Source organism: Amycolatopsis sp. NPDC050768, assembly GCF_040654155.1.
GTDB lineage: Bacteria > Actinomycetota > Actinomycetes > Mycobacteriales > Pseudonocardiaceae > Amycolatopsis.
On sequence record NZ_JBFAHL010000001.1, the window covers coordinates 895,171 to 951,466 of the forward strand.

General features: G+C 70.3%; 54 protein-coding genes (2 of these 54 running past the window's edge). 33 read left to right on the forward strand and 21 right to left on the reverse strand.

The genetic code is table 11. From position 1 onward, the window contains the following. The 3 genes from AB0H62_RS04610 to AB0H62_RS04620 all read right to left on the reverse strand — a co-directional run. Positions 1 to 31: the 5' portion of a DUF427 domain-containing protein gene (locus AB0H62_RS04610; protein ID WP_220245803.1), read on the reverse strand. It extends 347 nt beyond the left edge of the window; only the first 31 of its 378 coding nucleotides appear in the window; it begins with the start codon at positions 29 to 31; the stop codon falls past the left edge of the window. Between the two features lie 171 nt (positions 32 to 202). Next, positions 203 to 574 carry a hypothetical protein gene (locus AB0H62_RS04615; RefSeq protein WP_304504328.1) on the reverse strand — a complete coding sequence of 124 codons (372 nt, stop codon included), beginning with the start codon at positions 572 to 574 and terminating at the stop codon, positions 203 to 205. A gap of 22 nt (positions 575 to 596) precedes the next feature. Beyond that, a complete protein-coding gene (locus AB0H62_RS04620) occupies positions 597 to 962 on the reverse strand; it encodes a hypothetical protein (RefSeq protein ID WP_360584105.1) in 366 nt (121 codons plus the stop codon). A 534-nt stretch (positions 963 to 1,496) separates the two neighbouring features. Between AB0H62_RS04620 and lanKC the strand changes: the two genes are divergently transcribed. The 8 genes from lanKC (at position 1,497) to AB0H62_RS04660 (ending at position 12,584) form a co-directional block, all read left to right on the forward strand. Next, positions 1,497 to 4,040: a class III lanthionine synthetase LanKC gene (gene lanKC / locus AB0H62_RS04625; protein ID WP_360584107.1), complete on the forward strand. Its 2,544-nt coding sequence runs from the start codon at positions 1,497 to 1,499 to the stop codon at positions 4,038 to 4,040. 32 nt (positions 4,041 to 4,072) lie between these two features. After that, positions 4,073 to 4,231, forward strand: coding sequence for a SapB/AmfS family lanthipeptide (locus AB0H62_RS04630; RefSeq protein ID WP_360584109.1), 159 nt, complete (start codon positions 4,073 to 4,075; stop codon positions 4,229 to 4,231). Positions 4,232 to 4,872: 641 nt separating this feature from the next. Further along, on the forward strand, positions 4,873 to 6,567 hold the full coding sequence (locus tag AB0H62_RS04635) for an ABC transporter ATP-binding protein (RefSeq protein ID WP_360584111.1): 1,695 nt from the start codon (positions 4,873 to 4,875) through the stop codon (positions 6,565 to 6,567). Continuing rightward, positions 6,564 to 8,279 carry an ABC transporter ATP-binding protein gene (locus AB0H62_RS04640; RefSeq protein WP_360584113.1) on the forward strand — a complete coding sequence of 572 codons (1,716 nt, stop codon included), beginning with the start codon at positions 6,564 to 6,566 and terminating at the stop codon, positions 8,277 to 8,279. Before AB0H62_RS04635 ends, AB0H62_RS04640 begins: the two co-directional genes overlap by 4 nt. 418 nt (positions 8,280 to 8,697) lie before the next feature. After that, positions 8,698 to 11,133 (forward strand): nitrate- and nitrite sensing domain-containing protein, encoded by a 2,436-nt coding sequence (locus AB0H62_RS04645; RefSeq protein ID WP_360584115.1) that lies wholly within the window; start codon positions 8,698 to 8,700, stop codon positions 11,131 to 11,133. Positions 11,134 to 11,184: 51 nt separating this feature from the next. Beyond that, positions 11,185 to 11,610, forward strand: a complete 426-nt coding sequence (locus AB0H62_RS04650; protein ID WP_285970952.1) for a roadblock/LC7 domain-containing protein — start codon at positions 11,185 to 11,187, stop codon at positions 11,608 to 11,610. Between the two features lie 34 nt (positions 11,611 to 11,644). Then, the gene (locus AB0H62_RS04655) at positions 11,645 to 12,013 is read left to right on the forward strand and encodes a DUF742 domain-containing protein (RefSeq protein WP_220245794.1); all 369 of its coding nucleotides are present in this window, start codon (positions 11,645 to 11,647) and stop codon (positions 12,011 to 12,013) included. Beyond that, entirely contained in the window at positions 11,994 to 12,584 is a 591-nt protein-coding gene (locus AB0H62_RS04660; RefSeq protein WP_220245793.1) for an ATP/GTP-binding protein, read from the forward strand. The genes AB0H62_RS04655 and AB0H62_RS04660 overlap by 20 nt, the downstream gene beginning before the upstream one ends. Before the next feature lie 56 nt (positions 12,585 to 12,640). On the opposite strand, the gene AB0H62_RS04665 is transcribed toward AB0H62_RS04660, so the two are convergent. Then, entirely contained in the window at positions 12,641 to 14,014 is a 1,374-nt protein-coding gene (locus tag AB0H62_RS04665; protein ID WP_360584118.1) for a tryptophanase, read from the reverse strand. 45 nt (positions 14,015 to 14,059) lie between these two features. Next, complete coding sequence (locus AB0H62_RS04670) at positions 14,060 to 15,136, reverse strand: tryptophan dimethylallyltransferase family protein (RefSeq protein WP_360584120.1); 1,077 nt, start codon at positions 15,134 to 15,136, stop codon at positions 14,060 to 14,062. Between the two features lie 359 nt (positions 15,137 to 15,495). Here AB0H62_RS04670 and AB0H62_RS04675 point away from each other — a divergent pair, with 359 nt between their 5' ends. Next, positions 15,496 to 16,356 (forward strand): methyltransferase domain-containing protein, encoded by an 861-nt coding sequence (locus AB0H62_RS04675; RefSeq protein WP_220245790.1) that lies wholly within the window; start codon positions 15,496 to 15,498, stop codon positions 16,354 to 16,356. A gap of 78 nt (positions 16,357 to 16,434) precedes the next feature. Here AB0H62_RS04675 and AB0H62_RS04680 read toward each other — a convergent pair whose 3' ends face one another. The 3 genes from AB0H62_RS04680 to AB0H62_RS04690 all read right to left on the reverse strand — a co-directional run bounded on the left by AB0H62_RS04680 (position 16,435) and on the right by AB0H62_RS04690 (position 20,045). Further along, complete coding sequence (locus AB0H62_RS04680) at positions 16,435 to 17,745, reverse strand: MFS transporter (RefSeq protein ID WP_220245789.1); 1,311 nt, start codon at positions 17,743 to 17,745, stop codon at positions 16,435 to 16,437. A 33-nt stretch (positions 17,746 to 17,778) separates the two neighbouring features. Next, positions 17,779 to 19,104 carry an MFS transporter gene (locus AB0H62_RS04685; RefSeq protein WP_360584122.1) on the reverse strand — a complete coding sequence of 442 codons (1,326 nt, stop codon included), beginning with the start codon at positions 19,102 to 19,104 and terminating at the stop codon, positions 17,779 to 17,781. A gap of 170 nt (positions 19,105 to 19,274) precedes the next feature. Next, positions 19,275 to 20,045 (reverse strand): IclR family transcriptional regulator, encoded by a 771-nt coding sequence (locus tag AB0H62_RS04690; protein ID WP_220245787.1) that lies wholly within the window; start codon positions 20,043 to 20,045, stop codon positions 19,275 to 19,277. A gap of 116 nt (positions 20,046 to 20,161) precedes the next feature. Between AB0H62_RS04690 and AB0H62_RS04695 the strand changes: the two genes are divergently transcribed. The 6 genes from AB0H62_RS04695 to AB0H62_RS04720 are packed head-to-tail and all read left to right on the forward strand — an operon-like array spanning position 20,162 to position 26,620. After that, on the forward strand, positions 20,162 to 20,764 hold the full coding sequence (locus AB0H62_RS04695; protein ID WP_220245786.1) for an SRPBCC domain-containing protein: 603 nt from the start codon (positions 20,162 to 20,164) through the stop codon (positions 20,762 to 20,764). Then, positions 20,761 to 21,645 (forward strand): FAD binding domain-containing protein, encoded by an 885-nt coding sequence (locus AB0H62_RS04700; protein ID WP_220245785.1) that lies wholly within the window; start codon positions 20,761 to 20,763, stop codon positions 21,643 to 21,645. The genes AB0H62_RS04695 and AB0H62_RS04700 overlap by 4 nt, the downstream gene beginning before the upstream one ends. Continuing rightward, entirely contained in the window at positions 21,602 to 23,920 is a 2,319-nt protein-coding gene (locus AB0H62_RS04705; protein ID WP_360584125.1) for a xanthine dehydrogenase family protein molybdopterin-binding subunit, read from the forward strand. The genes AB0H62_RS04700 and AB0H62_RS04705 overlap by 44 nt, the downstream gene beginning before the upstream one ends. After that, on the forward strand, positions 23,917 to 24,396 hold the full coding sequence (locus AB0H62_RS04710) for a (2Fe-2S)-binding protein (protein WP_220245783.1): 480 nt from the start codon (positions 23,917 to 23,919) through the stop codon (positions 24,394 to 24,396). The genes AB0H62_RS04705 and AB0H62_RS04710 overlap by 4 nt, the downstream gene beginning before the upstream one ends. Next, entirely contained in the window at positions 24,393 to 25,178 is a 786-nt protein-coding gene (locus AB0H62_RS04715) for an alpha/beta fold hydrolase (RefSeq protein ID WP_220245782.1), read from the forward strand. Before AB0H62_RS04710 ends, AB0H62_RS04715 begins: the two co-directional genes overlap by 4 nt. Further along, on the forward strand, positions 25,175 to 26,620 hold the full coding sequence (locus AB0H62_RS04720) for a UbiD family decarboxylase (RefSeq protein WP_360584127.1): 1,446 nt from the start codon (positions 25,175 to 25,177) through the stop codon (positions 26,618 to 26,620). Before AB0H62_RS04715 ends, AB0H62_RS04720 begins: the two co-directional genes overlap by 4 nt. Positions 26,621 to 26,662: 42 nt before the next feature. Here AB0H62_RS04720 and AB0H62_RS04725 read toward each other — a convergent pair whose 3' ends face one another. The 3 genes from AB0H62_RS04725 to AB0H62_RS04735 all read right to left on the reverse strand — a co-directional run bounded on the left by AB0H62_RS04725 (position 26,663) and on the right by AB0H62_RS04735 (position 29,340). Continuing rightward, positions 26,663 to 27,415, reverse strand: coding sequence for an alpha/beta fold hydrolase (locus AB0H62_RS04725; RefSeq protein ID WP_220245780.1), 753 nt, complete (start codon positions 27,413 to 27,415; stop codon positions 26,663 to 26,665). Between the two features lie 106 nt (positions 27,416 to 27,521). Further along, a complete protein-coding gene (locus AB0H62_RS04730; RefSeq protein WP_360584130.1) occupies positions 27,522 to 28,238 on the reverse strand; it encodes a hypothetical protein in 717 nt (238 codons plus the stop codon). 64 nt (positions 28,239 to 28,302) lie between these two features. Further along, on the reverse strand, positions 28,303 to 29,340 hold the full coding sequence (locus AB0H62_RS04735; RefSeq protein WP_360584132.1) for an acyl-CoA dehydrogenase family protein: 1,038 nt from the start codon (positions 29,338 to 29,340) through the stop codon (positions 28,303 to 28,305). A gap of 104 nt (positions 29,341 to 29,444) precedes the next feature. Between AB0H62_RS04735 and AB0H62_RS04740 the strand changes: the two genes are divergently transcribed. Both AB0H62_RS04740 and AB0H62_RS04745 read left to right on the forward strand, forming a co-directional pair. Further along, positions 29,445 to 30,644: an acyl-CoA dehydrogenase family protein gene (locus AB0H62_RS04740; protein ID WP_360584134.1), complete on the forward strand. Its 1,200-nt coding sequence runs from the start codon at positions 29,445 to 29,447 to the stop codon at positions 30,642 to 30,644. Between the two features lie 25 nt (positions 30,645 to 30,669). Further along, complete coding sequence (locus tag AB0H62_RS04745; RefSeq protein ID WP_360584137.1) at positions 30,670 to 32,229, forward strand: AMP-binding protein; 1,560 nt, start codon at positions 30,670 to 30,672, stop codon at positions 32,227 to 32,229. Here AB0H62_RS04745 and AB0H62_RS04750 read toward each other — a convergent pair. Next, a complete protein-coding gene (locus AB0H62_RS04750) occupies positions 32,220 to 32,402 on the reverse strand; it encodes a hypothetical protein (protein WP_220245775.1) in 183 nt (60 codons plus the stop codon). The two genes, AB0H62_RS04745 and AB0H62_RS04750, sit on opposite strands and share 10 nt — an antisense overlap. A 56-nt stretch (positions 32,403 to 32,458) precedes the next feature. Here AB0H62_RS04750 and AB0H62_RS04755 point away from each other — a divergent pair, with 56 nt between their 5' ends. The 5 genes from AB0H62_RS04755 to AB0H62_RS04775 all read left to right on the forward strand — a co-directional run bounded on the left by AB0H62_RS04755 (position 32,459) and on the right by AB0H62_RS04775 (position 36,924). Beyond that, complete coding sequence (locus tag AB0H62_RS04755) at positions 32,459 to 33,286, forward strand: SDR family NAD(P)-dependent oxidoreductase (protein WP_360584139.1); 828 nt, start codon at positions 32,459 to 32,461, stop codon at positions 33,284 to 33,286. Next, complete coding sequence (locus AB0H62_RS04760; RefSeq protein WP_360584141.1) at positions 33,279 to 33,842, forward strand: TetR family transcriptional regulator; 564 nt, start codon at positions 33,279 to 33,281, stop codon at positions 33,840 to 33,842. The genes AB0H62_RS04755 and AB0H62_RS04760 overlap by 8 nt, the downstream gene beginning before the upstream one ends. Positions 33,843 to 33,878: 36 nt before the next feature. Continuing rightward, positions 33,879 to 34,415 carry a DinB family protein gene (locus AB0H62_RS04765; RefSeq protein ID WP_360584143.1) on the forward strand — a complete coding sequence of 179 codons (537 nt, stop codon included), beginning with the start codon at positions 33,879 to 33,881 and terminating at the stop codon, positions 34,413 to 34,415. A 63-nt stretch (positions 34,416 to 34,478) separates the two neighbouring features. After that, positions 34,479 to 35,834, forward strand: a complete 1,356-nt coding sequence (pcaB, locus tag AB0H62_RS04770; RefSeq protein WP_220245770.1) for a 3-carboxy-cis,cis-muconate cycloisomerase — start codon at positions 34,479 to 34,481, stop codon at positions 35,832 to 35,834. 127 nt (positions 35,835 to 35,961) lie between these two features. Then, a complete protein-coding gene (locus AB0H62_RS04775; RefSeq protein WP_220245769.1) occupies positions 35,962 to 36,924 on the forward strand; it encodes an SCO0930 family lipoprotein in 963 nt (320 codons plus the stop codon). Positions 36,925 to 37,054: 130 nt separating this feature from the next. Here AB0H62_RS04775 and AB0H62_RS04780 read toward each other — a convergent pair whose 3' ends face one another. Then, entirely contained in the window at positions 37,055 to 37,642 is a 588-nt protein-coding gene (locus AB0H62_RS04780; RefSeq protein WP_360584145.1) for a DUF4383 domain-containing protein, read from the reverse strand. 185 nt (positions 37,643 to 37,827) lie between these two features. Between AB0H62_RS04780 and AB0H62_RS04785 the strand changes: the two genes are divergently transcribed. Further along, complete coding sequence (locus AB0H62_RS04785; protein ID WP_360584147.1) at positions 37,828 to 38,754, forward strand: hypothetical protein; 927 nt, start codon at positions 37,828 to 37,830, stop codon at positions 38,752 to 38,754. A gap of 3 nt (positions 38,755 to 38,757) precedes the next feature. On the opposite strand, the gene AB0H62_RS04790 is transcribed toward AB0H62_RS04785, so the two are convergent. Further along, positions 38,758 to 39,969 (reverse strand): alpha/beta hydrolase-fold protein, encoded by a 1,212-nt coding sequence (locus AB0H62_RS04790; RefSeq protein WP_360584149.1) that lies wholly within the window; start codon positions 39,967 to 39,969, stop codon positions 38,758 to 38,760. A gap of 152 nt (positions 39,970 to 40,121) precedes the next feature. Beyond that, complete coding sequence (locus AB0H62_RS04795) at positions 40,122 to 41,087, reverse strand: alpha/beta hydrolase (protein WP_220245765.1); 966 nt, start codon at positions 41,085 to 41,087, stop codon at positions 40,122 to 40,124. Positions 41,088 to 41,252: 165 nt separating this feature from the next. On the opposite strand from AB0H62_RS04795, the gene AB0H62_RS04800 reads away from it, so the two are divergent. The 4 genes from AB0H62_RS04800 to AB0H62_RS04815 all read left to right on the forward strand — a co-directional run bounded on the left by AB0H62_RS04800 (position 41,253) and on the right by AB0H62_RS04815 (position 43,607). Continuing rightward, the gene (locus AB0H62_RS04800) at positions 41,253 to 41,726 is read left to right on the forward strand and encodes a MarR family transcriptional regulator (protein ID WP_220245764.1); all 474 of its coding nucleotides are present in this window, start codon (positions 41,253 to 41,255) and stop codon (positions 41,724 to 41,726) included. A 56-nt stretch (positions 41,727 to 41,782) separates the two neighbouring features. Beyond that, on the forward strand, positions 41,783 to 42,631 hold the full coding sequence (locus tag AB0H62_RS04805; RefSeq protein ID WP_220245763.1) for an SAM-dependent methyltransferase: 849 nt from the start codon (positions 41,783 to 41,785) through the stop codon (positions 42,629 to 42,631). A 129-nt stretch (positions 42,632 to 42,760) separates the two neighbouring features. Then, positions 42,761 to 43,231 carry a hypothetical protein gene (locus tag AB0H62_RS04810; protein ID WP_220245762.1) on the forward strand — a complete coding sequence of 157 codons (471 nt, stop codon included), beginning with the start codon at positions 42,761 to 42,763 and terminating at the stop codon, positions 43,229 to 43,231. Between the two features lie 4 nt (positions 43,232 to 43,235). Continuing rightward, a complete protein-coding gene (locus tag AB0H62_RS04815; RefSeq protein WP_220245761.1) occupies positions 43,236 to 43,607 on the forward strand; it encodes a hypothetical protein in 372 nt (123 codons plus the stop codon). A gap of 2 nt (positions 43,608 to 43,609) precedes the next feature. Here AB0H62_RS04815 and AB0H62_RS04820 read toward each other — a convergent pair whose 3' ends face one another. After that, the gene (locus AB0H62_RS04820; protein WP_360584152.1) at positions 43,610 to 44,548 is read right to left on the reverse strand and encodes a patatin family protein; all 939 of its coding nucleotides are present in this window, start codon (positions 44,546 to 44,548) and stop codon (positions 43,610 to 43,612) included. A gap of 105 nt (positions 44,549 to 44,653) precedes the next feature. On the opposite strand from AB0H62_RS04820, the gene AB0H62_RS04825 reads away from it, so the two are divergent. From AB0H62_RS04825 to AB0H62_RS04840, 4 genes are all read left to right on the forward strand, one after another. Next, complete coding sequence (locus AB0H62_RS04825) at positions 44,654 to 45,196, forward strand: PadR family transcriptional regulator (protein ID WP_220245759.1); 543 nt, start codon at positions 44,654 to 44,656, stop codon at positions 45,194 to 45,196. Beyond that, a complete protein-coding gene (locus AB0H62_RS04830) occupies positions 45,193 to 47,190 on the forward strand; it encodes an NADPH-dependent 2,4-dienoyl-CoA reductase (protein ID WP_360584154.1) in 1,998 nt (665 codons plus the stop codon). Before AB0H62_RS04825 ends, AB0H62_RS04830 begins: the two co-directional genes overlap by 4 nt. Before the next feature lie 22 nt (positions 47,191 to 47,212). Further along, the gene (locus tag AB0H62_RS04835; RefSeq protein ID WP_255638601.1) at positions 47,213 to 48,190 is read left to right on the forward strand and encodes a prephenate dehydrogenase; all 978 of its coding nucleotides are present in this window, start codon (positions 47,213 to 47,215) and stop codon (positions 48,188 to 48,190) included. A gap of 82 nt (positions 48,191 to 48,272) precedes the next feature. Beyond that, positions 48,273 to 48,506: an antitoxin gene (locus AB0H62_RS04840; RefSeq protein WP_360584157.1), complete on the forward strand. Its 234-nt coding sequence runs from the start codon at positions 48,273 to 48,275 to the stop codon at positions 48,504 to 48,506. 7 nt (positions 48,507 to 48,513) lie between these two features. On the opposite strand, the gene AB0H62_RS04845 is transcribed toward AB0H62_RS04840, so the two are convergent. Beyond that, positions 48,514 to 50,475, reverse strand: coding sequence for an FUSC family protein (locus tag AB0H62_RS04845; RefSeq protein ID WP_360584159.1), 1,962 nt, complete (start codon positions 50,473 to 50,475; stop codon positions 48,514 to 48,516). Between the two features lie 72 nt (positions 50,476 to 50,547). On the opposite strand from AB0H62_RS04845, the gene AB0H62_RS04850 reads away from it, so the two are divergent. Continuing rightward, positions 50,548 to 51,000 carry an SRPBCC family protein gene (locus AB0H62_RS04850; RefSeq protein WP_220245755.1) on the forward strand — a complete coding sequence of 151 codons (453 nt, stop codon included), beginning with the start codon at positions 50,548 to 50,550 and terminating at the stop codon, positions 50,998 to 51,000. 99 nt (positions 51,001 to 51,099) lie between these two features. After that, complete coding sequence (locus AB0H62_RS04855) at positions 51,100 to 51,828, forward strand: polysaccharide deacetylase family protein (protein WP_360584668.1); 729 nt, start codon at positions 51,100 to 51,102, stop codon at positions 51,826 to 51,828. A gap of 4 nt (positions 51,829 to 51,832) precedes the next feature. Here AB0H62_RS04855 and AB0H62_RS04860 read toward each other — a convergent pair whose 3' ends face one another. The 4 genes from AB0H62_RS04860 to AB0H62_RS04875 form a co-directional block, all read right to left on the reverse strand. Further along, on the reverse strand, positions 51,833 to 54,331 hold the full coding sequence (locus tag AB0H62_RS04860) for a CHAT domain-containing protein (protein ID WP_360584162.1): 2,499 nt from the start codon (positions 54,329 to 54,331) through the stop codon (positions 51,833 to 51,835). 144 nt (positions 54,332 to 54,475) lie between these two features. After that, entirely contained in the window at positions 54,476 to 54,958 is a 483-nt protein-coding gene (locus tag AB0H62_RS04865) for a carboxypeptidase regulatory-like domain-containing protein (RefSeq protein WP_220245753.1), read from the reverse strand. Continuing rightward, entirely contained in the window at positions 54,955 to 55,560 is a 606-nt protein-coding gene (locus tag AB0H62_RS04870) for a sigma-70 family RNA polymerase sigma factor (RefSeq protein ID WP_360584164.1), read from the reverse strand. The genes AB0H62_RS04865 and AB0H62_RS04870 overlap by 4 nt, the downstream gene beginning before the upstream one ends. A gap of 603 nt (positions 55,561 to 56,163) precedes the next feature. Further along, a protein-coding gene (locus AB0H62_RS04875; RefSeq protein WP_220245751.1) for a hypothetical protein crosses the window boundary here: on the reverse strand, positions 56,164 to 56,296 show its 3' portion. It continues 5 nt past the right edge of the window; 133 of the gene's 138 nt are visible here — the last part of the coding sequence; the start codon falls outside the window, past its right edge — the gene reads right to left on this strand; its stop codon occupies positions 56,164 to 56,166.

The following is a 56,296-nucleotide window of genomic DNA, read 5'->3' on the forward strand; positions in this document are numbered from 1 at the left end:
GGCCGGGGATCTTCTGCGTGGGTTGGGCCATGGTCTCCTCGTTCCGCTACGGGTTCTCTTGGGTGACAACCACGAAGCGGTGCGGACCCTTCCCGGTCGCCTGGTCGAGGCGGTCTGGGACCCGGAGCGGCCCTGATCATCAGGGGATTTGTCCGGGTGCCGGAACCGGCGAAAGTAGCCGGGGAAACCGCGTTTCCGCAGCTCAGGCCGAGACTCGCTGGGGGGCCGTCCGCCACAGCCAGTACAGGCCGACCAGCGGCAGCACGAGCGGGATGAAGACGTAACCCTGGCCGTAGACCGACCACACCGTGGCGTCGGGGAAGGCCTGGCGGTCGAAGATGCTGAGGGTGCCGATCGTCAGCACCCCGAGGAACTCGACGCTGCAGGCCACGAGCGCGACGCGCCACCAGCGTTCGCCGCCTTTGGCGAGGGCGAAGGTCGCGAGGAGGTAGACGACGGCGGCGAAGGCCGAGAGCACGTAGGCCAGCGGCGCTTCGTGGAACTTCGTGCCGATCTGGACGCCGGCGCGCGAGGTCGCGGCCAGCGCGAAGATCGCGTACACCGCGACCAGCACCCGGCCCGGGCCCGTGGCCGTCTTACGCGCTTGCTCCACTCCACACCTCGTTCAGTCGCAGCACCATCACCGGGATGGCCAGGCAGGCGATGCCGAGCACGACCGTGCTCGACCGGCTCCGCTCGGCCAGCGCCCACACCGCGCCGACCGGCAGCACGACCAGGCAGCCGATCAGGTAGGCCAGGAACGTGGCGAGGCTGCCGGGCTTCTCACCGCTCGCGAGCAGCACGATGCCGACCACGAGCTGGGCGATGAGCAGCACCTCGACCATACCGAGCGCGACGAGCAGCGGGGTGTCCGGCAGGCGCTTTCGCGCGGCCTGCAGGAAGCTCCACAGCGCGACCAGCAGTGCGCACACCGCCACCGCCACCGCGAAACCGAGAATCACCCGTTCCTCCTTCTGCCGCGCTGGCCACAACGTACCCGCTGGCGTTTCCGGGGCTGTTCGCCGAGGGCCGCCGACGTGGCCGGCGCCACGACCGTCGGTCTCCTGTGGACTGAGCCGTCCCCCAGCTCCACGCTGCCGTCGAAATCGGGCACCGGAATCCGTTGATGGCATTCTGCCAATTTCACGGTACAGTTACTGATCCGGCCAAAAGTAGGCCGACCCCCACGCGGCACGTAACCGCCGCCACGAAGCCATTCGGCCGTGACTGTGGTCGGATCGGTAACGATCGGCAGAGTATGCCGCACTTCGCCGGACCTGCATGAACAATGCGACGAGCCGGGTGTTACACCACGACCGAGTGGTCGAGTAATCCGTGAAATCACACAGGGTCCCCGGTTTCGGACTTCGGCGGCACTTCTGTCTACCCTGATCAGCCCAGCCGAACCCCCGGGTTGGCGGATTGGCCTTTACACCTCCGGCGTGCGGGAATATTCCTCGTCAGGGAGTGCGGAAGTACGCGGAGGGTGCGGTTTCATGGACATGCGGTATGAAGCGTTCTGCTTCGCGGATCCGCTGTTCTTCGACGAACAACGCGAAACCGGAGCACCCGCCGACGACTTCGCCGCCGGGCTGCCGGCGCCGGGACCGATGTGGACGGTGGGCACGCGCGGCATCTGGCGCGTGCTGCACCCGCAGGGCGTTGACCTGCCCGAACAGGGCTGGAAGGTCCACGTTTCGGCCGGAATGGACAATGCGGACCGCGTGCTGGCGGCAGTGCACGAGTACTGCGTGGACCGTCGCGTGGCGTTCAAGCACCTGCAGTCCCGGACCATCCTGCTGGCGCGGAATTCGAAATATGCACCTCGCGACGGAAGCGGCAAGTTGATCACGCTTTATCCGCTCGACGAGCGCGAACTGGCACGGGTTCTTCAAGATCTTTCCGAGCGGCTGACTGGCGAACACGGCGCTTATGTACTCAGCGACCTTCGGTACGAATCCGGGCCGTTATACGTACGTTATGGCGGATTCGCCGAACAATGGGTGGAACACGACGGCACACGGGTGCTCGCGATCCGCAAACCCGACGGTACACCCGTACCCGACCGGCGCGAGCCCGTTTTCTCGGTACCCGATTGGGTGAAGATTCCGGTGTGCCTGGACGCGAGCCTCGCGGCGCGCAAAGGCGGCGATCCGGGGCAGTTCCCCTACCGCGTGACGAGCTCCCTGCACTTCTCCAACGGCGGCGGCGTGTACGTCGCCGAGCGCAAGGCGGACGGGGCGGAGGTCGTGCTGAAGGAGGCCCGGCCCCACGCCGGGCTGGACCGCGAGCTGGTCGACGCCGTCGAACGGTTGGAGCGCGAACACGAGGTTCTCCAGCGGCTGGCGGACGTTCCGGGCGTTCCGGACGCGTACGAGCGCTTCACCGTGTGGGAGCACCACTACCTGGCGATGAAGCGGATGCCGGGGACATCGCTGGGCAGCTGGCTCGCACTGCACTACCCGCTCACACGCCGCGACAGCACCGAGGCCGACCTGCTGGCGTACCGCGACCGGGCGCTGGGGGTGCTCGCGCAGGTGGAGCGGATCGTCGCCGACCTGCACGAACGCGGGGTGGTGTTCGGTGACCTGCACGCGCTGAACGTGCTGGTGGCCGACGACGACACGGTGTCGCTGATCGACTTCGAGATGGCGTTCGACGTCGCTTCGGGCTCGCGGCCGGCGTTGGGAGCGCCCGGATTCCGCGCGCCGGCCGACCGGCACGGGTTCGACATCGACCGGTACGCGCTGGCGATGCTGCGGCTGTGGCTGTTCCTGCCGTTGGCGACGCTGCTGGAGCTGGCGCCGGCGAAGCTGCGGGGTGCCGCGGAGTTCGCGCAGCGGCGGTTCGGGCTGGCCGACGGGTACGCGGACGAGCTGGTGCGGGTGCTGGGCGACGACCGGGTCGGCGGTCTCACCGAGCTCGACGAGGAGCGGCCCGACTGGACGCTGGTGCGCAAGCAGGTCGTGGAGGGTGTGCTGGCTTCGGCCACCCCGTCGCGACTGGACCGGTTGTTCCCGGGCGACATCGAGCAGTTCCGGGTGGGCGGCGCGTGTTTCGGCTTCGGCGCGGCAGGTGTGCTGTGGGCGCTGGACGTGGCCGGAGCCGGGCGGTTCCCGGAGCACGAGCAGTGGCTGCTCGACGCCGTGCGCCGCGAACCGCCCGCGCGGCCTGGGTTCTTCGACGGCAGCCACGGGATCGCGTACGTGCTCGAGCACTTCGGCCACCGCGACGCGGCTTCGGCAGTGCTGGCCGCGTCCCGGGCTCTGGTGGACCAGACCACTGACCACGCCTTCGAGGGCGGGCTCGCCGGGATTGCCTTGACGCAGCTCCACTTCGCGACTTCGCGCGGCGACAACGAGTACGGGCGGCAGGCGTTGGCGACCGCGGTGCGACTGGCCGAGACGTTGGAGACGGCCGCGCCGCCGGGGAAGTTCGCGCGGGCGGGCCTGTTGAGCGGGTGGTCGGGGCCGGCGTTGCTGTTCATCCGGCTGTACGAGCGGACCGGTGAGCCCGCGTGGCTGTCGTTCGCGGACCAAGCGTTGCGCCGCGACCTCGAAGAATGCGCCACGGCGGACGACGGCTCCCTGCAAGTCCGCGACGGTGAGCGTCGGACGCTGCCGTATGCGGGGATCGGCAGCGCGGGGATCTTGATGGTGCTGGAGCAGCTGGCGCGGGCTTCGCCTTCCGCTTTGGCGTGTTCGAGTCTGCCCGCGCTGCGCGAGGCGTGCCGCGGCGAGTTCGTGATCCAGCCCGGCCTGCTGCACGGCCGCGCGGGTCTGCTGGCGGCGCTGTCGTTCGCCGCTTCGCCCTCGGACCGGGTTCGCTCGGCCATCGACCTGCACCTGGCGCGCCTGGCCTGGCACGCCATCCCGTTCCGCGGCGGCTTGGCCTTCCCTGGCAACCAGCTGCTGCGGCTGTCGACCGACGTCACCACCGGGAGCGCGGGCGTGCTGCTCGCGCTGTCGGCCCTGCTGGACGGCTCGGAGGTGCTGCCTTTCCTGGGTGCCACGCCGTCCCCCCACACCTCCGGCCGCTGATGGCCGGCGGAAGAACACGAGAAGGGATCACCATGGAACTGGTTCTCGACCTGCAGGCCCTGGAAGCCCCCGAAGCCCTCGAAGGCCACGGCGGCGGCCACGGCCACGGTCACGGCCACGGGGCGCCGAGCAACCTGAGTCTGCTGGCGTCGTGCGCGCACAGCACGCTCAGCCTGCTGACCTGCCACTGAGTTAGCTGACCTACTGACCCTTCGATCCTTGTCGACCTTCTGACGGTCTTTCGGCGATTGGGTGCTCTCGGGCGCTTCGGCGTTCTGGGGTGCCTCGGTGCTCTCGGGTGCCCGGCGCTCTCGGGTGCTGTGGTGCTCTCGGGTGCCTTGCGTCGGGGCGTCACGGACCGGGTGCGGGAGCGGCGCAGGCCAAGTGCGCCGCTCCCGCCTCACCATTCTGCACCGGTGCCGCGGGTTGGTCACCGGGTTCGCTGGGATCTGCCGCGCGATGGGCGGCAGGTTGGGCTGGTTGGGCTCGTTTGACGAGGAGTGAGATGCCCGGGTACGGAGCACCTTCCGACGGTCCCGTCGACGCGGTGCCCACCACCAGCCCCGTCGGCGCATCCCACCCCGATTCGGCAAGCGCGGGTCCCGAGTGGCAAGTTGCCACAACCCCCTCCGCCTTGCCACAACCCACGGCACATCACCGCCCGACGCCCGCCCCATCACCGGCAAGCGCCCCCTCGGAACGGCAAGTTGCCACTCCGCACGACGACCTACCGCAACCGACGGCAAGCCGCGGCCGAGCGACACGAACGCGACCGGCATCCGGCGGAGCTGTGCGGCAAGTTGCCGAACCGCCTTCCGACTTGCCGGAGCCCATGGCAAGGCGCGGGCGAAAGGCAAGGAAGGCGGCGAAACCGGCAGCACCCGGGGATCGGCTCTTGGGGGAAGTCGCGAGGAGAGACCCCTGGCGGGTGGGGGTCCTCGCCGTGGTCGGGCTCGTCGCAGTGGGGGCGAGTTTGTTGTTGCCCGGGGCGTTGGCGGCAGCCACCGATGCCGTGATCAGCGGCAGTGGCGCGGCGAAGCAGGTCGTCTGGCTGGTCGTCGTCGGTGGGGCCGAGATCGTGGCCGACGTGGTCGGCGGGGTGGTCGTCGTCAGGGTCACCAGTGGCGCCGGCGCGTGGCTGCGGCGCAGGATGATCGACCGGCTGCTTGCGCAGAAGACGAAAACCCCGTTCGCCGAAGGGGATGCGGTGAGCCGGATGGCCGGGGACGCCGTGGGGGCGGGCAGCATCGTGCCGGTCGTGGTGCAGCTGGTGTCCGCGGCGGTGATCTCCGTCGGGGCCATCGTGCTGCTCGCGGTCCTCGACTGGCGGCTCGCGCTCGTGTTCCTCGGCAGCATCCCCGTGGCGCTCCTCCTCGCCAGGTCGCACCTCAAGAACACCGCCGACGACGTCCTCACCTATCAGCGCGTCTCCGGCGAGCTCGCGGCGCGGCTGCTCGACGCCACCACCGGCCTGGCCACGATCGCCGCGTCCGGCACCGCGGACCGGGAAGCCGAGCGCGTGCTGAAACCGTTGCCGCGCCTGAGTCTTGCCGGGCGTGGGATGTGGCGGACGCAGGCGAAGATGGTCTGGCGCGCCGCGTTGCTGTTGCCGGCCGTGGAGCTGGCCGCGCTCACCGCGGCGGGGTTCGGGGTGCTCGGGCACCGGCTGACGGTCGGCGACGTGCTCGCCGCCCTCGGTTACGTCGCGCTCGGCATGGGGCTCGTGACGCAAATCCCGTTGCTCACCACCGTTTCGCGGGCCCGCGGCTGCGCCCAGCGCGTCGCCGAGGTTCTCGACGTCCCCACCCCCGAACGCGGCAAGCTCGGCCTCCTGCCCGGCAACGGGACGCTCACCCTCCACAACGCCACCGTCCAAGGCGCCCTGCACCCCACCACGCTCACCATTCCCGGCGGCACATTCACCGCCATCGTAGGGAAATCCGGCTCCGGTAAGTCCACTGTGGTCAGTCTCCTCGGCGGCCTCACCTCCCCCGACGCAGGCCAAGCCCACCTCGACGGCCGCGACCTCACCACTCTGCGCCCCGAGGAGCTCCGCGCCGTGGTCGGCTACGGCTTCGCCCGGCCGCACCTGCTCGGCGCCACCGTCGCCGACGCCGTGGGCTACGGCAGCTGGGCCGGCGACACCGCCGTCCGCGCGGCCTGCCGCACCGCCCGCATCCACGACGTCATCACCCGCCTCCCCCGCGGCTATCACACCCCGCTCGCCGAAACCCCGCTGTCGGGCGGGGAGGCCGCGCGCGTGGGCCTCGCGCGGGCCATCGTGCACAACCCGCGCGTGCTCCTCCTCGACGACGCCACCGCCAGCCTCGACACCGTCACCGAACAGTCCGTCCTCGCCGACCTCCCCGCGAGAACCCTGGTGGTCGTCACGCACCGCGCCGCCCTCGCCTCCCGCGCCGACGCTGTCGTCTGGCTCGAAGACGGCCACGTCAGAGCCGTCGCCCCGCACGCCGTCCTGTGGCAGGACCCGCAGTACCGCGCCGTGTTCACGGAGGAGGCGGGATGAGCGTCAGTCACCTCTACCGCGCGACCCTCCTGCGGCAATGGCGCGGCGGGCTGGTCCTCCTGGCGTGCTCCGCACTGGAAGGTGCGCCGGCGTTCTTCTCCGGGCGGTTGGTCGAGCTGGCCGTCGACCGGGGGTTCGCGGTGGGGGCGCCGAAGGCCGGGATCGGCTACCTCGCGTTGTTCGGGGTGGCGGCGCTGGCCGGGGCGTTCGGGTCGCGGTTGGTGTGGCGGCAGCTCGGGCAAGTGGTGGAGCCGCTGCGGGACGCGCTGGTGACGGCCGTGGTCCGCGGGGTGCTGCACGACCCCAACCCGCCGCGGAACGCGGCCGACGCGAGTGGCGTCGCGAGGATCACGCAGCACGTGGAGGTGGTGCGGGACGCCACGGCGGGACTGCTCGTGCAGGCGCGCGCGATGGTCGTGACGACGGCGGCGGCCATCGCGGGACTGGTGACCGTCGCGGGGCAGCTCGTCCTCCCGGTGGCGGTGCCCGTGGCGATCGCGATCGCGGTGTTCGCGGCGCTGCTGCCGTCGCTCGCACGCAGGCAGCGGGCGCTCGTGCTGGCCGACGAGCGGACCGCCGAGACCACCGGCACCGTGCTCGGCGGGATGCGGGACGTCGTGGCGTGTGGGGCCGAGCCGGGGGCGGCGTTGGCGGTGTACGACGCAGTCGAGAAGCAGGCCGAAGCCGCCGTGAGAGTCGCACATTCCGGGGCGGCGAGGTCGTTGGTGATCTCGCTCGGGGCGTTCGTTCCGTTGATCGCGAGCTTGGCGGTCGCGCCCGGGTTGGTCGAGACGGGCGAGCTGACGGCCGGAGCGGCACTGGGCGCATTGGTCTACCTGGCGACGACGATGCAGCCGGCGCTGCGAGGGCTGGCCGCCACCGCGGGCACCGTCGTGCTCAGGCTGATCGTGGCGCTCAAGCGGCTGGCCGAGACCGCCGAGGTGCCGCCGGCGAAACGGAAAACCGAAGAAGCTCACAGCACCGACCTGAGAGTCTGCGGCCTCACCTTCCGCTGGGGCGCCGCACCCGAACCCGTGGTGCGTGGACTGGACCTCCACCTGCGCGCGGGCGACCACCTCGCTGTCGTCGGCCCGAGCGGGATCGGCAAGTCGACACTCGCGGGCCTGCTCACGGGGCTGCTCACGCCCCAGGCCGGCCAGGTGCTGCTCGGCGGCGTGCCCGTGGCCGAAGCCGCCAACCGGCACGAGCTCATCGCGCTCATCCCCCAGCAGGCCTACGTCTTCGCGGGCACACTGCGTGACAACCTCGGCCTGTTCGCTCCCACCGCGTCGGACGAGCACCTCCGCGCCGCCGCCCAAGCCGTCGGCGCCGAAGAGCTGCTCGCCCGCCTCGGCGGCCTCGATGCCGAGCTCTGCCACGAAGCCGAAGGCCTCTCCGGCGGAGAGGCCCAGCTCATCGCCCTCGCCCGCGTCCACGCGAGCGCGGCGCGCATCGTCGTCCTCGACGAAGCGACGTCCACTTTGGACCCCGCTGCCGAGTCCCGCGCCGAGCGCGCCTTCACCGAGCGCGGCGGCACGCTGGTCGTGATCGCGCACCGCCTGTCGTCCGCCGTGCGGGCGCGCCACGTGCTCGTGCTCGACGGGCGCGAGACCCTGCTCGGCAGCCACGCCGAGCTACTGGTCCAGTCAAGGCGATACGCAGCGCTGATGCAGGCGTGGCTTCCGGTCGAACCAATCCGGACAGGACACTGACCGGCCCGACCCGCCGAACGCTCGAACACCAACCCGGCGCCTGTCGACAAATCAATTCGGCGACTACCCGGCCAGTGGGATTCGCCACCTTCCCCCGGATTTCGTATTCACCCGTTCAGCTCAGCACACGTCCAAGAGGTTGCCTGCCGAGGTCATCACCACGAGAAATGCCGGTAATCGGCTCGTCACGCGACGTGATGGGTCACGTTGGGCCACTCATCGGCAGGTCGAGCGCCCGATCAGTGGCACCACGATGGCCCGGTTCATGGTAAAAAACGGACCCTGATCTGTTCCGTGGTGAAACGAAGGGTGAGTCGAGGACTCGTGACGACGGCCGCCCCGGTCCTACCGTCGGGTCCGCTTCCCCTGCCGGCTTCCGGCTTTTCGCCGACTGTGACTCAGGAGTTCGTGAATCGTCGTGGAGAACAAAGATGAGTCCGGCAAGGCGTACGACAAGTCGATCCGGAAAAGGCTGACCAGAACCGTTCTCATCCCTAGCATCACGCTGCTGGTGCTGGTGGCCGCGGTCTCGTCGTACTTTTTCATCAACGGCCTGTACGTGCGCCTCGTCGCCGTCTCGGTGCGTGAGGTGTCGATCCCCGCGATCCAGGCGCTGTCGTCACTGCAGCAGGAGCGCCAGGTCGCGCTGCAGTTCCTCGACACCCCCAACGCGGGGAACGGCGAGCTGCAGCAGCTGCAGAAGAGCAACGACGAGAAGCTCAAGGGCATGCAGGACGCCTTCGCGTCCACCATCTCGAGCGCGCCCGCCGAGATCGCCGACAAGGTCACCGCGCTGAAGACCCAGCTCGACCAGCTGCCGGTGCTGCGTTCGCAGATCAACTTCCGCACCATCGGCCGCGCGCAGGTGAACACCTACTTCAACGGCGTGCTCGACACGGCGTCGACGCTGTTCGACACCCAGGCCCGCATCGTGCCCGACGCGACGGCCGTGCAGGGCGCGATCTCCGCGACCTCGCTGTTCCGCGCGACCGACCTGATGTCGCGCGAGACGTCGCTGGTGACCAGCGCGCTCGCGAGCGGCACCTTCGCACCCGACGACTTCGTGCAGTTCACGCAGCTGACGGGCTTCTACCGCACTCAGGTCAGCCAGATCGCGCCGTTCCTCGAGCCCGCGGTGCGCAACGACTACCAGGCCCTCGTGACGAGCCCGGGCTGGAAACAGCTCACCGACGCGGAGGGCGCGCTGGTGAAGCACGGCCCGTGGACGCCGGAGGACCGGGGCACGGTGCCGGTCTCGGCGGCCGACTGGCAGACCCTCACCGGCCAGGTCTCGAACAGCCTCACCCAGCTGACGATCGCCCAGGGCGACGAAGTGTCCAACGCCGCCATCGAGTCCGGCGACTCGCAGCTGCGCAACGCGATCATCGGCAGTATCGCGGCCCTGATCGCCTCGCTGGTCGCGATCATCATCGCCGTTCGGGTGTCCCGCTCGCTCGTCGACCGCACCCTGATGACGCGGCTCGAGCGCCTGCGCAGCGACTCGCTCGACCTCGCCCGCAACCGCCTCCCCGGCATCGTCAACCGGCTCAAGAACGGCGAGGCCGTGGACGTCGGTGCCGAGCTGCCCCAGCTCGACCACGGCCTCGACGAGATCGGCCAGGTGGCCGAGGCCTTCAACGCCGCCCAGCTGACCGCCGTCAACGCGGCCGCGAGCGAGGCGAAGGCGCGAAGCGGTGTGCACAACGTGTTCCTCGGCATCGCGCACCGCAACCAGGTGCTCGTGCACCGGCAGCTGCAGATCCTCGACGAGATGGAAAGCCGCGAAGAGAACTCGACGCAGCTGGCGTCGCTGTTCCAGCTCGACCACCTCGCCGCCCGTGCGCGCCGCACCACGGAGAACCTGATCATCCTCGGCGGCAAGCAGCCGGGCCGGCGCTGGCGCAAGCCGGTGTCGCTCATGGAAGTGCTGCGCGCGGCCGTCTCCGAGACCGAGCAGTACTCGCGGGTGCAGGTGGAGCAGGTGCCCGACGTGTCGATCGTCGGTTCGGCCGTGGCCGACGCCATCCACCTGATCGCCGAGCTCGTGGACAACGCCACGTCGTTCTCCCCGCCCGGCTCGCCGGTCGAGGTGACCAGCCGCATGGTCGCGCGCGGCGTCGTCGTCGACGTGTCCGACCAGGGCCTCGGCATGAAGGAAGCGGTACGCGACTGGGCCAACGCGATGATGGCCGACGCCCCCGAGTTCGACGCCATGGCGCTGCGGGCCGACTCCAGCCTCGGCCTGTTCGTGGTCGCGCGCCTCGCTTCGCGGCTCGACATCACCGTCACGTTCGACCCGTCCCGGTACGGCGGCACGCGCGCCACCGTGCTGATCCCGTCCCAACACCTGGCCGGCAACGAGTCGGTCGACGCCGTCGGCAACGCCGAGTTCCGGTCCGAAGCCCCGCGCGAGCACGCCGCGGTGCTGGAGCCGGTGGGCGGTGCCGCACGTCCGGCACTGGAGAGCTCACCGCGTGTCATGGAATCCACCAACTCGTTCACCGGCCAGATCCCGATGAGGCGAGACGCCAAGCCGAGGCCGTACCCGGCTCGCGCGTACACCCCGGGCGAGCAACCTGAGCCCCTGCAGTCACAACCGCCGGCTCCGGTCCAGGTACCGGTGGCAGCGGCTGCGGAACCGGCCCGCGAGCCCGATCAGAGCCTGCTGGTGGGCGACGACCGGCCCCGGCTGCCCCGGCGGCAGCCGCAGCAGAACCTCGTCGAACAGCTGCAGCAGGACGACCTGGGTGACCAGGACGTCGACGTCGCGGGCACCGGCGAAGCCACGGCCCGCACGCTGATGGCGTTCCACAAGGGCACCCGCCGCGCCCGTGGCGGCACCGACGATGCCTAGTCCGCGACAGCACACAGGAAAGTCCACACAGGAAAGTCAAGGTCTCTCCGCATGAACGAGTACGGGAACTCCAAACCCGACCTCAACTGGCTCCTCGACGATGTCGTCCACCGCGTCGTCGGCGCGCAGAACGCCATCGTGCTGTCCGCCGATGGGTTGCTGCTCGGCAAGTCGAGCGGCATGAGCAAGGACGACTCCGACCAGTTGTCGGCGATCGCGTCCAGCCTGCAGAGCCTCGCCAAGGGGGTGAGCCGGCAGTTCAACCGGGGTCCCGTGCTGCAGAACATGATCGAGATGGAGGGCGGGTACCTCTTCGTGTCGGCGGCCGGCCAGGGCGCGTGCCTCGCGGTGCTGGCCGGAGCCGATGTGGACGTGGAGATGATCGCCTACGAGATGAACCGGCTGGTCAAGCGCGTCGGCGACTACCTCGCCTCGGCGCCGCGGGAAGCCGCGACCATGCTCAGGGAGGCCACGTGACCGCCGCCGACGTACTTCTTCCCGCGGAGGCGGAATGACCGACGACAACTGGTACGACGAGGCCGCCGGGCCGCTGGTCCGGCCCTACACGATCACCAGTGGCCGCACGCCGTCCGAAGGCGCGCAGCTCGACGTGTCCACGCAGGTGATGACCCTGCAGTCGGAACAGGAGCCGGCCGGTCTCGGTCCGGAGCACCTGGCGATCATCCGGCTCTGCCGGCGGCCGCTGTCGGTCGCGGAGATCGCCGTGTACGTGAAGCTGCCCCTCGGTGTCGTCCGGGTGCTGTGCGGCGACCTGATCGAACGCGGCCTCGTCATCACGAGGTCCCCGTCCCACCAGCCGGCCCAGGCGCCGGACCACGAAACTCTCCAGGCGGTTCTCGATGGCCTCATCAAGCTCTGACGGCAAGGGCGTCGACTCTGTCCCGACGCCGGTCAAGATCATCATCGCCGGCGGGTTCGGCGCCGGGAAGACCACCATGGTCGGCTCGGTCAGCGAAATCCCGCCGCTGTCCACCGAGGAGGTGCTGACCGAGGCGAGCCACGGCATCGACGACCTGTCCGGCGTGGAGCGCAAGAAGACCACCACGGTCGCACTCGACTTCGGCCGGATCACGATCTCACCGCGCCACGTGCTGTACCTGTTCGGCACGCCCGGCCAGGAACGCTTCTGGTTCATGTGGGACGACCTCGCGCGCGGCGCGATCGGGACCATCGTGCTCGCGGACACGCGCCGCCTGGAGACGAGCTTCGCGGCCGTCGACTTCTTCGAGCGCCGGCGGATCCCGTTCATCGTGGCGGTGAACTGCTTCGACAACGCCCCGCGCTACACCGCGGACGAGATCCGGGAAGCGCTGGTCGTGCCCGATCGCGTGCCGATCGTCATGTGCGACGCACGGCAGCGGGACTCGAGCAAGATCGCGTTGATCCGCCTCGTGAAGCACGCGATGACGGTGGTTCCGCAGCCCGCGTGAAGCCAACACAATGGAGGGTCACTCCCCAGGGGAAGCGACCCTCCATTGTGGATAGATCAGACGACGGGCGCCATCGTCAGGTTGAAGTGCCGCAGGATCTTCGGCGCCTCGACGATCCGGTAGCCCGGCACGCTTTCCGGGTTCTTCGCGATGTCGCCCAGGATCTCGGCGACGTAGTCGTAGTGACCCCGGGAGTAGGTCCGGCGCGGCAGCGCCAAGCGCACGAGCTCGAACGGCGCCGGCGTCACCAGCTCGTTGTTCTCGTCGAGCTCGCCGATGTAGAGCGAACCCAGTTCCGCACAACGGATCCCGCCCGCCAGGTACAGCTCGCACGCCAGCGAGTGGCCCGGGAACCGGCTCGCCGGCAGGTGCGACAGCAGGCGGCCGGCGTTGAGGTACAGCGCGTGGATGCCCGGCGGCTGCACGATGTCCACGCCCGACTCGTTCGCGAGCTGCGCCAGCCGCGCGGCTTCGGCCGCCCGGGCCTCCAGGTAGTGCGGGTCGAGCACCTCTTGCAGGCCCTGGGCGAGGCGGTCGAGATCGTGGGCGCCGAGGCCGCCGTAGGTGCGGAACCCTTCGGTGGCGATGAGGAGCGCCTCGCAGCGCTGCGCGAGCTCGGGATCGCGCAGACCGATAAACGCGCCCATCGGCGAGATGCCGTCCTTCTTGAGGCTGGCCACACAGCCGTCGACGAGGGCGAACGCCTCCTCGGCCACCTCGCGCGGCGTCTTGCCCGCGTAGCCCTCCTCACGCTGCACCACGAGCCAGGCGTTCTCCGCGAACCGCGCGGCATCGAGGAAGATCGGCACGCCGTGCGCGCGGGCCAGGCGGCTCGCGGCGGTCAGGTTCGCCATCGACACGGGCTGGCCGCCGCCGCCGTTGTTGGTGATCGTGACGAGCACCTGGCCGACGCGACCGGCGTCGGGGCCGGTCAGCAGCTGTTCCAGGACGTCGAGGTTGATGTTGCCCTTGAACGGTTCCAGGCTGTCGAGGTCGCCGAACTCCGCGCACGGCAGGTCGCGGGCCTCGGCGCCGAGCAGCTCGACGTTGGCGCGCGTCGTGTCGAAGTGGGTGTTGCTCACCGAGATTTTCCCCGGCCCCAGCACGTTCGTGAACAACACGCGCTCGGCCGCACGGCCCTGGTGCACCGGCAAGAGGTGGGGGTAGTGCGTGAGCTCGCTCAGCGCCTCGCGGAAGCGGAAGAACGACTCGGAGCCTGCGTAGGAGCGATCCGCCGCCGCTGCCGCCGCCTCCTGTCTCGCGGAGACCGCGCCGGTTCCCGAGTCCGTGAGCAGGTCGATCGAGACCATGTTGGCCGGCAGGTTGAACGCGTTGTAGCCGGCCGCGGCGAGCGCGCGCTCACGCTCGGTGCGGGTGGTGACCGGGATTTCCGACACAACCTGGGCACGGTAGGGCGGGAAGGTCCGCATCAGGTATTTCCTCCACTGTCTGGTGTCGGTGAAAAACTACCGCAGTCACGAGACCGGTCCGAGGACCGGTCTCTTTCGCGCAGGCAGAACCTGATAAGCCTCAGACGACAGGTACACGGTGATTCCCGAGCCGAATTCCCCCATTCTCAGAGAGACGTGTGCGATCAGCCCGACCCCGTCCCGCAGTGGGCGCTGCGAAACCGCTGCCAGGGCTTTGTCCAGTTTTGTCCCGTCGAAGCCGTACTGCGCGAGAACGGCGTGCGCGCGGGCGCGGGCCACTTCATCGTCGGGCACATAGCTGCGAATAGGAAGATAGACGCTGTAGTTGGCCGGCCGGGCTCCCGATCCCTCCACGAAGGAATAGCTCGAGACCAACGGCCGGCCTTCGAACGGACCTTTCCCGCCGCCCAGCACGGCGAGGAACTCGCGGATCAGCAGCGGGTCGGTGCCGGCCACCAGCTCCGCCGCGAACTCGGCGTCGGCCGAATCCGCGGCCGCGTGCGACACGTACACCTTCACCCGCGCGAGAGGATCGTCGTCGAGGTCGAGCGCGAAGAAGGAGAAGTTGTCCCGGTCGCCGCGGCGCAGCGCGTGCGCGATCATGGGATCGAACGCCTCGTCGATGTTCAGCCGGCGCAGCCCTTCACTGACCAGTGAATCGGCCATCGACGGGCCGCTGATCTGCGGGTTCAGGTAGACCTTGATCTTCGGCGCGCGGCCCGGCCGGAAGATCAGCGAGTACCACAGCGTGAACGGCCCCTGCCGCTCCTCGTGCGGCAGGAACAGGTCGGCCACGGCGTCGAGCCGGTCGGTGACCAGGCCGTACTCGCCGGCCACCTCGTCGAGGAACTCGCGGGGGCTCCTCGACCCGACGGTCTCGCCGAGGACCCGCACCACGCATTCGCCCGTGGTGTCGAAGGCGAGCGAGAATTCGATGGGAGTTGTGTCGTCCGCCACATTCGAGGGGAATTCAGGCGGGGTCGCCAGGCTTTTTTCTCCCTGCGGGCCCAGCAGGCCACGCAATAAGCCCAGGTGACGGCCGTCCGCGCCGTCGAAACCGACTACTTCGCAAAGCCGCTCGAGTTGTCCACTGAGGTGGGTGTACATCGACAAATCAGCCATCGACACACTCGCTCCGACCATGACGCAGTATTCACCATTCATTCGTGCTTCGCGCGTTCGGCCCAATGCCGCCGCCTCCAGTTGGCGGACAGACAAGAGAACCGTCGATAGATTAGACGGATGAATACCGCGCCGCTACGGCTGACGGGGCGATCCGGACTCGAAAAGCTGTGTCTGAGTGTGCTTGCGGGATCAACGGGTTCACCTGAACACCGCATCGACACGGCGACGTACTGCGGGTACGCGGGCGCGCACACGCGAGTCGGCGCCCGGCGCGCAGCCCGGTTGGCGGCTGGACGCGTTCCGGGGCCGATGCCATCATCATCCGCGCCATCAGGCGGGTCCGAAGGGGTGCAGAAGTGACTTCAGTGACAAACACTGGCGGAGTCGAAGAAACCGTGCGGGGCTATTACAACGCAGCCATCGACGCCTACGCCGTGATGATGCCCCAGGACGCCTGGCATCACGGAGACGAGCGCGCTCACAACGCGGGACTGTCCTCGGAGGAAGCCGCGCTGGACATGCAGCGCCAGCTTGTCGCCGCGGCCGGGATCACCGCCGGCGATCTCGTGCTCGACTTCGGCTCCGGGGTCGGCGGCGCGGTGGTCAACATGGCGGAGATGTCGGGCGCGCGGTTCGTCGGCATCTCGAACAACGACGCGCTGACGGCGAAAGCCCAGCGGCTGGCCGCGGCGCGTGGCTTGGCGGACAAGGCTTTCTTCCACTCGGTCGGCGACACCGAGTACCAGACTCTCGGGGCGTGGCCGGACGCCGCGTTCGCGGCCATCACCTACCAGGAGTCGGTGGTCCACCTGCCGGACAAACAGGCGTTCTTCAACGCCGCGTTCCGGGTGCTGCGCCCGGGCGGCACCCTGGCCGCCGTGGACTGGATCCAGCGCCCGTGGGGCGAACACCGCAGCCCCGAGCAGATCGACGCGGTCATGGCCGAGGTCAACCGCGGGTTCTGCATCCCGTACCACGCCACCGTCGAGCAGTACCGGGACATGCTGGTCTCCGCCGGGTTCGACGTGCGCGAAGCGGTCGACCTCTTCCCGTCCGGCCCGTGCTGGGGCTCGACGCCCGAGGAGGAGCGGGACAAGTGGCTCACCTACGAAGGTGACCGCAACGATCTCTTCCACGACTCGAAGATCGCGCTCGACGCGGCCCGGGCCGCCGGTGTGTTCTCCGTGGCCAAGCTGGTCGCGACCAAGCCGGTCTAGCGTCCATCCCTTGCAGGGCAGCGTTTTGCCCGGTCCGCCGAGTGACGACGGACCGGGCAAGGCACCACAGCTGAAGACCTACTCGACGGCTTCGATCCGCCGCCCTGTCGAGTCGGGCGCGGCCAGAGCGAGCGCCGCCGCCGCGACCGGGCCGACGATGCCGAACGCCAGCGCGAGCGGCACCGTGCCGGCGATCGACAGCGCGATGAGCGGGAACAGCCCCGCGCCCAGTCCGCGGCCGGCGTAGTAGCTGAGGTTCGAGCCGGTGGAGCGCACGCGCGTGGGGAAGAACTCGGCCATCCACACGCCGAGCACGCCGAAGCCGCTGGCACCCGCGGCGCACAACATCAGCGCCCAGAACGTCGGCGCGCCCCAGAAGTTCGCCCCGATCTTCGCGTTGTGGCCCACCACGAGGATGAGGAACCAGGCGAAGCCGATGACGCCGAACGCGCCGGCGACGGACATGGCCCACTTGCGCTTGATCTTGTCGGACAGCGCGCCGGCCATCGGATAGGTGACCGCCGTGACGATGAGGTTGAGCAGCACGATCAGGCTGGCCGTGCCGAGCGGCACCTTCTCCACCTTGATCAGGAACGTCGACAGGTACGAGATCATCGAGTTCGTGGTGAGGAACAGCGCCGTCGCGATGCCCATGAACAGGATGGTGCCGCCGGCGTAGCCGTTGCGGAACAGGTCCAAGATCGGCACCTTGGTGCGCCGCTTGTCCTCGGGCACGCGGCCCTCGCGCAGCTCCCGCTGGTAGGTCCGCCACTGCTCCGACTCCGGCAGCATGATCGCCGACAGCACACCGATCAGCAGCGTCACGGCACCGATGATGATGTAGCCCGCGCGCCAGCCCGACGCGGTGCCGAACTGGACGATGCAGAAGTAGATGACGCCTTCGGTCACGATCTGCCCGACGATGTACATCGACTGGATCGAGCCGCCCATCAGGCCGCGCCTGCTCGTCTTCCACGCCTCGGTGAACATCGAGTACGACAGACCGAAGAGCCCACCCATGCCGACGCCGGCGAGCAGCCGCGTGAGCAGGAACAGCGCGTAGTTGGGCGCGAGCCCGCCGAGCAGCGCGGCGATGCCGAACACGACGACCGAACCGGTGTAGGTCCAGCGGCGGCCGTAGAGGTCGCCGAGCCAGCCGACGAGGATGCCGCCGGCGATCGAGGCGAAGCCCTGCAGCGTCGCCACCTGCACGATCTGGATGGTGCTCACGTGCAGGCTTTCCGACAGGTACGCGAGCGGATAGCCGACGAGGTTCAGCTCCGCGCCGTCGAACAGGGTGCCCAGGAAGGCGAAGATCAGGATGCGTGCGGTGGCCGGGCGTATGCCGGTGCCACCGCCGGTCGGCGCGTTGATGCGAACGGTCGACATTCGGGGGCCTTTCACGGGGGAGGGGTCAGGCGATCAGTCGGGAAGCTGCTGGCCGCGGGTTTCGGGGCAGAACGGGGCGACGACGAGGCCGAGGATGTAGATGAGCCCCACGACGGTGGCGGCGACGCCGTAGCCGCCGAGCTGGGAGATGATCGCGCCCGCGGTGAGCGGGCCGAGGAAGGCGATGAAGCGCGCGGCGTTGAAGACGAACGCGGCGCCGGTCGCGCGCAGGTGCGTCGGGTAGAACTCCGGCAGCCACACCGGCATCCAGGTGTACTGGCCGAGGGTGAAGAAGCCGTTGATCACGAGCACGACCACGATCAGGCCGAGGCTGTGCGTCCACAGGAACAGCACGGGGGTGAGGACCAGTGACGCACCGAAGAACAGCAGTACCGCGGGTTTTCGGCCGAAGCGGTCGGCGATGAAGCCGAACGAAATGTACCCGGCGATGGCGCCCGCGTTGTAGATCATCCCGGCCGCACTGGCCCACGACTGCCCTGAGGCTCCGTTGTGGGCCGCGACTGAAGCGACGTACGCGGGCACCCACGTGGAGATGCCCCACCAGCCGAGCGTGGTGACCAGTGACATGAGCGACCCGAGGATGGTCAGCTTGCGCAGCTTGGGGTCGATCATGATCTGGCGCAACGTGAGCCGCGTGAACGACTGCTCGTGTTCGGTGAGCTGCTGGCCCTTGCGTTCCTTGAGCTCCTTGCGCCGCTTGTGCGCGCTCTTCCAGTTCTCGGACTCCGGCACGGACTTGCGCAGCCACAGCGCGAACACGGCCGGCAGCACCCCGATGAGGAACATGTAGCGCCACGAGTCCGCGCCCAGCGGCGAGATGAAGAGCCAGCAGGCCGACGCGATGAAGAAGCCCAGCCCGAGGCCGCACTGCATGAGCCCGGCGGCCTTGGCCCGGGCGTGGGCCGGCCAGGTCTCCGCGACCAGCGACGTACCCGTGCCCCACTCCGAACCGAGCGCGAAGCCGGTGATGAAGCGCAGGACCAGGAACGATGTCCACGACCACGACACCGCGGTGAGGCCCGTGAACGCCGCGTACAGGACCATCGACGTCAGCAGCGCCCGGCGCCGGCCGAAGTAGTCGGCGAAGATGCCGCCGAGAATGCCGCCGAAGCCCCAGCCCAGGAGCGTCACGGCGATCGTGGCGCCGGTCAGGAAGGCGACCTGGCTCGCGGGCGCGCCAGGGTCGAGCCGCTTGAGCACCACCGCCGCTGTGAGGATCAGGGCGTAGGTCTCGAAGCCGTCGAACAGCCAGCCGAGGTTGGCTGCGATCAGTGACCGCCATTGGGTGCGGGTCAGAGTCTTGGTCCACGAGGTGGATTTGACGGCGACATCGCTCATGGCCATCTCCTTTCCGGGCCGCCATGGGCCGGATCGAGATTCGGAGGGCGGGACAGGTTGTCCTCTATTGAGGACATTGAGTCCCGCATGCGGCACATTAAGCGAGCCGGTCGACGGCGGTCAAGAAACCCGTGGCCAGGCAAGATCGGAATACTTCCGCAACTGCGGAACTATTCGTCGCTTTTCACCGCACCTCCGGTTCGATCGGTGATCCTCAGGCCGCATTCGCGGATCAGTGCGCCATGTTGATCCACAGTGGACTCGTTGAGCTCCGAGGAGAACGCGAGCGTGCAGACGACCATCGACACGCGCCGCTGAGCGTCGAACACCGGCGCCGCCAACCCGGACTGACCGAGGTCGAACTCCCTGATGCTGACGCTGTAGCCGCGCTCCCGCGTGGCCGCCAGCTCCTCGCGCAGCGCGGCACGCGTGGTGATGGTTTCGGCCGTGAAACCCTCCAGCCCGTAACGCTCCGCGAGCCGCTCGACGTTCGCCGGGTCATCCCACGCGTGGAACGCGCGCATGATGGCGGGCGCGGAGAACGGGAAGGTGTCGCCGATGCCGACGGTGATCCGCACCCCCTTGCCGCGGTCACCCTTCGCCAGCACTGAGTAGTCGGTGGCACCGTGGCGCTGCACCGCGAAGACGATGAACCCCGTGCGCTGGCTCAGCGAATCGAGCTCCTGCTGCACGATGTCGGTCATCCAGTCCTCGGACACGCGAGCCATCGACAGCAGCCGCGGCCCCAGCGACCAGCCACCGCGGTCGCCGCGCGACGTGGTCCAGCCGGCCCGCTGCAGCGTGCCGAGGATGTTGTACGCCGTGCTGCGGTTGAGCCCGAGTTCCTCGATCAGCGCCCCGGAAGACACCGGTTCCGGCCAATCGCGGGCAATCCGCTCCAGGAGCCGCACCGCGTTCAGCACCGCCGGAACGTCGCTCATGATCCGTCACCCCTCGCCATTCTGCCTCAGCGCACGGTAGCCGAGCCCTTTCCGGACTCGCCAGGACCGTGTTAACGTCCTGTGGAGCAGACACTTAGTCCTCTATGGTGGTCATTATGAAGCTTGGATCCTCCTTTGTCGTCCCCGCGGACCACAAACGCGTTTTCGCCCATTTCCTCGACCCGGACACGATGCGGGTCGCCATCCCCGGCGCCGCTGAGCTCGTCCGTTCGGACAGCACGCACTACCGCGGCAAGCTGGTCAACGAGATCGCGCACGTGAAGTTCAGCGCCGGGTTCTCCGCCGAGATCACGGAGCTGACCGAGCCCGAGGAGGTCAAGGCCCTCCTCAAGGGCGAGGACCACAAGCTCGGCAGCTCGATCAAGATCGACGCGCGGCTCGGCGTCCAGCCCGACGGTGAGTCTTCATCCAAAGTGGAATACAGCCTCGACGTCGCGATCTGGGGCAAGATCGGGCGCATGGGCGAGTCGATCGTCCGGCGCCGCTCGCAGGAGGTGGAGCGGGAGTTCGTGTCCGCGTTCGCCGAGATCTGCGCCGCGGGCCCGCCCGGGCCGGACAACCCCGGGCTTGCGAGCGTGATCGCCAAACGGGAAGGCCCGAAGAAGCGGGTCTCCGAGACGCCGGCCGGTGACGCCGCGCCCGCGAAGGAATCCTGGTGGCGCCGCCTGCTCGCGAAGCTGTTCGGCGGGAAGAAATGACCGCCTACCACTACCCCACCACGCTCGACGAGACCTGCGCGCTCCTCGACGACGGTGAGGACACGATGGTCTACGGCGGCGGCACAGCCGTGCAGATCCTGCTCAAGCAGGGTGTGCTGTTCGCCACTGACCTGGTCGACATCGGCGGCGTGACGGGCCTGGACGAGATCTCCGAGACGTCGAAGGGGCTGCGAGTCGGCCCGCTGGTCACGTTGCGGCGCATGGAAACCAGCTCGATCGTCCGCCGCGTCGCCCCGCTCGCGGCCGAGGTCTACAGCCGCGTGGCCAACCCGCGCGTGCGCAACACGGCGAGCGTCGGCGGCAACATCGCCCACGGCGACTACCGGCTCGATCCGCCGACGGCGTTGATGGTGCTCGACGCCACAGTGGAGCTCACCTCGCGGCGCGGTTCGCGCAAAGTGCCGGCGCGCGAGTTCTTCGTCGACTTCCAGCAGACCGCGCTGGAGCACGGCGAGCTCGTGTCGGCGATCGAGATCCCCACCCAGCCCGAGTCCGCGGGCGCGCACTTCGCGAAGCTCTCCAGCCTCGCGGCCAACGACTGGCCCGCGGCTTCGGCCGCCGCGCTCGTCGTGGAGCGCTCGCGCGGCAAGCGCGACGTCCGGCTCGGCCTCGGCGCATTGAGCCACGTGCCGGTGTTCCTGCAGTTCGAAGCGTCGGCCGACACGTCCGTGGACGACGTCGTCGGCGCCGCGAAGGAAGCCGCGACACCCCTGCTCGACCCGATTCCCGACGTGCGCGGGAGTTCCGACTACAAGCGGCGCCTCGGCCTCGTGGCCGTCGAAGAAGCTATCCGCAACTCCTGGAAGGAGGGCAACGATGACCACCGTCGAGTCTCGATCTTCGGTCGCCGCCGTCGGTGAGCGCTGGGCGCGCGTCGACGGCCGGGCCAAGGTCCGCGGTGAGCTGCAATACGCGGCTGACCAGCCGGTGCGGCCGTGCCTCGATGTCGCCGTGCACCGCAGCACCCGCCCGCACGCGAAGATCACCGCCATCGACACGAGCCGCGCGCTCGCGGCCGAAGGCGTGGTCGCCGTGGTGACCGGCGCCGACCTGTACGCGGAGTTCGGCGACCGGCTCATGACCGGCCCGGCGTTCTCGGACCAGCCGTGCCTCGCCTACGGCAAGGTGCGCTACGTCGGCGAGCCGATCGCCGCGGTGATCGCCCACGGCGCCAAGCAGGCGCGGGAGGCGGCCGAGCTGATCGAGGTCTCCTACGACGAGCTCGAGCCGGTGCACGACGTCGACAAGGCCGTGCTGGGCGCGCCGTTCGTGCACGACGAGCTGCGGCCGTCGATCGTCTTCGGCGACCTGAAGCACCTGCGCGGCAAGCGCGACACGAACGTGAACTACGAGTACAACCTGCGCAAGGGCGACCCGTCGAGCGTCAGCGGCACCACGGTGTCCTACGACTTCTGGTGCCCGCCGACGCACCACGTGCCGATCGAGCTGCCGTTCGCGGCCGCCTGGTGCGAGGGCGAGCGGCTGGAGCTGCTGGCGACCACTCAGACGCCGTCGTACGTGCGGCAGTCGCTGGCCGACCTGCTGGACCTGCCGCTGAACCGCGTCCGCGTGCGCACCGCGCCGCTGGGCGGGAGCTTCGGCGCGAAGATGTACGACAGGCTGGAACCGCTGGTCGCGGCGCTGGCGTGGACGCAGAAGATGGCCGTGAAGATCACGGCGACCCGCGAAGAAGCGTTCCTGCTGACCACGCGCCACGGCTGCGCGGTGGCGGGCAGCATGACCGCGGACGAGAACGGGATGATCGTGGCGTCCACTTCGGACGTCCGCTACGACACCGGCGCCTACGCCGATGTCGGCCCGCGCATCACTGCGAAATCGGGCCTGGTCGCGCCGGGTCCGTACAAAGTGGACAACGTGCACGTGCGGTCCCGGTGTGTGTACACGAACAAGCCGTCGGCCGGGCCGTTCCGCGGGTTCGGCGTGCCGCAGGTCACGTGGGCGCACGAGTCGCTGGCCGACGAGCTCGCGCGGCAGCTCGGCGAGGACCCGGTGGAGTTCCGCCGTCGCAACATGCTGCGCGAAGGCGACATCGCGCCGGTCGGCACGCCGATGCACAGCGCCGACTTCCTCGGCAGCCTCGACGCCGTGACCGAGGCGATCGAGTGGGGCACGCCGTTCGTGAAGCAGGAGGGCACGCTGGTGCGCGGCCGCGGCGTCGCAGTCGGCATGAAGGCCGTGCTCACGCCGACGATCTCCAACGCCGTGGTGCAGCTCAACCAGGACGGTTCGGCGTCGCTGCTGATCAGCACCATCGACATGGGCCAGGGCAGCGACACGATCATGGCGCAGATCGCGGCCGAGGTGCTGTGCCTCGGCGAGGGCGACGTGCGCGTGGTCCAGGCCGACACCGACGTGACGCCCTACGACACGATCACCGCCGGCAGCCGCTCGACGTATCACACCGGCAACGCCGTGCGCCTGGCCGCGGAGAACATGCGCGACAAGCTCGTGGAGCTGGCGGCGGAACGGTTCGGCGTGGTGGCGACGGACATCAAGCTCACGTCCGACGGTCTCGTCAGCGCGCAGACGCAGGAGACCGTGTCCGTGTCGGAGCTGCTGCACGGGCACTTCGGGGCGCGCGGCACGACGCTGACGGCGGAGGCCAACTTCAGCACGTCGTGGCAGCCGTACGACCACGAGAACGGCCTGTCGCCGCAGGTCACCGAGCACTGGTTCGCCGGTGCGGCCGCGGTGCAGCTCACGGTGGACACGGCGACCGGGCGCGTGCACATCGAGCACCTGGCCGTGGCCGGGGACGTGGGCCGTGCGATCAACCCCGCGATGGTGGAGCAGCAGCTTTCCGGCGCCGCGATCATGGGGATCGGGCACGCGCTGTTCGACCAGATGGTGTTCGACGAGGGCCAGATCGTGAACGGCACGCTGCTGGACTACCAGCTGCCGTCGATCAAGGACATGCCGGACAAGCTCACGCCGATCATCATCGAGAGTCCACATCGGACGGGTCCGTTCGGCGCGAAGGGCGTCGGCGAGACCACCATCATCCCGCTCGCGCCGGCCATCGCCAACGCCGTGCGCGACGCGACCGGCGTGCGCATCACGCAGCTGCCGCTGACGCCGGAACGCATTCTGACCGCGCTGGAGGAACAGTCGTGAGGGAGATCGAGCTGAAGGTCAACGGCCTGCGCCGCAAGCTGGGCGTGGCCGACGACGAGTTGCTGCTCGACGTGTTGCGCCGCGAGTTCGGCACCACGAGCGTGCGCGAGGGCTGCGGCGTCGGCGCGTGCGGCGCCTGCACGGCGCTGGTGTCGGGCAAGAGCGTGTCGACGTGCCTCTCGCGGGCCGCGCGCTTCGACGGTGCCGAGATCACCACCGCCGACGGCCTGCCGGCCGACGACGAGGTGGTGGACGAGTTCGTCGCCAACCGCGCGATGCAGTGCGGCTACTGCATTCCCGGGTTCGTGATGATGGCCCACGAGCTGCTGGGCGAGAACCCGCAGCCGACCGACGAAGAGGTCGTGGAGCACCTGGAGGGCAACATCTGCCGCTGCGGCACGTACTCCGAGATCCACGCCGCGATCAAGGCCGCGGCCACGCGCCGGGCCGCCAAGAACGAAAGGGCGACCGCGTGAACGTCGAAACCCCGCAGGGCACGCTGCACGTCCACCGGACGGGAACGTCCGGCCGGCCGCTGCTGCTCCTGCACCCGCTCGCGCTGTCCGGAGCGGTCTGGGACCCGGTGGCGCGGTTCTTCTCGGCTGAGGCGCAGGTGCTGGCCCTGGACGCGCGCGGCCACGGCGAGTCCACTTGGGACGGTGCCGACTTCACGGTCGACGACATGGCGGCGGACGCGGCAGCCGTGATCGCCGCCGCGGACGCCGGCCCCGCCGACGTCGTCGGCCTGTCCATGGGCGCCAGCACCGCGCTGGCCCTCGCGGCGACGCGGCCCGAGCTCGTGCACCGGCTGGTCCTGGCCGATGGCACGGCGTATTACGGTGACGACGCCGTGCCGGTCTGGGCGGAGCGAGCCGAGCGGGCGACGACGGTGCCCCGGGACAAGCAGCTCGACTTCCAACGCGACCGGTGGTTCGCCGAGCCGTTCCTCACCGGCCACCCGGACGAGGTCGAGCGCGTCTGCGAGATCTTCCTCAAGACCGACTCCGCAGCTCACGGTGCTGCCTGCCGCGCACTCGGCGGCCTGGACGCGCGTGCCCGCCTCGGCGACGTGACGGCCCCGACTCTCGTGGTCGTCGGCGAGGAGGACTACGCGACTCCGCCCGCGATGTCCGAGGCAGTGGCCGCGGGCATCGCCAACGCCGAGCTGCGCATCCTGGAGAAGACCCGCCACCTCAGCCTCCTGGAACGACCGGACCTGTGGCCCTCGCTGGCCTCGTTCTTCGGCGGCACGCAGTGACGGACGAACCCCTCCTCAGCCTCCGCACCCACCTCGACGCGATCGCGGGCTACGGCGAACTGCGCGACGTGAAGGGCGCCGACTGGGACCTCGAACTGGGCGGTATCGCCGAGCTGAGCTACCGGATGGACCCACCGCCCGCGCTGCTGTTCGACGACATCAAGGGCTACGCGAGCGGCCTGCGCGTCTTGACGGGCAGCACGGGTTCGCCGCGCCGGCTGGGCCGCACGCTGCGCCTCGGCGAGGACCTCGACTCCGTCGGTGTGGTGGACGCCCTCCGCGGCAAGCCTTCCCAGTGGTCGGCCGCCGCGCGGGACTTCCCCGTGCTGCCGGTGTCGGTCGCGCCGCTGCTGGCCAACTCCGTGGCCGGCTCCGAGGTCAACCTCCTCGACTTCCCCGTGCCGCGCTGGCACGCCGACGACGGTGGGCGATTCATCGGCACCGGCTGCTTCGTGGTGACCTCCAACCCGGAAACCGGCGTCCACAACGGCGGCTGCTACCGCATGGAGGTCCAGGACGACGGCCGCGGCGTCACCGTCGCGATGGTGCCGGGCAAGCACGGTGACCAGAACGTGCGGGCCTGGTTCGAGAAGGAAGGCCGGGCGCCGGTCACGGTGTCGTTCGGCCACGACCCGCTGCTGCTCGTGCTCGGCGGCACGGAGGTGCCAGGCGGGGTTTCGGAGCTGGAGTACGCGGGCGCGGTGCTGGGTTCGCGGGTGCCGGTCGTGCTGGGCCCCGACACCGGCCTACCCATCCCCGCCGGCAGCGAGATCGCCATCGAGGGCTGGCTGCGGCCGGACCACCAGCGGGACGAAGGCCCGTTCGGCGAGTGGACCGGGTACTACTCCGGCAAGCGCCGGCCGAACCTGGCCATCGACATCACGCGCATGTACTACCGCGACAACCCGATCCTGCTCGGCGCGCCGCCCGGGAAACCGCCGCACGACTACTCGTACATGCGGACCGTGATGAAGTCGGCGATGATCCACGACGAGCTCGCCGCCACGGGCGTGCCGGGCGTGGTGAAGGCGTGGGCGCACGAATCGGGCGGCGGCCGGCTGTTCATCGCCGTTTCGCTGCAGCAGCGCTACCCCGGCCACGCGCGGCAGGTCGCGTACCTCGCCGCCCAGTGCCCCGCCGCGGCGTACATGAACCGCTACGTGGTCGTCGTGGACGACGACGTCGACCCCGCCGACCCCGACGAGGTCATCTGGGCCATGTCCACCCGCAGCGACCCGTCCCGCGACATCGAGATCATGAAGCAGACGTGGGGCAGCAAGCTGGACCCGCTGTACGTGGACGGTTCTCCCGCCTACAACAGCCGCGCCATCATCGACGCCTGCCGCCCCTTCGAACGCCTGGCCACCTTCCCCAAGGTGGCCTCCAGCGACCCGGCGTTCCTGACCTCGCTGGCCGACAAGTGGCGTGACGTGCTGGGCTGACCGCTAACGGTGAAGGGCTCCACGCGGGGCCCTTCACCGCGGTCAGGCCAGGTAGCGCTTGGCCCAGGTGGCGAGGATGTCCGCGGCGAACGCGGCGTCGGCGCGGCCCGTGAGCAGGTGGTCGGCACCGTCGAGCGCGACGAACGACTTCGGGTGCCGCGCGGTGTCGAAGATGACGCGGGCGTTCTCCACCCCCACCTCGGCATCCACCGGCGAATGCAGCACCAGCAACGCCGCCTTCAACCCCCGGATCCGCTCCGCTTGCGGCTGCGCGGCGATGTCGTCCAGGAACTGCTTGCGGATGCGGAACGGCCGCCCCGCCAGCACCACCTCGGCCTCGCCGTGGCGCTCGATCTGCTCGCGACAGTCACCCAGCAGCTTCGCCACGTGCTGCGGATCGGCGGGCGCGGCGATCGTCGCCACGGCCCGCACCTCCGGCACGGCGTGCCGCGCGGCCAGCACGGCAGCGCCACCGAGCGAGTGCCCGATCAGCAGCTTCGGGGCGGCGTACTCCTCTCGCAGGTGGTTCGCGGCCGCGACCAGGTCGGCGACGTTCGAGCTGAAGTCCGTGTTGGCGAACTCGCCCTCCGACCCGCCGAGCCCGGTGAAGTCGAACCGCAGCACGGCCACGCCGAACGCCGTGAGCCCCCGCGCGACCCGCGTCGCCGCGACCACGTCCTTGTTGCACGTGAAGCAGTGAGCGAAGAGCGCGTACGCCTTGGGCTCGCCCTCCGGTAGCTCCAGCCGCGCCGCCAGCGGCGTGCCCTGAGACCCGGGAAACTCAAATCTCGTCACGCGCACTCCTTCAGCAAGACTCCTGAAGTCGATCAGACCACGCGCGGCTCCACCGGGTCGACGGCGGCCGGCCGGGAGTGTCCCCTCGTACCGGGAAAATTGACCGTCAGCCGCACTTCACGGAGGCGTCCAGCAACGCGACGTACGTGACCTTCGGGCCTTCGGCCGTGAAGTCGTACGTCCACGTCGGGTGTCCCGGCACGGCCACCGCGAAGTGCCCGGCCGGCGTCGGCTTGAGGCCCTTGGCGTCGTAGAGCCGGTGCAGATCGGCCAGCGGCGTGCCCGCGCCGGCCCCCTCGGGCGTCTTGACCTGTGGCGGAGCGACGACCGAGCGCAGCCTTTCACCGGAGAAGACGGCGCCACCACTCGCCGCGAGCTCGGCCGCGCGCTCCTCGCGCAGCTCGGTGACGGTGACGGTGGCCGCCGCGGCTTGCGCGCTCAGCTTCGCTGCCGCGGCCGACTGAGCGGCTGACTTCGCGTAGTCAGCCGCCGAACCGCGCAGCCCCGGATCCAGCACGTGCGCATCGGCGTCCTGGGCCTTGCGGTTCAGGTCGTCGGCCTTGGCGACGGCCTGATGCTCGGCCTCGAGCGCACCCGGCTCGGACGCCGGCCCGCCCGCGAACGAGTACGACTCGCAGCCGTCGAAGCCCGACATCGGCTGGGCCGCGAGCGTGGTGCTCGTGGCCGCCTTGGTGACGCCCGGCGCAAGGCCGCGCAAGCCGTCAGGTCCCAGCGCCTCCGGCCCGGGTGCGCTCGCCTGCGGCCCGGAGCTGCACGCCGCCAGCGCCACGAGCAGCGCAGCACCGATCACGACAATCCGCATGAATATTTCCCCCTCTTTCCGGATCGGAAAACTACCCGAACCGGATCAAGGAAGCACCTACGTTTCAGGCGAACACGTGCTCCGCCACCGCGTCGAGCTGGCGTGCCGCCGAGCCGAGCAGCTGGCGCCGCGCGCGGGCGTGCTTGAGGTGGACGTGCGCCGGGTGTTCCCAGGTGAAGCCGATACCGCCATGGGCCTGCAGCGCATCGCGCGTCGCCGCATCGGCGGCGTCGCTCGCGGCGACCACGGCGGTGCGCGCCGCGGGCAGGGCCTCAACACCGGCGTCAACGGTGGAAGCGGCCCACTCGACCAGCAGCCGTGCCGCGTCGAGCTGCACGAACCGGTCGGCGAGCAGGTGCTTGAGCGCCTGGAACGACCCGATCGCCCGCCCGAACTGCTGCCGTTGCTTCGCGTACTCCACCGCTCCGTCGAGCGCCCGCTGCCCCGTTCCGACCAGTTCCGCCGCGAGCACCGTCAGTACCCGAGCCGACACCTCAGCCGAAGGCACCTCGACAACCGGCACCCCGGAAAGCTCCACCACCGCGGCCGGCTCGATCACGTCGAACGCGCCCACCGACTCGCGCCGCACCCCGGCCGCCGCCAGGTCGATCCGCACGAACCGACCCTCGACCGCCGCCACGAGCACGTCCGCGTCGAGCCCGAACGGCACCACGCGCAGCACGCCGTCCACAGTGGACCCGCTCAGCCGCAACGGCGAACGATGCCCAGGAAACACAGGGAACGACTCCCACGCCGCGACCGCCACGGCCGAACCATCCACAAGGTTGTCCACATTGTGCACAGAACTCAGAACGGCCACCGCGGAAACCGCCGCGGCGAACGGGATCCGCGGCAACGCGGCCCCGACTTCTTCGGCCACCACACACAGTTCCCGCAAACCACCACCGGACCCGCCGCGTTCCTCGGGCACACCCAACCCGAGCAGCCCGGCGTCGGCGAAGGTCTTCCACAGGGCTCCGTCGAGGCCCGCGCCCGCGGCTTCCCACGCGGGCGGCAGCGGCGCCGTGCGCGCGGCGTCGGCCAGCATCCGCCGCACCGACTCGGCGAGCTCGCGCTGTTCGTCCGTCGTCGCGTAACCCATCACGCCTCCTCGAAGATCCAGGCCCGCACCGAAGCATTGACTATTGGGTCTATCTACGCAACTGTTGAGGTCAGGACAGAGTTGTCACCCAGGCAGGAGGGCGCGTGGGGAGTTTTCGCGAGCAGGTCCACGAGTTCGTCGCCGCTCTCGTACCGCCCGGCTGGCGCGGCATCGGCGGCCTCGAAGGCGACGCCTACGCCGAGTTCCGCACCCGGGCCCGCGCGGCGCTGGCCGAGCGCGGCTGGGTCGCGCCCGCGTGGCCCGTCGAGTACGGCGGCGCCGGCCTCGGCCCGGCCGAACTCGTGGTGCTGGTGGAAGAACTGTCCACAGCCGGGATCCCGTTCGGGTCCGACAACGACGCGTTCGGCATAGGCATGCTCGGCAACACCATGCTCCGCTGGGCCAAACCCGAGCTGCGCGGGAGGTTCCTGCCGCGCATCGTCTCCGGTGAGTACGTGTTCGCCCAGGGCTTCTCCGAGCCGGGCGCCGGGTCCGACCTGGCATCGCTCGCCCTGCGCGCCGAGCCCGACGGCGACCGGTGGCGACTCAACGGCCAGAAACTCTGGTCCTCGGGCGCGCACCTGGCCAACTGGATGTTCGTGCTCGCCCGCACTAACCGCGAAGCCGCGCCGCACAAGGGGATCAGCATGCTGCTGGTCCCGCTTGACCAGCCCGGCGTGGAAATCCGGCCGATCCGCAACATCACCGGCGGCACCGACTTCAACGAGGTCTTTTTCACCGACGCCACCACCGACCGCGAGCTCGTGGTGGGTGACGTCGACCGCGGCTGGGCCGTCGCGATGACCTTGCTCGGCTTCGAGCGCGGCGAAACCGCGCTGCACGCCCCGATCCGCTTCCGCGCCGAGCTCGACCGGCTGGTCGGCCTGGTCCGCGAGCGTGGCCTGGACACCGATCCGGACATCCGCCGCCGCGTCGCGTGGTGCCACGTGCAGGTGGAACAGCTGCGCTGCCACGGCCTCCGCACGGCCGCGTTACTGATCGACGGCGAGGAGCCCGGGCCGCGCGCAGCGGCCTTCAAGCTGCTGTGGAGCGAGTACCATCGCCTGGTCACGGAGCTCGCGCTCGACGTGCTCGGCCTCGACGCGCTCACGCCGTCGGGGCGGCCGTCGCCGAACTGGTACCACACCGACGATCCCGGCGCGCCGAACTCGACCGCGTCGTGGACCAGCGTCTACCTCAACTCCCGCGCCGGCACGATCTACGCCGGCTCGTCTCAGATCCAGCGCGGCATCGTCGGAGACCTGCTGCTCGGGCTGCCCAAGGAACCCAAGCCCGTGCGCTGAACCCGCGGCCTGCCCAGGAGGAGCGATGGCCATTCGCAGCACCTACCCCGACGTCGTCATCCCCGACGGATCCCTGCCCGGGCTGCTGCTGGGCTCGCTCACGCCCCAGGAGGCCGCGCACCCGGCGGTCATCGACGCCGGCTCGGGCAGGCGACTGACCTACGGCGAGCTCGCCACGGCCGTCGAGCGCCTGGCTGCCGCGCTGGCCGAACGCGGCATCGGCCGGGGCGACGTCGCCGTGCTCGCCGCGCCGAACTGCGCCGAGTACCCCGTCGTGTTCGACGGCGTGCTGCGCTCGGGCGCCGCGGTGTCACCCGCCAACCCGCTCAACACCCCCGCCGAGCTGGCGCACCAGCTGCGTGACGCGGGCGCGCGGATCCTGTTCACCACCTCCGCCGGGCTCGGCAACGCGCGCGCCGCCGTGAAAGAGGAAGGCGTACGCGTCGAAGAGATCGTGGTGCTCGACGCGGCCGACGGCGTGACGTCGCTCGACGACCTGCTCGCCGGCACCGCCGCCGCGCCGCCGGAACCGACGGCCGACGACCTCGCCGTGCTGCCGTACTCCTCGGGCACCACCGGCTTGCCGAAGGGCGTGCTGCTGACGCACCGGAACGTCGTTGCGAACCTCAGCCAGATGCAACCGCTGACGGAGCTGCGCCCGGGCAAGCGTTCGATCGCCGTGCTGCCGCTGTTCCACATCTACGGCATGAACGGGATCATGAACATCAGCCTGCTCAACCGGGCGACCGTGGTGACCATGCCGAGGTTCGACCTCAAGGGCTTCCTCGCCGCCGTGGCCGAGCACCGCGTGGACCACCTGTTCATCGCGCCGCCGATCGCACTGGCGCTGGCGAAGGTCCCGTTCGTGACCGACTACGACCTCGGCTGCGTCGACGTGGTGATGAGCGCCGCCGCGCCGCTCGACGCCGGCATCGCCCAGGAGCTGGCCGCGCGGCTGAACGTCACGGTGCTGCAGGGCTACGGCCTCACCGAGACCAGCCCGTGCACGCACGGCATCCCGGCCGACCGGCCCGACGTCGACCGCGGGTCGATCGGGCTGCTGATGCCGAGCGTCGAGGCCCGCGTGGTCGACCCCGTGACCGGCGAAGACGCCGAGCGCGGCGAGCTGTGGGTGCGCGGCCCGAACGTGATGCGCGGCTACCTCAACAACGCCGCCGCCACCGCCGCGACCATCGACAGCGACGGCTACCTGCACACCGGCGACATCGTGACCGTCGACGGCCGCGGCGTGTTCCACGTGGTCGACCGGCTCAAGGAACTGATCAAGTACAAGGGTTTCCAGGTCCCGCCGGCCGAGCTGGAGGCGCTGCTGCTGACGCACCCGGGCATCGCCGACGCGGCCGTGATCGGCGTGCCCGACGACGAGGCGGGCGAGGTGCCCAAGGCGTTCGTCGTGCGCCGGTCAGCGGAGCTGGACGAGGCCGCGGTGCAGGCGTTCGTGGCCGAGCGGGTGGCGCCGTACAAGAAGGTGCGGCAGGTGGAGTTCGTGGACGCCATCCCGAAGTCCGCCGCGGGCAAGATCCTGCGGAAGGTGCTGCGGCAGCGGGAGGTCGCTCACAGCTGAGCCCGCAGGCGGTCGCCGAACTCCACGATCTCGACGGCGGAGTCGCGGAACAGCCGTGCCTGTGCGTACCACGCCTCGGTGGACTCGGCCCGGGCCCGGCGCGTGTCGTGGAGATGTTCCATGAACCCCTGGTCGAGGCGCGTGAACTCCTTGAGCTCGTTGGCACCTAGCAATGTGGAGGATCCTCCGTTATCGTGGTAAGTATTCGGTTACTTACTTGAGGACGGCAATGTCGCGCACCCTGCTCATCACCGGAACTTCCCGCGGCCTCGGTCGCGCGCTCGCGGTCGCGGCGCTCGAGGCCGGCCACCGGGTCGTGGCCACGGCGCGCCGCTCCGGCGCGGTCGCCGACCTGGTCTCGGCGTACCCCGAATCGGCGCGGGCCGTGGCCCTGGACGTGCGGGATCCCGAGGCCGCCGCGGACGCCGTGCAGGTCGCGGTGGACGAGTTCGGCCGGCTCGACGGCGTGATCAACAACGCCGGCTACGCCAACGTCTCCAGCCTCGAGGACACCCCGCTCGCCGACTTCCGCGACCAGGTCGAGACGAACCTCTGGGGCACGGTCCACGTCAGCCGCGCTGCGCTGCCCGTGTTCCGGAAGCAGGGCGCGGGGCACGTCTTGCAGATCTCGTCAGTGAGCGGGCGGCTGGCACCGGCGGCGGGGCTCGGCCCCTACGTCACGGCGAAGTTCGCTCTGGAGGGGTTCTCCGAAGCGCTGGCCCTGGAGACGGCCGGGTTCGGCGTGCGCGTGACGGTGGTCGAGGCGGGGTCGATGGCGACGTCGCTGTACTCGTCGATGGACGCGCCCGAGCCGAGCCCCGCGTACGCGTCCGTGCTGGCGCCGATGCGCACGGCTCACGCCACCGGGCAGGCCCCGGGCGTCGACCCGGCGCGGGCGGCGGCGATGATCCTGAGCGTGTTCGAGCTGACCGACCCGCCGTTGTGGCTGCCGCTCTCGGGCGAGGCCGTGGACTTCATCCGGCGCGCGGAGCAGCGCAAACTCGCGGAGCTGGACCGTTGGGAGGAGCTGAGCCGCTCGGTGGACGCCCATGACTGAGGCTCCGGCCCGCGACGCCGCCGCCACTCGCCGTCGCATCCTCGACGCGGCCATCGAGGAGTTCTCCGACGCCGGGCTCGCGGGCGGGCGCGTCGGCCGCATCGCCGAACGGGCGCGCGCGAACCAGCGCATGATCTACGCGTACTTCGGCAGCAAGGACGGGCTGTTCGAGGCCGTGCTGACGGAGAAGGTGCTGCAGGCGCAGGCCGCGGTGACATTCGACGCCGAGGACCTGCCGGGGTACGCGTGCCAGGTGTTCGACTTTTACCGCGCCAATCCGCGGATGGTGCGGCTGAACCTGTGGCAGGCGCTCGAACGGCCGGACCTGCTGCAGTCGCTGGCCCCCCTCTCGCGCGCGATGGCCGACAAGGTGGCGGGCATCGCGGCGGCGCAGGCCTCGGGGGCGGTGTCGTCGGCGTTGCCGGCTGCGGCGCTGCTCGATCTGATCCTCGCGTTGACGTACGGCAACATCGCGCAGGCCGGAAACGCCGCGTTGTGGCCGGATTCGCAGCGGACGGCCTTGGCCACGGCGGTTTCGCGGCTGGTTGCCCGGTGAGCCGGAATTGTCGGTGCCGGGTGAGACCGTGGGCGGATGGAAATTCCTCAGCATTTCTCGCCCGTGGCCGAAAGCACGCGAGAGGCCATCCCCAGGCTGGCCGGTGAGCGCGACACCCTGGTCGCGTTCCTCGACTGGCACCGCGAGACGTTCGCGGTGAAGTGCGCGGGCCTCGGGCAGGACGCCCTGTCGACCAAGGCCGTGTCCCCGTCGGGCCTTTCCCTGCACGGCATCCTGCGCCACCTCGCGGGCGTCGAACGCTGGTGGTTCCAACAACAGTTCGCCGGCGCCGACGTGCCCCTCCTCCACTACTCCGACGACGACCCCAACCAGGACTTCGACTCCCTCGACGGCGACGTCACCGAGGCAATGGCCTTGTGGCGCACGGAGTGCGCACGCTCGCGGGAGATCGTCGCGTCGGCTTCCTCGCTGGAGGACCGGGGAACGTCGCTGGTGACCGGTGAGCCGTTCACGTTGCGGTGGTTACTGGTGCACCAGATCGCGGAGTACGCGCGGCACAACGGCCACGCTGATCTGCTGCGCGAATCCCTCGACGGCACGGTGGGCCACTGACCCGATGCGAGGCTCCGCACAGGAGCGCGGTGGCGGCGAGTCCCGCGTGCGATGCTGGGCGGCATGAGCGTCGATCCTGATTCCGGGTTGTTGTCGCCCGTGCGGGCCGGGACGCCGGTCGAGGCGGTGACCGGGGACAACGCGGTGGTGGGGGCGATGCTGGCGGCCGAGGCGGCTCTGGCGAGGGCGCAGGCGCGGCTGGGGACCGTGCCGACCGGGGCGGCGGAGGCGATCACCGCGAAGGCCGCCGAGGTGGCGCGGGAGATCGACGTGGTGGCGCTGGCGAAGACGGCGCGTGCGACGGCGAATCCCGTTGTCGGGCTGGTCAAGGAGCTGACGGCGGCCGTCGGGGCCACGCATGCCGACTACGTGCACCGCGGGTCGACGAGTCAGGACATCGTCGACACGGCGTTGATGATCGTCGCGAGGAACGCGCTGGAGCTGCTGCGAGACGACTTGGCGACAACCGCGGCGGCGCTTGCGGACCTGGCTCGCGCGCACCGCGACACCGTGATGCCGGGCCGGACACTGACGGCCCACGCCGTACCGACGACGTTCGGGCTCAAGGCCGCGGGCTGGCGGCAGTACGTGCTCGACGCGGCAGGGCGGGTGCGCCGCCTCGAGCTGCCCGTGTCGCTGGGCGGCGCGGCCGGGACGCTGGCCGCGTACGTCGAGTACGGCGACGGCACCGAGGACTACGCGGAGCGGCTCGTCGAGGCCTTCGCCGAGGAAACCGGCCTGGCCACCACGACGTTGCCCTGGCACGCGAACCGCACGCCCGTCGCGGATCTCGTGGCCGCGCTGGCCCAAACGGCCACGGCGCTGGGCAAGTTCGCGGTCGACGTCCAGGTGCTCACGCGCACCGAGATCGGCGAGGTCGCGGAGCCCACGGGCGGTGGCTCGTCGGCGATGCCGCACAAGCGCAACCCCGTGCTGTCGGCCCTGATCCGCTCGGCGGCGCTGCAGGTGCCGGTGCTGGCGGCGGGCGTGACGCAGTCCGGGCTGGCGGAGGACGAGCGGTCCGCCGGCGTGTGGCAGGCCGAGTGGCAGCTGCTGCGCGAGTGCCTGCGCCTCACGGGCGGGGCGGCGCACACGGCCGTCGAGCTGGCGCGCGGCCTGGCCGTGGACGCGGAGCGGATGCGGGAGGACGTCGGCCTCACGCACGGGCTGATCGTGTCGGAACGGCTGTCGGCCGCGCTGGCGCCGTTGCTCGGCAAGGCGCGGGCGAAGGACGTGCTCGGTGAAGCGTCGAAGCGGGCGGTGGGCGAGAACCGGCCGCTGCGGGACGTCCTCGCCGAGATCTCCCAGGTCACCGATGTCCTGGACCCCGCGAAGCTCGACGACCTCCTCGACCCCGCCCAGTACACGGGCGCGGCAGGGCGACTGGTCGACCGCGCCCTCGAAGGTGACGGAAAGTAGTCGCAACTTCTGCTGAACCGCTCCGCCCGACCGCCCGTGTAAGAGGGTGGGAAGCGTTCCTCACGGAACGCGGGGGGTACCGGCAGCTGCGCCTGGCGCGGCGACCACGTACCCAAGGAGAAGTTTCATGCTTCGCAGGTTCCGCACGGGCGTCATCGTCGTCTCGGCGGCCGCAGGGCTCACGCTGCTGAGCGCCTGCTCGGGCACGACCGCTCCACCCGCGCCGGTGCCCGGCGGCGGGACCGGGGGCGGTCAGGTCGGCAACGCCGCGGCCGCGACCGAGACGGCCGTCAAACTCGCGGCCACCGACGTCGGTGAGCTGGGCAAGGTCCTCACCGACGGCGACGGCCAGACGCTCTACCGCTTCGACAAGGACACCGCCAAACCGCCGAAGTCCGCGTGCGTGGCCGACTGCGCCAAGGCGTGGCCACCGCTGCTGTCGAAGGGCGCCGTGCAGCTCGACGGCGTGGACAAGAGCCTCGTCGGCAGCGTGACCCGCGACGACGGCACCGAGCAGGTGACTGTCAACGGCTGGCCGCTCTACACCTACGCCAAGGACACCACGCCCGGCGACGCCACCGGCCAGGGCGTGAACGGCACCTGGTTCGCGGCCACCCCGCAGGGCGGCAAGGCCGGAAAGTCCACTTCGGACGGTGTGAAGCTCAGCGCCGGCAAGGTCGACGGCGTCGGCGCGGCCGTGGTCGACCAGGACGGCTTCACGCTCTACCTGTTCACCAAGGACAGCAAGAAACCCTCGAAGTCCACTTGCGACGGTGACTGCGCCAAGCTGTGGCCGCCCGTGCTGACCAGCGGCAACGTCGCACTCGACGGCATCGACGCCAAGCTGCTCGGCAGCGTCAAACGCGCCGACGGCACCACGCAGGCCACGCTCGGCGGCTGGCCGCTGTACCGGTATTCGAAGGACACCGCGCCCGGCCAGGCCAACGGCATGGGCGTGAAGGGCACGTGGTTCGTGATCGAGCCCAACGGCTGCAAGTCCGGCACCACCACGAGCACCGGATCCGCCCCGGCCAAGCCGACCACGAGTGCCCCGGCCGCCGGCGCTTCGAGCGACCCGTACAGCTACTGACCCCAGACCCGGCGCCGCGCCCCGACAGCGCGTCGTCAGGACAACCGGCCACGGGCGGCGGAAGGAGCGGCAGTTCCCGAACACACCGAAGGCCCGGCAACCGCGGGAGTTGCCCGGCCTTCGGTGTGTTCTAGTGCGCCAGGCCGGGACCGCGCTTCTCCCGGGGCTGGATCTCCCGGGTGGACCCGGCGTGGTCGTCGTCCTCGACCCGCTCGATCACGCTCGTCTGGGCCTGATCCGCCGTGATCGGCTCCACGTCCTCGTCCGGCAGCCGCACCTTGCGGCGCGCCGGCGCCATCGCGATCACCAGGCCCAGCACGGCGATGCCGAGGTGCAGCCAGTTGTCCGGCGTCGTGAGGTCCAGCGGGTTGCCGGCGACGGTGAACGGGTTGGCCGCGATCATGCCGGTGATCATCAGGCCCCACACGAACAGCACGCCGTAGCCGAGGAAGAGCAGCCAGCCGAACGTCCGCGCGCGGCCGGAGCCGAACGCGAGCAGCAGGCCGAGCACGCCGGTCACCACGTGCACCAGGTTGTTCATCGGGTTGCCGGAGAACCGCCAAAAGCCGGCTTCGTGGTGCCCGGTGAAGCCACCGACGCCGGTCCTCGCGAAGCCGATTACGCCGTAGACCAGGAACGCAACGCCCACCAGGGCGGCCAGGACCTGCGCGGGCTGCAGGCCCTCCACCCGGATCCGGGCTCCATGCGCATGAACCATGACTCCAGTCCTTCCCGTGGTGAGCTGACTCACGCGAAGGAGGTACCCCGTCTTCACCCGGAGTGAAACGCCGGTGCTTGCCCGCAGCCCCCCGGAGCGTCACCGGATTCGGCCTTCTTCGAGATCAATGCCACAAAAGGCCCCCGATTCGGCAACACCGAACGGGTGATCGGACAAGTCCGGTCATGCGCAAAGTGAACATCCTCTTCCTCGTGGGGTTGTGCCTGGGGGCACTCGTCGCGCTGGTGCTCGTGGTGGCGGAGCCGGCTCGGCACGTCGTCACCGCGCTCGGTCCGACGCCGATCGCCGCGGCCGGCTCGGAAAGCTCGACCGTTTCCGTGCCCTCGAAGACCCCGTCGCCCACGTCGTCCAGCAAAATCCCGCCGGCGCGCAACTCGTCGACGCCCGGTGGCGCCAAGGCCGGCAAGCCGAGCACCCAGGCGCTGTCGGCGCTCGTCCCGCGCGGGCACGTGAGCGCCGTGGTCTACGACCGCACGACGGGGACCACCGTGCTGTCGGCGAACGCGGACCGCACTTACACGTCGGCGTCGCTGGTGAAGCTGATGATCGCCGTGTCCGCCCTGGAGAACGGCACGCCCGCCGGCACCGTGAAGGAAATGCTGTCCCGCAGCGACGACACGACCGCCAGCACGCTCTGGGTCGCCAACGGGGAGACGCAGATCGTCGAAAGCGCTATCCAGCGGATGGGACTCACGGAAACCCACCCGCCCGCGAGCCCGGGCCGCTGGGGCGACACGGAGATCACGGCCAACGACGTCACGAAGATCTACCAGTACCTGTTCACCAAGGCTCCCGCCGACGAACGCACGGTGATCCTCGCCGCCCTGCACGCCGCCACCGAGTTCGGCGCCGACGGTTTCCGCCAGTACTTCGGCATCCCCGACGCCCTGGGCCCCGGCAACTTCGCCGTGAAGCAAGGCTGGTCCTGCTGCCGCCCGACCCGCATGCTCCACACCTCCGGCCTCGCCGGCGACGGCGACCGCTTCATCGTCACCGTCCTCACGGAACAGCCGCAGTCCGTCAGCTACGACACCGCGTCGGCGCAGATCACGTCCGTCGTGAAGAAACTCGTGCCACTGCTGAAACCCTGACCCTCACTCGTCCGTCGCCGACAACGCACCGCGCGCCCCCGACTTCGGCAGCGGCCACGGCCGCACGCCGCCGCTGACGTCGACGTGCCGGCCGGCTGCGCAAGGTCCGGGGATGCGCGCGCCGATCCACGCCAGGACGTCGGGCAGCTGCGACTTGAACGTGTTCATGTTGTGTCCCGCGTCCGGGATTCGCCACGAGGAGAAGCGGACGGGGGCTTGGGCGGCGGCGCGGATCTGGTCGATGGCGAAGCTTTCGTAGTTCTCCTTGTCGCCGGAGATCGCCAGGATGTCCACAGGGGACGGATGCAGGCGCACGTTCAGGCGGACGTTGTTGGCGTCGTCGATGTCGTGGCGGCCGTGGAAGAGGTCTTCGGTTTCGGAGTCCACCTGGGCGCGGTCGTAGCCGCTGACGCTGACGGCTTGGGCGAACCACTGCGGGTGGCGCGTCACGAGGTTCATGGCGCAGTAGCCGCCCGAGGACCAGCCCGCGATGGTCCACGCGCCGCGTGCCGGGTTGAGGCCGAGGCGCTGGATGGCCCACTCGCGGACGTCGGCGGAGAGGTAGGTGTCGTTGGGGGTGCCGCCGACCTCGTCGACGCACTCGGTGTCGTGGCCGACCTTGGGCACGCCCGTCGGGTCGGGGATCACGACGACGGTGGGCGGCAGCACGTGCTTGGCGATCGCCGCGTCGAGCTGTTCGGGCAGGTGATAGCCGCTCGTGGCGACCTCGGGGCCCGACGGGTAGTTCGGGATCCACTCGATCGCCGGGAACTTCAGCGAGCGGTAGGCCGGCTGGAAGTACTGCGGCGGCAGATACACGGCGACGTCGCGCACCAGCCCGGTGCGCCGGCCCGTGACCTTCATGTGCAGCACGGTCCCCTTGCCCTCTTTGGCGTGCACCACGCCGAGGTCGCGCATCTTGTCGAGGCCCGCGCCGTTGTCGCCGGCCTCGGCGTCGACGCTTTCGGCCGCGTACACACCGGTGCCGAGCAGCGAGCCGAGCGTGGGGAAGAAGCCGCCGATGAGGTTGCCCACCAGCGAAACGCTCACCACGACCAGCACCACGGCCGTGAGCACGGTGGTGCTGCGCCCGAGCTGCTTGCGCTTGCGCCACCGGTCCCAGAACCACGGGACGGCCACGACCGCGAGCAAGGCCAGCACGCCGATCACGATCACTTCGACCGGTGAGTCCAGCCGGATGCTGCTCAGGTGCACGGGAACTCCCCCTCCAGGACGCGTGTCCGGAAGATCGAACCCGCTGTACAAACCCCTGTACAAGAAACGTTCGGCAGGCCACCCCCGTTGTGATCAGGTGAGCGCCGTCACAAGATCAAGAGGGTGGCCCGCCGGGCGTCTCAGCTGCGGTTTCAGGCTCCGAACGCGGCACGGAGGACGCTGATCGCCTGCTTGATCGCGGCGTCGGCGGCGCCGGTCTCGCGCAGCGCGTTGACCATCACGAAGTCGTGGATGGCGCCGGCATAGCGCGCGGCCGTCACGGCGACGCCCGCCCGGCGCAGCTTCGCCGCGTACGCCTCGCCCTCGTCGCGAAGCACGTCGGCCTCGCCGGTGATCACGAGCGCCGGCGGCAGACCCGCCAGGTCTTCGAGCGACGCGCGCAGCGGCGACGCGGTGATCTCGGCGCGCTGGGCCTCGTCGGTCGTGTACTGGTCCCAGAACCACTTCATGGCGTCGCGCTGCAGGAAGTAGCCCGTGGCGAACAGGCGGTAGGACTCGGTGTCGAAGTTCGCGTCGGTGACCGGGTAGAACAGCACCTGCTGCAGGAAGCGCACGTCGCCGCGCTGCTTGGCCATGATCGTGAGGGCGGCGGTCATGTTCCCGCCGACCGAGTCACCGGCGATGGCGACACGGGAGGTGTCGAGCCCCTTCTCGGCGCCGTGCTCGACGGCCCACTTCGCGACCGCGTAGTTCTCCTCGATCGCGACGGGGTAGCGCGCCTCGGGCGAAAGGCTGTACTCCGGGAAGACCACGGCCGCGCCGGTACCGGCGGCGAGTTCGCGGACCAGCCGCTCGTGGGTGTGGAAGCCACCGAAGACCCAGCCGGCGCCGTGGACGTACACGAGGATCGGCAGCGGACCGGTCACACCCTGGGGCTTGACGATGCGGACCTCGACGTCGCCGTTCGGGCCACCCGGCACCTGGACGACCTCGATGTCGGCGGGCGGCATCTCGACGGGGCCGTCCTGCACGCCGTCCACGGCCTTGCGACCTTCGGCCGGCGGGAGCTCGAACAGGAACGGGTGCGCGGCCGTGGCCTCGGAAAACGCCTGCGCGGCGGGTTCGAGGGCGAGGTTCTGCGGGTTCGGGGTGGTCATCTCGGGTCTCCTCCAGGCGGTGTCCGTTGCTGACCTTCATGAAATTAGTGCACAACTCAATTGTGCACAACTAAACTGAGTCCAATGAGATCTAAGGCACTTGAGTTGCTCGTTCGGGCACATTTCGGGGATCATCGAGAGTTACACCTTGTGGAGGAGGTACCCATGACCAGCCAGGATCCCGGCGAGACGGGCTCGCTCCTGCTCGACGACCAGCTCTGCTTCGGGCTCTACTCGGCGTCGCGCGCCGTCACGTCGCTCTACCGGACGCTGCTCGAGCCGCTCGACCTCACGTACCCGCAGTACCTCGTGATGCTGGCGCTGTGGGAACACGACGCCCAGCAGGTGAAGGAACTCGGCGCCGCGCTGAACCTCGACTCGGGCACGTTGTCGCCGCTGTTGAAGCGCCTGGAAAAGGCCGGCCTCGTCACGCGCGAACGCCAGGCCGACGACGAGCGTTCCGTGCGGATCACGCTCACCGACAAGGGCGAGGCGCTGCGCGCGCAGGCCGAGCGGATCCCGCCGCACATCGGCCGCTCCCTGGGCTTCGACCTCGAGACGATCGTCCAGCTGCGCGTCTCGATGGACCAGTTGACGGAATCCGTGAACGCCTATCGGGAGGCCATCACCACGGCTTGATCCGCTTGTCGCGCACCGTGGTTAGCATGGGCGCGACCCGAGCGGTGAGGACGGCGATGATCGAACGAGACGAAGCCCTGCGCGCAGTCGAAGGCAGCCTGGACCGACCATCCGCGGCCCGGATCTACGACTACTTCATCGGCGGCAACACGAACTACGCGATCGACCGCGAGTTCGCCGAGAAGGTGCGCGCGCGGCTGCCGCTCATGGGTGACTACTGCCTGACCAGCCGGCAGTTCCTCGGCCGCGCAGTGCGCCATAGCGTGCGCGCCGGGATTCGGCAGTTCGTGGACATCGGCTCGGGCCTGCCGACAGCGGGCAACGTCCACGAGGTCGCCGACGCCGAGCGCCCCGACAACGACGTGCACGTGCTCTACATCGACAACGAGCCCGTCGCCCTCGCGCACTCGCAGATCCTGCTCGCCGACACCGCCGACGATGAACGCCACCAGGCCATCGCCGCGGACCTACTGCAGCCGGAAGAGCTGTGGGAGCGCGTGATGGACTCGGACGTGATCGACGTGCGCGAGCCCGTCGCGCTGATCGTGAACGCGGTGCTGCACTTCATCAAGGACGACCAGGATCCGGACGGCATCCTGTCCTTCTACCGCGACCGCGTGGCTCCCGGCTCACTGCTGGTGCTCTCGCAGATGACCAACGAGAACCCAGTGGACGACGACGAACGCCAGGCGCTGGCGGATCTGCTGGAATACTACGAGTCCACGACGAACCCCGGTGTTCTGCGCAACCTGGCGGAATTCTCGCGCTTCTTCGGCGGCTGGCCGCTGCTGGAGCCGGGCCTGGTCTACGCGCCGGCGTGGCACCCGAACCGCGACGCCGTGTTCGCGAAGGCGCCCTCGGAGTCGCGGGTGATCGGTGGGGTGGCGCGGAAACCGTCACTCTGACCGATTTGCGGACTCGGGCGGGCCTCGGTGCGGTGAAACCGGCCCGGGATCAACCCTGGGTTTGACGCTTCCCGGCTCGCCGCCCGCCAAGCTGGTGCTCACCTTGAGTTCTGCCTGGAGGGGACCACCGTGAGCAACACCGTCAACATCCTCATCGGACTCGTCGTGCTGGCGTGGCTGTGTTGGCGACAGACGCAGAAACGCCTCGTACGCGAAGACCGCAAACCGACCGTCCTGCTGATCCTCGCCGTGCTCGGCGTGGTGTCCCTCGCGTCGTTCTTCAAGGGCGGCACCCCGGGCACGCCCGCCGTGCTGCTGCTCATCGGCAGCCTGGTCGTCGCGGCCCTCTTCGGCCTCGTCCGCGCGTACACCGTCCGCCTCTGGCGCGCCGACGGCCAGCTCTGGCGCCAGGGCACGTGGCTCACCGTGGTCCTGTGGGTGGTCGCCATCGCCATCCACATCGGACTGGACTTCGTGATCGACGCGAACAGCCCGGCGAAGGGCCTGGGGAGCGCTTCGATCCTGCTGTACCTGGCGGTGTCGCTGGGCGCGCAGAGGTTGGTGGTCCAGTCGAGGGCCAATCACGTCGTGGCGGCCTGACGCGATGGCGCGCAAGAGCCCGCAGGAGAAGAAGGCCCTGAGCTACGAGAAGGACCGGCGCAACAACTACGGCGAGAACGACAAGAGCTCGCGCAAGAACATCCCCCGCAACAAGCGCGAGCCGAACAGCGCCAACCGCCGCCACGACCGCCTGGTGACCCAATCGGCGACCGGTCCCGTCGACCTCGATGCCGCCGAGCAGGCGGACGAGCGGCTCGGAGTCAAGAAGTCCAAACGCTGGCGGAAGTACCGCGACGCGCCGCTCGCCGACCACATCGTGTGCCGCCTCGCGCGGCGGGCCCGGAAGGGGATGACCACACCCGAAGCCGCCGAAGAGCGCATCGAGCGAGTGCGACGGCGGTCGCGGCGGAGCTGAGCCTAGGAAACGTCCCTCAGCTGTTCCAACGCGCTGTACACCGCTTCCGTCCCCAGCTCCACCGCCCGCCGCAGCACCGCGGGGTCGCGTTCCAGCGCCCCGACGGCCGGGGAGCCGGCGGGCGGGCGGATGCTCGCCAGCCGCGGATCCTCGCGCAGCAGGCGTTCGTCGTCGAGGTCGTGGATGTACTGCTCCCGCCACGCGTTGACCGTGCCCGGGGCGTGGCGGCGCAAAAACCGCGGCACGACGACGTCCTGCACCCGCGGCGGCGGGGCCGGCAGCTCGTCCGACCGGCGGGTGCGCAAGACCAGCACGTCTGTCGCGCCCTGAGCCAAAGCGGTCCGAAAGGGCAACGGCTCCGCCACACCCGCGTCGACGAAGCGGCGGCCGTCCATCGCGATCGGTGGGCCGGCGAGCACAGGCATGCACGACGAGGCCGCGAGCGCAGTCTTGATGTCCTCGACCTCCGTGATGAACGGGTGCAGGTCGGTGGACTCGCCGGTGTCCGCGTCGGTCGCCAAGGGGTGAAACGTGACGGGGTTGGCCAGGATCGCCGGGAAGTCCATGGGTTCCAGCACCGAATAGACCTGGTGCACGAGGTAGTCCAGGTCGATCACGGACTTGCCGCGCAGGGCTTGGAGCGGGTTGATGATCCGGCGCATCACCGTGGGGTTCCACCAGGTGCGCACGCCTGTCTGCGAGCGTCCGCACAGCAGCCACGCGGCGTTCAGAGCACCGGCCGACGAGCCGTAGACGGCGTCGAACGCGGGCGTCGCGCCCATCTCGTCCAGAGCCAGGACCATGCCGCTCGAGTACGTGCCGCGGCTGCTGCCCCCTTCGATCGCGAGCACCAGGCGGCGGTCGTCACTCCGCTCCCCCGGCACGCTGCCCGACGCCAGCCGTTCGTTGATCAGTTCCAGAACCGGGTGCACGATGTCCATCCTGGTCGGTTCACGCCATTCGTCGACCCGATTTGCCCCACCCTGCCGGGTGACCTGCGTTGCAACGGGTTGCACTGCACCTAGTTGCATAGCACGCTGAGCGCCATGGCACTGGAGCACGCGATCCTCGTCTCGCTGTCCGAACGCTCGGGTTCGGGCTACGAGCTCGCGCACCGCTTCGAGAAGTCGATCGGCCTGTTCTGGAGCGCCACCCACCAGCAGATCTACCGCGTGCTCAAGCGGATGGAAGAGGCCGGCTGGGTGGCCGTCGAGACCGTCGCGCAGGACGGGCGGCCGGACAAGAAGGTGCACACCGTCAGCGCGGCCGGCCGGACTGAGCTGCGGCGGTGGCTCGCGGAGCCCAACGCATCAGCCGGACCGCAGGAGCTCGCCGTGAAGCTGCGCGGGGCGTCCTTCGGAGACGAAAAGGCCGTCGCCGAAGAGCTGGCGCGGCACCGCGCGGCCCACGCCGAACGCCTCGACGCCTACCGCCGGATCGAGAAACGCGACTTCCCCGCACCCACCAGCGGCCGTGCTCTGCACCAGTACCTCGTGCTGCGCGGTGGAATCCGAGCCGAAGAAGGCCAGGTCGAGTGGCTCGACGAAGTCGTGAGCGCGCTCCAATCCGACGAGAAGGACGCCCGATGACGCCCTACCCGCACCTCCTGCAACCGCTCGACCTCGACTTCACGACCCTGCGCAACCGCGTGCTCATGGGCTCGATGCACACCGGTCTCGAAGACCGCGCGGCCCACTTCCCGCAGCTCGCCGAGTACTACGCCGAGCGGGCCCGCGGTGGCGTCGGCCTGATCGTCACGGGCGGGTTCGCGCCGAACCGCACGGGCTGGCTGCTGCCGTTCGCCTCGAAGCTTTCGACGACGGCGGAAGCGAAAGAGCACCGGCAGCTCACCGCGCCCGTGCACGAGGCCGGCGGCAAGATCGCGCTGCAGATCCTGCACGCGGGCCGCTACTCGTACAACCCGTTGAGCGTCTCGGCTTCGAGCCTCAAGGCGCCGATCAACCCGTTCCGCCCGCGCGCGCTGACCGGCTACGGCGTCGTGCGGACGATCCGCGCGTTCGCCGACTGCGCAGCGCTCGCCCGCGAGGCGGGGTACGACGGCGTCGAGATCATGGGCTCCGAGGGCTACCTGATCAACCAGTTCCTGGCCGAGCGCACCAACAAGCGCACCGACGGCTGGGGCGGCTCGGCCCGGAAGCGCCGCCGGTTCGCCGTGGAGATCGTGCGGCGCACGCGCGAAAAGGTCGGCCCGGACTTCATCATCATCTACCGGCTCTCGATGCTCGACCTCGTCGAAGGCGGGCAGAGCTGGGACGACGTCGTGGCGCTGGCGAAGGAAGTGGAAGCCGCCGGCGCCACCATCATCAACACCGGCATCGGCTGGCACGAGGCGCGCGTGCCGACGATCGTGACGTCGGTGCCGCGCGCCGCGTTCACGTGGGTGACCGGGAAGCTCAAGCCGCACGTGTCGATCCCGGTCGTCACGTCGAACCGCATCAACATGCCGCAGGTCGCCGAAGAGGCGCTGGCGCGCGGCGACGCGGACCTCGTGTCGCTGGCGCGGCCGTTCCTCGCCGACCCGTCGTGGGTCCGCAAGGCGGAGGAAGGCCGCGAAGACGAGATCAACACCTGCATCGCGTGCAACCAGGCCTGCCTCGACCACGCGTTCAGCCGCAAACCCGTGTCGTGCCTGGTCAACCCGCGCGCCGGCCACGAGACGACGCTGGTGCTGTCGCCGACGCGGCGCGCGAAGCACGTGGCCGTGGTCGGCGCCGGGCCGGCCGGGCTCGCGGCGGCGACGGCGCTGGGCGAGCGCGGTCACCGCGTCGAGCTGTTCGAGGCGGCCGACGAGATCGGCGGCCAGTTCGGCATCGCGCGGCGGATCCCGGGCAAGGAGGAGTTCGCCGAGACCATCCGCTACTACGCGCGGCGGCTGGAGGTCACGGGCGTGAAGGTGCACCTCGGACGGCGTGCGTCGGCCGAGGATCTGGCCGGGTTCGACGAGGTCGTGCTGGCCACGGGCGTCGTGCCGCGGGTGCCGGCGCTCGAGGGGATCGACCATCCCAAGGTGGTGTCCTACGTGGACGTCGTGCGAGGTGGCGCCTCGGTCGGGTCGCGGGTCGCCGTGATCGGAGCCGGCGGGATCGGGGTGGACGTGAGCGAGTTCCTCACCTCGTCGACCTTGACCCGCGACGAGTGGCTGACGGAGTGGGGTGTCACGGATCCCGCGCTCGCTGCCGGCGGCCTCGGGGTGGCGCGGCCTTCGCCGTCGCCGCGGACCGTCTACCTGCTGCAACGCAAGAAGACGCCGATCGGGGCGGCGCTGGGCAAGACGTCGGGCTGGGTGCACCGGGCGGCGCTGAAGGCGAAGGGCGTGGAGCGGATCGCCGGCGTCACCTACGAGCGGGTGGACGACGCCGGGCTGCACGTGACCGTCGGCGGGAAGCCGCGGCTGCTGGAGGTGGACACGGTGGTGGTCTGCGCCGGTCAGGAGCCCGTGCGGGACCTGGCGGACGCGCTGGGTTCGACGCCGGTGCACCTCATCGGCGGCGCCGACGTGGCAACCGAGCTGGACGCGAAACGCGCCATCGACCAGGGCACGCGCCTGGCGGCCACGCTGTAGCCGGGTTGCGGCCACTGGCAGGATGAGGCCCGTGCGAGATGTGTGCGTGATCGGGCTCGGGCTCATCGGCGGGTCGCTGCTGCGCGCGAGCGTGGCCGGCGGCAGGACCACGTGGGGCGCCGCGGTGTCCGAAGTGGACGCCGACGCCGCCAGCCGCGCCGGCTACGACGTGACCACTGACGTGGAAGCCGCGCTGCACCGGGCGGAGTCGGCCGAGGCGCTGATCGTGCTCGCCGTGCCGCTGCCGGCCGTCGAAAACCTGTTGCGGCTGGTCGCGCAGCACGCGCCGCACTGCGTGCTCACCGACGTGGTGAGCGTCAAGGGCCCGATGCTCGACGCCGTACGCCGGCGCGCGCCTTACACGCGCTACGTGGGCGGGCACCCGATGGCGGGCACGGCCGAGTCGGGCTGGCTCGCGGGCAACGCTTCGCTGTTCGAGGGCGCGGCGTGGGTCGTCGGCGTCGAGGAGGACACCGATCTCGAAGCGTGGGCCGAGGTGACCCGGCTGGTGCTCGACGTCGGCGCGTTCGCGGTGCCGCTGCCCGCCGACTCGCACGACGAGACCGTCGCGCGGATCTCGCACCTGCCGCACCTGTTCGCCGCGATCCTGGCCACCATCGGCGCCCAGGGCGGGCCACTCGCGATGTCCCTGGCCGCCGGCTCGTATCGCGACGGCACCCGCGTGGCCGGCTCCAGTCCCGAACTGGTCCGCGCCATGACCGAAGGCAACCGCGACGCGCTGCTGCCCATCGTCGACGAGGCCCTCGGCCGCCTCGGCGCCGCCCGCGGCTCGCTCGCCTCCACCGGAGGACTGGCCGCCACGATCAAGGCCGGCCACGACGGCGCCCTGGCCTACTCCACCGCCCACGACGCCGCCCGCTCGGGCGTCCGCGTCACCCTCTCCGCCCCGGATGCCCGCGAAGCGCTGATCGGCCTCGGCGAGCGGGGCGGCCGGATCACCTCGCTGGACGACGGCGTGGCCGGCGGAGAAGTCAACTAACCCGGGGATTTCGCCGGAGTTGCCGGGGGCATCCGTTGTGTGACGATGGGGGCGTCTCAACTCCGGGATTGGGGAGCGAAACATGGGCATCACCTTCGACGAGCTCAAGAACAAGGCCACCGAGGCGCTGCGGGACAACAGCGACAAGATCGAGCAGGGCCTCGACAAGGCGGCCGGGTTCGCCAAGTCCAAGACGAGCGGCCACGACTCGAAGATCGACGGCGGCGTCGAGAAGGCCAAGGACTTCCTCGGCAAGCTCGCCGGCACCGACAAGCCCGACGAGGGCCAGCAGCCTCCGCAGCCGCCGCAGCAGTGAGCGTTGGTCAGGGGCGCCGGTGGTAGGGCAGGAACCGGCGCACCAGCCGCAGCGGGGCGGTTTCCACGAGGTCCGGACCGCGCACCGCGTCGAACGTCGAGCCGAGCTGGTCGACGACGCCGGAGAGCTGCGCGCTGTCGGGCAGGGGCACCGACCCTGGCTCACGTTGCTCACGCACGGCCGCCGCGAGCTCGGCCAAGGCGTCGGTGACCAGCGCGATCTCCGCGGGTGACGGGGCCGGCACGCCGCGGCCGAGCGTCACGGAGACCTCGGTGACGGCGTCCGCCACGCGCTCGAGCCCCGCGATCACCGGCCACCACGCCACGGCGTGCCGGCCCGCGGGTGAGGGCTCCACGATCACCTGCTGGAACGCCGTGCGCAGGTCCGCGAGCGCGCGGTAGGCCGCGCGGCGGGAGCGTGAACGGGCCAGCCGGGCCTCGGGGGTCGAGTTGAGGACGAGGGCGGCTTGGACGTAAGCCGCGACGGTGTCGAAGCTGTCCGCCAGCCGGCCGCCGACCCGCGGGCGGCGGGAGCCGGGCCAGAGCAGGTAGCCGATCAGCAGCACGATCACGCAGCCGGTGACGGTGTCCAGCAACCGCGCGAGGACGACCGACCAGCTGCCCGTCTGAGCCAGGTCCATCTGCAGGATGATCAGCGGCGTCACGAAGGTGCCGAGCATGCCGTAGTTGCGCACCTTCCCGATCGCGGCGCCGCCGGCGAACAGAGCGATCAGCACCACCAGCACCCAGCCGCGCGCGCCGATGGCGAGCACGATCGCGCCGATGCCGACGCCTGCGATCGTGCCCATGCCGCGCAGCAGCGCGCGGCCGAAGACCGAGCCGAAGTCGGGTTTCAGCACCACGCCGACCGTGAGCGTGATCCAGTACGAGCGCTCGAACGGCACCATCAGCGCCACGACCTCGGCCACCGCCACGCATACCGTGAGCCGCAGGGCGACGAGCCACGTCAGCGGGCCGGAGGCGAGCGAGCCGAACCACTCGCGAAGACGCTGATACGGCGAGGCGGGCGCACGTCGTTGCCGGTTGTCGCCCTTCTCGATGCGGGCGAGGCCGGCGTAGAGCGCGGACTCGACCGGGTCGAGGTCGTCCTCGGGCATCGGCGGCGGCGCGGGCAGCGGCTGGGTCGCGAGCACGGACGCGGCCGCGCCGGTGAGGTAGTCGATGACCTCGGGCGGCGGCCGGTGCCCCGCGTTGACCATCGCGACGGACGCCTCCACGGCCGGAGTGGTAGCGGACAGCAGGTTCAGCAACTCGCGGTACGCGGCGTCGCGGCCCGAGAGCCACGAGCGCGCGGTGAGCAGACGGTCGTACGCGGTGCTCATGGCCGTGGTGAGCTGGTTGCGGGCGACGCGCGACGTCGGCTCGTCGGTGGCCGACAGCATCGCGGCGAGCTCGATGTAGACCTGCGCGACGGCGGTGCGTTCGGGGCTCGTGCCGCGGACCGTCCACGTCACCAGCGCCACGAACAGGCTCCAGGCCGCGCCGAGGCAGAAGTAGCCGAACAGCTCTTCGACCTTCAGGCCCGTCGCGTGCTGCGCCGTGCCGAGCACGCAGAAGACGAACATCTGCAGCGCCGCCACCGACGCGTTGCTGCCGGCCGCGCTGATCAGCGCCGACACCGCGGCGATCACCACGATCGCCGGGATCGACCACGCCGGCACCGCGCCCGTGAGCAGGCCGACGAGGTAGCCGCCGGCCGCCGCGAGCGTCGCGCCGCCCAGCCGGCGGGCGCGGTAGCGGTACGGCCCGGCGGCCTCGGACAACACGGCGGGCAGCGCGCCGGTGGAAACCAGGGCACCCACGCCGATGTCGCCGGCCGCGTACGCGACGGCCAGTGGGGTGGCGAGCGCGAGGACCGCGCGGGCGACCATGTTCCACGGGACCGGGACCGGTTTCGAGCGGAGGAGCTGGACCAGCCAGTGCGGCGCGGCGAAGTCGGGGCGGCTCACGCACTCATCTTGACCTACGCTGAGCGTCTCGGGTTAATTATCGCCCTGTCAACAAGACGGAAGGGGCCGACGATGCCGGGCCGCACGTACTCGTTCGAGGTCAACCGCGTCAGTACGGCGCCGCCGGAAGTCCTGTTCCGCCTGGAAACCGAGGGTCCGCTGTGGTCGAAGTGGGGCCGGCCGCTGATCGTGCAGGCGCGCTGGGCGCGGCGGGGTGACGACGATCCCAACGGCGTCGGCGCCGTCCGCGAGGTGGGACTGTGGCCGGTGCTGCTGCGGGAGAAGACGGTGGAGTACGAGCCCGACCGGCGCCACGTCTACACCTTCGACGGCTCCGGGCCGGTGCGCGACTACCGCGCGGAGGTGTTCTTCACCCCGAACACCGCGGGCGGCACGGACCTGCGCTGGACGGGCTCGTTCACCGAGTCCGTGCCCGGAACCGGAGCTTTCGCCGCCGCTGCACTGCGCGGTGCGATCCGGATCCTTTCGGCGCAACTGGTCAAAGCGGCCGACTCCGGGCGCTGACCCGGGTGCGCTGGGCCACAGCGGTTCAACTCCAGCCGAGGTCTCGACGTCTCCCCTCGTGTGAAACGCGTGACGAAGCTGGGTTCTGCGGTGGCCGGGTTGTTCGTGGTGGCGGCTTGTTCCGCGCCGGCACCGGTTGTCGCGCCGCCGCCTAGCCAGCCGAACCCCGCGCCCGGCGCTGTGCACCCGGCGGTTCCGTCGGGGCCGTACCCGTTCGGCACGGTGCAACAGAAGGCACCCGCCATCGCCGACGGCAAGGTCGGCGTGGTCCGCCGCGTCACCACCACCAAGCCGTACGTGTTCATCACCATGGACGACGGCGCCGTCAAGGATCCCTCGGCGCCGGGCCTGATCCAGCAGTCGGGCGGGCACCCGGTGCTGTTCCTGAACCAGCGCTACGTGAAGGGCCACGAGGCCTACTTCAAGTCCATTTTGGACTCGACGGGCGCGACGCTGGGCGACCACACCGTCGACCACCCGAACCTCAAGGGCAAACCGCTGGCCTACCAGCAAAAGCAGATCTGCGACGACGCCGACGACTTCCAGCACGAGCTCGGCGTGCGCCCGGTGTTGTTCCGCCCGCCGTTCGGCAACTACGACCAGAACACCCTGCACGCCGCCCAGCTCTGCGGCATGCGCGTCGCCGTGCTGTGGTCCGCCGCGGTGAACGACGGCCATGTCCAGTTCCAGGTCGGCGACAAGCTCCGCCCTGGCGACATCGTGCTGATGCACTTCCGCAAGACGTTCAAGGAAGACTACGAAGCTTTTCTGGCGCAGGCGAAGAAGGACGGCCTGACGCCGGTGCCGCTGGCGGATTTCCTGGGCTAGTTCTTCAGCCCGCGCCCAGACACACGAAGGGCCGCCGCAGCGGGTCCACGGCGATGGCCTCCGCCAGAGCCAGCGCGGGCGGCGCGCCGTCGGCCAGCCGCCGGTGCAGGTCGGCCATCGTGTCCGCCGCCGCGCGGTCGCCGACGCGGGCGACGGCGCCGATGACCGTGCGGGAGCCGCTGGCCAGCAGCGTGCCGGCGAAGCCGAGGGCTTCTTCGCCCGGGCGGATGTGACTCATGGCCAGTTCGCAGGCCGCGAGGACGACGCGTTCGGGCGGGTTCGCGAGGCGTGAGGTCTCGTGGGCGAAGAGCGGGCCGTCGACGAGTTCGAGGCGGGAGAACAACGCGTTGGCCGGCTCGTGGGCACCGTGGGCGACGAGGTGGGCCAGGCGGGTGCCATCGAGGGCGGCGAGGACGGCGGAGCTGGTGGCATCGGAGCCGTCGACGAGGCGGGCGTCCGGGTAGACCGAGCGGAGTTTGCTCACCTCACCGACCGCGCCGGGCACGCCGGGGCCGCCGGCGAGCAGCACGGCGCCGGCGTCGGTGGCACGTTTGGCGGTGATCCACGCGGTGGCCGACGGCGCGATGGACACCGCGTGGCCACGCAGCGACGGCAGCGCACCCCACGGCATCGCGTACAGCTGTCCGATGGGGACGATCACGAGCTCGCGATCGTCGAGCGTCTTGACCAGCGACGCGGAGATCAGCGCGTCGAGCTTGCCCGCGCGCCGGACGGCGGAAGCCGCCACCGTCTCGGCCAGCATCGGCGGCAGGTGGTCAGGCGCCAGCGCGTCGAGGTCGGCGTGCAGCTGCTTCGCCGTCTCCACGATGTCCTCGTACGGCCCGAGCTTCAGCAGCCGGAACGACCCGCGGTCGACGACCACCGAGTACAGCTGCCCGTTGTAGGGCACCAGGCTCACGAGCACGCGGTCGCCGAGCTGCTCCACGACCTCGTCCGGCGTGGCGACCGGCCGCGGCCGACCCCACGGGCTCGTGTACCAGCCGAGCCGGCTCGCTTCGTGCTGCAGCGCGGAATATCGCTGCTCCAGCGCCTTCACAGGCTCGCCCTCGGCCCGGGCGCGCTGGATCGAGCGCTGCAGGTGCCGCATCTCCGTGATGTGCTTCGACAGCACGGGATCCTCGATCACGGGCAGCGGCTCGTAGCGGTAGACCTGCGCGCGCGTGCGCTCCAGCCACGCGAACATGCGGCGCGCACCTGCGGCGTTGTTGCGGGCGCGGCGCAGCACGAGCCGCATCGCGAGCCGGCCCAGCTCTTCGCCGTGCACGGCCGTGCCGCACACGAGGTCGAGCCCGCCCATGCGGTCGCGGATCATGCCCAGCTCGCGAAGGCCGGCGCGCGCCTGCGCGAGCGCGGACCGCGGCCGACCCGTGGCCACGGCCAGCTCCGCGCGGCACAGCCGGAACAGCATCCGGTGGTCGATCGGCGCCGTCTCGCGCGGCTTCGGCACGCCGGCCAGCACTTTCGCGGCCTCGTCGAACTCCTCGCGCCGCAACAGGAGCCGCACGGCGAGCAACCGCGCCACAGCCGCCTCGTCCCGCACCCCCAGCGCAGACAGGCGTTCGGCCAGCGCCACGAGGTCGGCCGGCAGCCGCGCGGTCGACCGGGCGTCGCGGGTGCTGAGGATCTTGTGGGCGTCGGCGCGGAACCGGGCGAGGCCGGCGATCTCGGCCCACGTCGTGTTGCCGCGGCGCAGGAACCGGCGCCGCGCATCGGATGCGAACTTGCGCGCCAGCGCGAAGTCGCCTTCCAGCAGCGCGGCGGCGGCGCGGGCGACTTCGGCCTCGGCGATGTGCTGGCCCGACCCGTTCGCGCGCAGCTGGGGCAGCGCCTCGTCGAGGTGGCGCGCCGCTTCCTCACCGAGACCCGCGGTGAGCAGCGCCCGGGCCTGGTCGAGCCGCACCACCGCCAGCGAACCGGGTGACTCTTCCTCGAAGAAGTCGACGAAGATCCGGGCTGCCTCTTCGTAGTGGAACAACGCTTGCGGGACGTCCCCGAGCAATTGGGCGTGATCACCGAGGTTCTGCCGGATCTTGCCCTCGAGCCGCGGCTGGCCGAGCGCGAGTGACAACTCGAGCGCGCGCACCAGGTCCGCCTGCGCCGCGGCCGGCTGGTTCAGCGCCATGTGCACAAGCGCGCGGTTGTTGAGCGTGCGCAAGAACAGCAGCTGATCACCGACTTCGAGCTGCGGCATCACGGTGTCGTAGAGCACGAGCGCTTCCGCGAACCGGCCCGCGCGCATCACCACGACAGCCCGCTGGAGGTTGACGATCAACCCGAGCTCGGCACGCGTCTCGCCCGCGGGCAGGCGTTGCCGCGCCGTCTCCGCCGCCGCCAGGCGTGCGAGACCGGCCTCGGTCGACGTCACCTCGGCGTCCGCCGCGCCCAGGCTGATGAGAACCCGGACCTGGATCTCCAGCGAAGCCGGAGCTTCACCACGCGAGACGCGGTTCAGTGCGCGCCGGAACAAGCGCACAGCGACCACGGGCCGCTGGTCGAACGAGGCCGCTCGGCCCCGCGCGTACAAGTCGGACGCCTCCGCGATCACTCGATCGGAAAGAGACGACGGCGCGGACACGCGCTCTATCTGAGCACACTCACGTGACACGCCGTAACGCCCGTCCGGGTTCTAGAGCACGACCGTGGGAGTCACGACGGTCCGGCGGCGCGGTCCCTCACCGAGGTGCACCAGGATCTGCGTGGTCCCGCACGGCACGTTCTCGAGCACGAACCGGCCGCCCTCGTCGGCGACGGTGGAGAACGTGCCCTCGTCGGCCACGCGCATCTCCACCTCGTACTCGCCGGCGGGCGCGAGCCAGCCGTCGATCCGGTGCAGCTTGCCGATGCGAGTGAGGTTGATCATCACCGTCAGGTCGCTGACCGTGAACGTGATCGTGCCCGTGGCCGTGCTGCGGACGCCGGCGAGCTCGCCGGCACGCTCCCAGCGCGCGATCTCGACGTCGAGGTTCTCCAGTTCGAGCGCGAACTGGACCCGCTGTACCAGGTCGTCCGGCGGCGGGTCCAGCTCGTCGAGGAAACGGCCTAGGTCGGCAAGCAGCGTCTCGTCGTCAGGCAGAGCGCTGCCACTTCCCGGCACGCCGATGTCGTTCATCGGCCACCCCCTTCTCTTGCGAGGAGATCGCGCATCGTGTCGAGGCAACGACCCCTGGTGGGTCCGATGCTGCCGCGTGGCATCCGCATCGCGTCGGCCACCGCCTGGTATTCGGCGCGGCCGGCGAGAACAGTGAGGCGAAGCAGTTCCTGGCAGCGGGTGGGCAGCCGGAGGAAGGCGCGCCAGACCCGTCGGTCGTTGTCGGCACGCACGGCTTCGTCTTCGGGCGCGGGATGGGTGCTTTCGAGGTTCTCGGCGACCTCGTCGCTCAACGGCACCGGCTGGACGCGGCGCCCGTACGGGTGGGCTGCTTCGCGTCTCGCGGTGGTGATCAGCCAGGCGGCCAGCGCGCGCGGATCGCGCAGCTTCTCCAGCTGGCTGAACAGAGCGAGCCACACGGTCTGCACGACGTCCTCGGCGACCTGGCGGTTCAGCCCGTTCGCGCGCGCGACGTGCCAGACGAGCGGCGTCAGCTCGTCGACGAGTTTCGCCATCGCCCGCCGGTCACCGCCCCGCGCCGCCTCCATGCAGGCAGCGTGCAGGTCGACGCCGGTCAGGCCTTCCCATGGCGGGTCTACCTCGGTGGTTTGCACGTCGGTCACCGTATCTGCCTCGCTCGCGAGGCGCGTTGCGTTCGGCGGCGGTGTCGTGGGTCTGTCTCGGGGGCCTTCTCGGGGAAGGAGCAGGCAGGAAGGGTTGGGATACATCGGGTCACTTACTCGGGTAGTGGGCCGGTGTGGTGGGTCGTCTGTGGATCGGTGGGTCGCGGTGCTGTGGATCGGTGGGTCACGGTCGGGTTCTCGGTGGTCCGGTTATCCGCGGGCCGGCCTGGTGGGCCGGTCCTCGGTCTCCCGGTTTCGGTGAGCCGGCGTGGTGCACCGGTTCCCGTCCTCGTGGTCCGCGGTGGCGGACCGGCTCGTCGTGGACCGTTCTGGTCCTCCGGCCGGGTCGGTCACCCGATCCGGTGGACCGGCGCTGGTCGTCATGGTCGGCGTTCGTGCTGAGCCGGCTCCCCCTGTGGCCCGTCCCAGCCAAAGCGACTTCGTGCACCGACCGGCGCGGGCGTGCACCCGCACCGGCCGGCGCTCCCCTCCCTCTTCTACGGGTCCGCTCCCCATCGGACCCGGCCGGACGGCTCCTCCCCTGAACCCGCCCGACAGACGGCGTCCGGCAGCCCCCTCGGCCCCCGGGCGCCGCCCGTCTCGCTACTTCGCGGTGGTCGGCTCGTCGTAGGGCTCGTGGGCACCGTCGGGCTGCGTGGTGCCGCCGCCGTGGGGCGGCTTGCCGATCGTCACCGGCGGGACGGTGGTCGGCGTGTTCTCTTCGGCGGATTCGGCA

Coding starts and splice junctions, on each gene's coding strand:
- lanKC (WP_360584107.1), top strand. CDS start 1,497: ATGGACATGCGGTATGAAGCGTTCTGCTTCGCGGATCCGCTGTTCTTC.
- AB0H62_RS04630 (WP_360584109.1), top strand. CDS start 4,073: ATGGAACTGGTTCTCGACCTGCAGGCCCTGGAAGCCCCCGAAGCCCTC.
- AB0H62_RS04635 (WP_360584111.1), top strand. CDS start 4,873: ATGGCAAGGCGCGGGCGAAAGGCAAGGAAGGCGGCGAAACCGGCAGCA.
- AB0H62_RS04640 (WP_360584113.1), top strand. CDS start 6,564: ATGAGCGTCAGTCACCTCTACCGCGCGACCCTCCTGCGGCAATGGCGC.
- AB0H62_RS04650 (WP_285970952.1), top strand. CDS start 11,185: ATGAACGAGTACGGGAACTCCAAACCCGACCTCAACTGGCTCCTCGAC.
- AB0H62_RS04655 (WP_220245794.1), top strand. CDS start 11,645: ATGACCGACGACAACTGGTACGACGAGGCCGCCGGGCCGCTGGTCCGG.
- AB0H62_RS04660 (WP_220245793.1), top strand. CDS start 11,994: ATGGCCTCATCAAGCTCTGACGGCAAGGGCGTCGACTCTGTCCCGACG.
- AB0H62_RS04665 (WP_360584118.1), bottom strand. CDS start 14,014: ATGCGGACCTTCCCGCCCTACCGTGCCCAGGTTGTGTCGGAAATCCCG.
- AB0H62_RS04670 (WP_360584120.1), bottom strand. CDS start 15,136: ATGGCTGATTTGTCGATGTACACCCACCTCAGTGGACAACTCGAGCGG.
- AB0H62_RS04680 (WP_220245789.1), bottom strand. CDS start 17,745: ATGTCGACCGTTCGCATCAACGCGCCGACCGGCGGTGGCACCGGCATA.
- AB0H62_RS04685 (WP_360584122.1), bottom strand. CDS start 19,104: ATGAGCGATGTCGCCGTCAAATCCACCTCGTGGACCAAGACTCTGACC.
- AB0H62_RS04690 (WP_220245787.1), bottom strand. CDS start 20,045: ATGAGCGACGTTCCGGCGGTGCTGAACGCGGTGCGGCTCCTGGAGCGG.
- AB0H62_RS04695 (WP_220245786.1), top strand. CDS start 20,162: ATGAAGCTTGGATCCTCCTTTGTCGTCCCCGCGGACCACAAACGCGTT.
- AB0H62_RS04700 (WP_220245785.1), top strand. CDS start 20,761: ATGACCGCCTACCACTACCCCACCACGCTCGACGAGACCTGCGCGCTC.
- AB0H62_RS04705 (WP_360584125.1), top strand. CDS start 21,602: ATGACCACCGTCGAGTCTCGATCTTCGGTCGCCGCCGTCGGTGAGCGC.
- AB0H62_RS04730 (WP_360584130.1), bottom strand. CDS start 28,238: ATGCGGATTGTCGTGATCGGTGCTGCGCTGCTCGTGGCGCTGGCGGCG.
- AB0H62_RS04735 (WP_360584132.1), bottom strand. CDS start 29,340: ATGGGTTACGCGACGACGGACGAACAGCGCGAGCTCGCCGAGTCGGTG.
- AB0H62_RS04745 (WP_360584137.1), top strand. CDS start 30,670: ATGGCCATTCGCAGCACCTACCCCGACGTCGTCATCCCCGACGGATCC.
- AB0H62_RS04755 (WP_360584139.1), top strand. CDS start 32,459: ATGTCGCGCACCCTGCTCATCACCGGAACTTCCCGCGGCCTCGGTCGC.
- AB0H62_RS04760 (WP_360584141.1), top strand. CDS start 33,279: ATGACTGAGGCTCCGGCCCGCGACGCCGCCGCCACTCGCCGTCGCATC.
- AB0H62_RS04765 (WP_360584143.1), top strand. CDS start 33,879: ATGGAAATTCCTCAGCATTTCTCGCCCGTGGCCGAAAGCACGCGAGAG.
- pcaB (WP_220245770.1), top strand. CDS start 34,479: ATGAGCGTCGATCCTGATTCCGGGTTGTTGTCGCCCGTGCGGGCCGGG.
- AB0H62_RS04775 (WP_220245769.1), top strand. CDS start 35,962: ATGCTTCGCAGGTTCCGCACGGGCGTCATCGTCGTCTCGGCGGCCGCA.
- AB0H62_RS04780 (WP_360584145.1), bottom strand. CDS start 37,642: ATGGTTCATGCGCATGGAGCCCGGATCCGGGTGGAGGGCCTGCAGCCC.
- AB0H62_RS04785 (WP_360584147.1), top strand. CDS start 37,828: ATGCGCAAAGTGAACATCCTCTTCCTCGTGGGGTTGTGCCTGGGGGCA.
- AB0H62_RS04795 (WP_220245765.1), bottom strand. CDS start 41,087: ATGACCACCCCGAACCCGCAGAACCTCGCCCTCGAACCCGCCGCGCAG.
- AB0H62_RS04800 (WP_220245764.1), top strand. CDS start 41,253: ATGACCAGCCAGGATCCCGGCGAGACGGGCTCGCTCCTGCTCGACGAC.
- AB0H62_RS04805 (WP_220245763.1), top strand. CDS start 41,783: ATGATCGAACGAGACGAAGCCCTGCGCGCAGTCGAAGGCAGCCTGGAC.
- AB0H62_RS04815 (WP_220245761.1), top strand. CDS start 43,236: ATGGCGCGCAAGAGCCCGCAGGAGAAGAAGGCCCTGAGCTACGAGAAG.
- AB0H62_RS04820 (WP_360584152.1), bottom strand. CDS start 44,548: ATGGACATCGTGCACCCGGTTCTGGAACTGATCAACGAACGGCTGGCG.
- AB0H62_RS04825 (WP_220245759.1), top strand. CDS start 44,654: ATGGCACTGGAGCACGCGATCCTCGTCTCGCTGTCCGAACGCTCGGGT.
- AB0H62_RS04830 (WP_360584154.1), top strand. CDS start 45,193: ATGACGCCCTACCCGCACCTCCTGCAACCGCTCGACCTCGACTTCACG.
- AB0H62_RS04835 (WP_255638601.1), top strand. CDS start 47,213: ATGAGGCCCGTGCGAGATGTGTGCGTGATCGGGCTCGGGCTCATCGGC.
- AB0H62_RS04840 (WP_360584157.1), top strand. CDS start 48,273: ATGGGCATCACCTTCGACGAGCTCAAGAACAAGGCCACCGAGGCGCTG.
- AB0H62_RS04850 (WP_220245755.1), top strand. CDS start 50,548: ATGCCGGGCCGCACGTACTCGTTCGAGGTCAACCGCGTCAGTACGGCG.
- AB0H62_RS04865 (WP_220245753.1), bottom strand. CDS start 54,958: ATGAACGACATCGGCGTGCCGGGAAGTGGCAGCGCTCTGCCTGACGAC.